This window comes from Streptomyces sp. NBC_01428, from assembly GCF_036231965.1.
Taxonomy (GTDB): domain Bacteria; phylum Actinomycetota; class Actinomycetes; order Streptomycetales; family Streptomycetaceae; genus Streptomyces.
Genome location: NZ_CP109499.1, coordinates 4,288,080 through 4,344,535 on the forward strand (window position 1 = coordinate 4,288,080; position 56,456 = coordinate 4,344,535).

The window sequence follows — 56,456 nt, forward strand, 5'->3', positions numbered from 1 at the left end:
GCGGCGTGGGTGGCGACGTTGCGCGGCAGGACCGACTCGTCGTCCTGGTCGTAGTAGCGGCGCGTGATGTCGACGACCGTGCGGGCCGCGTCCTCGTACAGGCCCTTGCGGGCGGTGTGCGTGGCGAGGACCGAGCCGTTGCCCGGCAGGCTCAGGCCGATGGCCTCGGTCAGGCAGTTCATCGAGTTGGCGGTGAACATGCCCGAACAGGAACCGCAGGTCGGACAGGCGTTCTCCTCGATACGGAGGATGTCCTCGTCCGAGATCTTGTCGTTCACGGCGTCGGAGATCGCGTCGACCAGGTCGAGCGTGCGCACCGTGCCGTCGACCAGGGTGGCCCGGCCGGACTCCATGGGACCGCCGGAGACGAAGACCGTCGGGATGTTCAGGCGCAGGGCCGCCATCAGCATGCCCGGGGTGATCTTGTCGCAGTTCGAGATGCAGATCAGGGCGTCGGCGCAGTGCGCCTCGACCATGTACTCCACCGAGTCGGCGATCAGGTCGCGGGAGGGCAGCGAGTACAGCATGCCGCCGTGGCCCATCGCGATGCCGTCGTCGACGGCGATGGTGTTGAACTCGCGGGCGATGCCGCCGGCCGCCGTGATGGCCTCGCTCACGATCCGGCCGACGGGCTGGAGGTGGGTGTGGCCCGGCACGAACTCCGTGAAGGAGTTGGCGACCGCGATGATCGGCTTCCGTCCGATGTCCGCGCCCGGTACACCGGAGGCGCGCATCAGGGCACGTGCGCCCGCCATGTTGCGGCCGTGGGTGACTGTGCGGGACCTCAGATCGGGCATCGTCGCTCGCTCCTTCGGGGAGGCATGAGGAGAGTTATGACTGACGTCGAGCCTACGCCGGTGCTCCAGGATCCGGACAGGGTGTCCGCATCCCGGGACATCCGTCTCGCCCAGCGGCCACCGCTACGGGGTGTACGCGCAGGTCAGCGAGGGTGCGAGGGCCCGGCTCCCCACCGTACGCCGGTCCGCTCGCTCATGGGTTCGTCAGGTGTCCCTGGACCACGGGAGCCACGCCCGCCACGATGCGCTCGACGTCCGCGGACGCCAGCGGCTCGACCTTGATCACGTAGCGGAGCATCGCGACCCCGACCAGCTGGGCCGCCGCCAGCTCGGCGCGCAGTTCCGCGTCGGGGGTGTCGAGCCGGGCCGCGATCCGGCGCAGCAGCTGTGCGGCGACCAGCCGGCGGAAGACGGCGGCCGCGGTGTCGTTGTTCACCGCGGAGCGGACGATCGCGAGCAGCGGGGTGCGGCTCGTGGGGTTCTCCCAGACGCCGAAGAAGAAGCGGGTCAGGCGTTCGCCCACGTCGTCGAGCGGGCCCTCCACGATCATGTCGGGGGCGCCGAGCGCGGGGGCCATGGCTCCCTCGACGGCTGCCTCGAAGACCTGTTCCTTGGTGCCGAAGTAGTGGTGGACGAGCGCGGAGTCCACACCGGCGGCCTTGGCGATGCCGCGGACCGACGTCTTCTCGTACCCGCGCTCGGAGAACTCCTCGCGGGCCGCGTCGAGGATGCGGTCGCGGGTGGCCGGGCCCGCCTCCGTCTGCGTACGGCTGGGGCGTCCCCGGCCGCGGCGGGGGGCTGCGTCCGTCACCTGCGGGGGGCCTTCACCTGCGGGGCACCTTCACGGCGGACGCGAGGTGGAGCCGGGTGAAGGCCAGCGCCTCCGCCAGGTCGGCCTCGCGCTCGGCGCTGGACATGGCGCGGCGGGTGTTGACCTCGATGACGACGTGGCCGTCGAAGGCGGACTGGGCGAGGTGGTCGAGCAGCTCGGCGCAGGGCTGGGTGCCGCGGCCGGGGACCAGGTGCTCGTCCTTGCCGGAGCCGTTGCCGTCCGCGAGGTGCACGTGACCGAGGCGGTCGCCCATGCGGCCGATCATGTCGAGGGCGTCCGTGCGGGCGGTCGCGGTGTGGCTGAGGTCGATCGTGAAGTGCCGGTAGTCGTCCTTCGTCACGTCCCAGTCGGGGGCGTACGCGAGCATCTCGCGGTCGCGGTACCGCCACGGGTACATGTTCTCGACGGCGAACCGGACGTCCGTCTCGTCGGCCATCCGCCAGATTCCGGTGACGAAGTCGCGGGCGTACTGGCGCTGCCAGCGGAACGGGGGGTGCACGACGACGGTGCTCGCGCCGAGCTTCTCGGCGGCGGCCTTCGCGCGCTGGAGCTTGGTCCACGGGTCGGTGGACCACACGCGCTGCGTGATCAGGAGACACGGGGCGTGGACGGCGAGGATCGGCATCCGGTGGTGGTCGCTGAGCCGGCGCAGGGCGTCGATGTCCTGGCTGACCGGGTCGGTCCACACCATGACCTCGACACCGTCGTAGCCGAGGCGCGCGGCGATCTCGAAGGCCGTCGCCGTCGACTCCGGGTACACGGACGCCGTGGACAGCGCGACCTTCGCATCCGGGATCCGCACGACTGGTTCTGCCACGAGGGACAGCGTACGGGGTGCTTACGGGGTGGGGGTGGGGGTCGGTGGGGGCGCGCGGGCGCTCTCCGGGGCGGGGTGATCGGTCCCCGGGGCGGGGGTGGTTGGGCTCCTGCCTGGGGGTTCTCGTCTCCCCCGGGTCCGGGTGCGACGTCCCGTCGGCTCGGGGGTCTGTGAGGCTCGTCTCCGGGGAATTGTGGGCAGGGCCACGCGGTGGGGGGGTGCAGGTGCGTGCCTCCGGGTGCGGGTCGCCCGTGGCTGATCGCGCCGTTCCCCGCGCCCCTTGAACCCCGACTCCGCCCCACCCCGTTTCCCAGCACCCTGCGTCTCCGAGCCACCGGCCCCGTACCCCGGTGCCGGTCGCCCGTGGCCGGTCGCGCCGTTCCCCGCGCCCCTTGAACCCCGACCCGCCCCGCTTCCCAGCACCCGGCATCACCGAGCCACCGGCCTCCGCGCTCCGCTGCCGGTCGCCCGTGGCCGGTCGCGCCGTTCCCCGCGCCCCTTGAAGACCGTCCCCGCCCAGCCCCGTCTTCCGGCACCCGGTCCCGGTGGGCTACTCGGACTCCATCTGGTCCAGGCGGCGGAGGATCACTCCCTCGCGTAGGGCCCAGGGGCAGATTTCCACTGTTTCCACGCCGAAGAGGTCCATGGCGCCCTCGGCGACCAGGGCGCCGGCGAGGAGTTGGCCGGCGCGGCCCGGGGAGACGCCGGGGAGTTCGGCCCGTTCGTCGGCGGTCATGGCGGTGAGGCGGGGGACCCAGTCCTCCAGGGAGCGGCGCTTCAGTTCGCGCTGGACGTAGAGGCCGTCGGTGGAGCGTGCCGCGCCGGTGAGGCGGGCGAGCTGCTTGAACGTCTTGGACGTGGCGACCACGTGGTCGGGAGCGCCGAAGCGGCTGAACTCGCCGACGGTCCGGGCGATCTGGGCGCGCACGTGACGGCGCAGGGCCCGGACGTCCGCCGGGTCCGCCGGGTCGGTGGGCAGCCAGCCCGCCGTCAGCCGGCCCGCGCCGAGCGGCAGCGACACCGCGGCGTCGGGCTCCTCGTCGATGCCGTACGCGATCTCCAGGGAGCCCCCGCCGATGTCCAGGACGAGGAGCTTGCCCGCGGACCAGCCGAACCAGCGGCGGGCGGCCAGGAAGGTGAGCCGGGCCTCCTCGGCGCCGGTGAGCACCTGCAGCTCGACACCGGTCTCGGTCTGCACGCGCGCGAGGACCTCGTCGGCGTTGCTCGCCTCGCGCACGGCCGACGTGGCGAACGGGAGCAGTTCCTCGACGCCCTTGTCCTCGGCGGCCTCCAGGGCGCCCTGGACCGTTTCGATCAGTTTGTCGACGCCCTCGGGGCCGATCGCCCCGCTCTCGTCGAGCAGTTGGGCGAGCCGCAGATCGGCCTTGTGCGAATGCGCGGGCAGCGGGCGGGCGCCGGGGTGGGCGTCCACCACCAGCAGATGCACCGTGTTCGAACCCACGTCGAGGACACCGAGTCTCATGCACGGAACGCTACTGCCCGCGCGGCGCTTCTCGTGGGCCGGGGCGAAAGCCCTTGTCAAAGGGTGATCTGCGGGTGACGGACGGGGCGTCCCCGGAGCGGGCGGAAGCGACTTACCCTGGACCCGTGCCAAAGACGAAAAAGGCGAAGTCCGACAAATCAGCCACGGGTTCTTCGCAGGCGAAGGCCACGAAGTCGAAGAAGGCAGCGATGAAGAGCGACGAGAAGGGCCTCGACTTCGCCCGCGCGTGGGTGGAGTTTCCCGATCCGGCCGACGACGAGCAGATCTTCCGGTGCGATCTGACCTGGCTGACCTCGCGCTGGAACTGCATCTTCGGGAGCGGCTGCCAGGGCATCCAGGCCGGCCGCGCCGACGACGGCTGCTGCACGCTGGGAGCCCACTTCTCCGACGAGGAGGACGAGCAGCGGGTGGCGGGCCACGTGGCCCGGCTCACGCCGGAGCTCTGGCAGCACCATGACGTGGGCACGAAGACCGGCTGGGTCTCGGAGGACGACGACGGCGAGCGCCAGACCCGCCCGTACAAGGGGTCCTGCATCTTCCAGAACCGTCCCGGCTTCGCCGGCGGCGCGGGCTGCTCGCTGCACATCCTGGCGGTGAAGGAGGGGCGCGAGCCCCTGGAGACCAAGCCGGACGTCTGCTGGCAGCTGCCCGTGCGCCGCACGTACGAGTGGATCGACCGGCCCGACGACACCCGGATTCTCCAGGTCTCCATCGGCGAGTACGACCGCAGGGGCTGGGGCCCGGGCGGCCACGACCTGCACTGGTGGTGCACGTCGGCGACCTCGGCGCACGGCGCCGGCGACCCGGTGTACGTCTCGTACCGGCCGGAGCTGGTCGAGCTGATGGGCAAGGAGGGGTACGACCGGCTGGCGGAGCTGTGCGAGGAGCGCCTCGCCTCGCAACTGCCGCTGCTGGCACCGCATCCCGCGGACCCGGTGGCCTGACCGCATCGCCCGAGGGCGTGATCACGGTCCGCGTGCCGCGCGGGGGCCGTTCCTACGACGTGGGGCTCGCCGTGCCGCTGTCGCTCGGCGGGGGCGTCGAGCCGCCCGGGTCTGAGGGGGACGAGTCGGTGGGCGTCGGGGTGGGCGACGGGTCGGCCGGGCTGTCGGACGGCTCCGGGCTCGCCGGAGGGGTCGAGCCCGGCCCCGACGAACCGGTGGCGCTCGGGGTCGGACCGGGCCCGTGGCCGTGGCCGTGCCCGTGGTCACCGGGGTGGGACGGGCGCGCGTTCCCGTACCCGTCGATGGTCACGACCGCGCCCGCCGGGGCGATCGACACCCGCGCTCTCCACTGGCCCAGCGGCTCGTGGAGATGATCGACGTACACCTTGATCGTCACTGACGCGCCGGGGTCGAGCGTTCCGGACGCCTTGCTCAGGTAGAGCCAGGCCGCGCCGGTGCGGGCGGACCAGTGGACCGGTGAGCTGCCGGACGCGGTCAGGGTGACGAGCGTGGTGTCGCCGTCCGTGCGGGCCGTCACGGAGAGGTGCCCCTGGCCGTGCCCCGGGGCGCTGACGACCTCCACGGAGACGTCCGGTGAGCGGCTGCCCTTGGTGAAACGGGAGTCGGGCCGGGAGCTGGCGTTGCCCGCGTTCTCGTAGCCGCCCGCCCGGCCCGCGTCCAGGCCGTCGGGGTCCTGGGCCTCGCTCGCGGTGGCCGGACGGCCGTCGACGCCCTCCCCCGTCAGCGGCGCCCCCCGGTACGCCGCCCACAGCGCGACGACGGGCGCCGCGACGACCGTGGCGACGATCGCGGTCGTGACGGCACGCGCGCGCAGCCGGTCCCGCCGGGCCGCGTGATCCTTGGGGTCCATCGGGAATCCGCGCCGGTCGAAGCGCGGGGCACTGCCCCGCGCGCGGGGTGCGTGTGTCATCGCCACGCGCAGGTCCGCCTGCGGGGCTTCGAGGACGGGGAGCGCGGCGGGCGTGACACTGGTGCCGGGCCAGGTCCCGGGGACCGCGCGCTCGGCGGTGCGGCGGCAGCGGGGGCAGTCGTCGACGTGCCGGACCAGTTCGCCGCGCAGGGTGGCGCTCAGGACGAGCCGGCTGTCACCGGTGAGCCGGGCGACGCTCGGGCAGGTGCCCGTCTCCACGACGGCGAGGGCCGCACGCGTGCGCTCCACCTCGCAGGCGGCCGAGGCGAGCAGCTCGCGCGTGCCGGCCAGGTCCATGCCGAGGACGGCGGCGACCTCGTGGGCGGCGAGCTGGTGGCGGACGGCGAGTTCGAGCGCCTCGCGCTGCTCCGGGGTCGTACCGGCCGCCTCCGGCCAGGCCAGCAGGGCGAGTTCGTGGCTCCGGCGCGCCTGGGTCTCCTCGGAGAGGGGGACGGCGCTCAGCGCCTCGGCCGCGCGCCGGTCGGCGGTGGCCTTGTGCGCTCCTTTGTGGGAGGCCTTCGTCTCGGCGCTCCCTTCGGCGCCCGCCGCCGGCCCGAGACCCGGGGAGTCGATCCTCTGCCGCTTCGACGGCTTCCGCGGAGTGTGCCGCCCGGAGGCGTGCGCCGCCTGGCGCCTGCGCCGCGCCTCGGTGAGCTTGCGCAGGCAGGACCAGCGGGCCAGCGCGTAGAGCCAGGCCCTGCGGTCGGCCCCGGACTCCGGGCCGCGCGGGCTGCGGCGCTCGGCGAGGGCGAGGGTGTCCCCGAGGGCGGCGGTGGCCGCGTCGTGGTCGCACAGTACGGACAGGCAGTAGGTGAACAGGCCGTCCAGGTACGGCTCGTACCGCGCGGGGGGACGCTCGGCCAGGGTGTGGGGGGTCGCGCCGCGGGGCACGGCCGCCCGCTTGCGCGCGGCTCCGTGCGCCCGGTGTGCGCCGGTGGTGTGCGTGGAGGTCTCCGGACTGCTGCTCATCACCCGTGCGACCGTAGGTGCCCGACGGTGGCCGCTTCCTCCACCTTGAGCACATTTAATCCGTACGGGTGAAACGATCCCTCAATAGGGGACAGTGGCCCCCGATCCCTGGCCTGGGCCGTCACGGGCGGCGATGGCAGTCGATGGCAGATGACCCGGCGCGAGGGCGCCGGAGGTTCCGTCACGCGGGGGTGGAACCGGGGCACGGGGGGGCTCGGGGCGGCGGCTTCCGGGGGAGTCGGGCGGCCGGGGCGGACCGGTTCCGCCCCCGGCGCGGGCGGGGTTGTCAGTGGGTGCGGCTACGGTTCGGTCATGGCTGCCCGTACGAAGACCGCGAAGGACCGGCCGTCCTACCGCTGCACCGAGTGCGGCTGGCAGACGGCCAAGTGGCTCGGCCGCTGCCCCGAGTGCCAGGCGTGGGGGACGGTCGAGGAGTACGGCACGCCCGCCGTCCGGACGACGGCACCGGGCCGGGTGACCACCTCCGCGGTCCCGATCGGACAGGTCGACGGCCGTCAGGCCACCGCCCGCAGCACCGGCGTGCCCGAGCTGGACCGCGTCCTCGGCGGCGGACTCGTGCCCGGCGCGGTCGTCCTCGTCGCGGGCGAGCCCGGCGTCGGCAAGTCCACGCTCCTGCTGGACGTGGCGGCCAAGTCGGCGAGCGACGAGCACCGCACCCTGTATGTGACGGGCGAGGAGTCGGCGAGCCAGGTGCGGCTGCGCGCCGACCGCATCAAGGCGATCGACGACCACCTGTATCTCGCCGCCGAGACCGATCTGGCCGCCGTGCTCGGCCACTTGGACGCCGTGAAGCCGTCCCTGCTGATCCTGGACTCCGTGCAGACCATCGCCTCCCCGGAGATCGACGGCGCGCCCGGCGGCATGGCGCAGGTCCGCGAGGTCGCGGGCGCGCTGATCCGCGCGTCCAAGGAGCGGGGCATGTCCACCCTGCTCGTGGGCCACGTCACCAAGGACGGCGCGATCGCGGGCCCGCGCCTGCTGGAGCACCTGGTGGACGTCGTCCTGTCCTTCGAAGGCGACCGGCACGCGCGCCTGCGCCTCGTGCGCGGCGTCAAGAACCGTTACGGGACGACGGACGAGGTCGGCTGCTTCGAGCTGCACGACGAGGGCATCACCGGGCTGACCGACCCCTCGGGGCTCTTCCTCACGCGCCGCGCCGAGGCCGTGCCCGGCACCTGTCTGACCGTCACCCTGGAAGGCCGCCGTCCCCTGGTCGTCGAGGTGCAGGCGCTCACCGTGGACTCGCAGATCCCCTCCCCGCGGCGCACGACGTCCGGCCTGGAGACCTCCCGAGTCTCGATGATGCTCGCCGTCCTGGAGCAGCGCGGCCGGATCAGCGCGCTCGGGAAGCGGGACATCTACTCCGCGACGGTCGGCGGCGTGAAGCTCTCCGAGCCCGCCGCGGACCTCGCCATCGCGCTGGGCCTGGCATCCGCGGCGAGCGACACCCCGCTGCCCAAGAACCTGGTGGCGATCGGTGAGGTGGGACTCGCGGGCGAGGTGAGACGCGTCACGGGCGTGCAGCGCAGGCTGGCCGAGGCGCACCGGCTGGGCTTCACGCACGCCCTCGTCCCGGCCGACCCCGGCAAGGTCCCGGCCGGTATGAAGGTCCAGGAAGTGGCGGACATCGGAGAGGCGCTGAGCGTCCTTCCGCGCTCGCGTCGCAGAGAGGCCCCACGGGAAGAGGAGCGGCGCCGGTAGACTTTGCCCTGGTCTCGCCCGTCCGTACGAACCGAGCGCGACCGGAAACCCGCGACCGGAGGAGTGCAGTGGCAGCCAACGACCGGGCAGCAGCTCCCGGAAAGTCCGGTGGGAGCTCCGGTGCCGATGGCCAGATGCGCGCCGCACTCAGCGCCGTGGCACCCGGTACGGCACTGCGTGACGGACTCGAACGGATCCTCCGCGGCAACACGGGCGGACTCATCGTGCTCGGCTCCGACAAGACCGTCGAAGCGATGTGCACGGGCGGATTCATCCTGGATGTCGAGTTCACCGCGACCCGTCTGCGCGAGCTGTGCAAGCTCGACGGCGGCATCGTGCTCGACAAGGACATCACCAAGATCCTGCGGGCGGGTGTGCAGCTGGTGCCCGACCCCACGATCCCGACGGAGGAGACGGGTACGCGGCACCGCACCGCGGACCGGGTGAGCAAGCAGGTCGGCTACCCCATCGTCTCGGTCTCCCAGTCCATGCGCCTGATCGCCCTGTACGTCGACGGCCAGCGCCGTGTCCTGGAGGACTCGGCCGCGATCCTGTCCCGTGCCAACCAGGCCCTCGCGACCCTGGAGCGCTACAAGCTCCGGCTGGACGAGGTCGCGGGCACGCTGTCCGCGCTGGAGATCGAGGACCTGGTCACCGTCCGGGACGTCTCGGCGGTCGCGCAGCGGCTGGAGATGGTGCGCCGCATCGCGACCGAGATCGCCGAGTACGTCGTGGAGCTGGGCACCGACGGACGTCTTCTGACGCTCCAGCTCGACGAGCTGATCGCCGGCGTCGAGCCCGACCGCGAGCTGGTCGTCCGGGACTATGTGCCGGAACCGACCGCGAAGCGGTCCCGCACCGTCGACGAGGCGCTCTTCGAGCTGGACGCGCTCAGTCACGCGGAGCTTCTCGAACTGTCCACGGTGGCAAGGGCGTTGGGTTACACCGGTTCCCCGGAGGCGCTCGACTCGGCGGTGTCCCCGCGCGGATTCCGGCTGCTCGCCAAGGTGCCGCGGCTGCCCGGCGCGATCATCGACCGGCTCGTCGAGCACTTCGGCGGGCTGCAGAAGCTGCTCGCCGCGAGCGTCGACGACCTCCAGACGGTGGACGGCGTGGGCGAGGCCCGGGCCCGCAGCGTCCGCGAGGGCCTGTCCCGGCTGGCGGAGTCCTCGATCCTGGAGCGCTACGTCTGAGACGGACGACCGAGCGCCGGACGAGTGGATCTCGTCCGGCGCTTCGCTGTTCGGCGGGATCAGTCCCTCGAGCCCTCAGGCTCCGTCCTTCACGTCGGCCGCCTCAGTCCTTCGAGAGCACGAACGACGTCTGCGCCTTGGCCAGGCCCGGGGCCTTCGCCTCGACCAGGTAGGTGCCGGCGGGGGCCGAACCGGCGGGCGGCGTGGCGCACTTGGGGGCGCCGGGCTTGCGGTCCCACTTCACGGTGTAGGTGACCTGGCTGTGCGCCGGGACCCGGTACAGCGCGCCCGCGGCACCCTTCGGGCAGTCGTCGGACGCCCAGATGTCGTCGTCGCTGCCCGCCTGAGTGATCGTCAGAACCGTGTTCTTCGGGCCGAGATCGACCTGGCAGTCGCTGCCCGAGGTGTTCTTGGCGATGAGCTGGATGGTGGGCCGCTCGTCGGGGGCGTACGCGTTGTGCACGCTCTTGAGCGTCAACTTGACGTAGTTCGGCGTGCAGTTGGGGAGGCTGGAACCGGCAGGGAGCTGACCGCCCGCCGAGCCACCGGAACCCCCGCCGGCGCTTCCGCCGGAGCCCGCCGACCCGGAACCGTCGCCGGATCCGTCACCGTTCCCGCCGTCGCCACTGCCGCCCCCGCCACCGCTGCCCCCACTGCCGCTGCCGCCGCCACCGCTCGACTCGTCGCGGCCGCCCGGGTGTTGACTGATCGCGGGACCCGAGCCCGAGGGGCCCGGTGTGATCGAGGGCGCGGGGTTCTTCCCGTTCGATCCGCCGGAGTCGTTGTCACCACCCCCGCCGCCCGGGCCGACCACCCAGACCGTGAGCAGCGCCAACAGGGCTACCACGGACAGCAGAACGGCCCTCCGACGCCAATAGATCGTGGAGGGAAGCGGCCCGACCGGATTGCGCAGTGATCCCACGGCGCAAACTGTACGAGAGATCCGCCGCGTCTCCGGCCCCACCCGCCGCCCGGCATCAACTTTTCCGGATCATCATCCCGGTCGGCACCTTTCCGGGGACACGGAGAGCACCGGGTGCGGTGTTTCACCACCGCCCGCCCCCGGCGTCGCCCCCACGTCCCCGCCCCCGCATGGCAGGATCGATACCGCCATGACTGCACCCACCAAGCCCACCGAAACCGCCCGGAACGCTCCCGGCGAGGACCTCCACGCGCCCGTCATCGACTGGTTCGACGAGCACGCGCGCGACCTGCCCTGGCGGCACCCCGACGCCGGCCCCTGGGCGGTGATGGTCAGCGAGTTCATGCTCCAGCAGACCCCCGTCAACCGCGTACTGCCGGTGTACCAGCAGTGGCTGGCCCGCTGGCCGCGCCCCGCCGACCTGGCGAAGGACGCCCCCGGCGAGGCCGTCCGGGCCTGGGGCCGGCTCGGCTATCCGCGCCGCGCCCTGCGGCTGCACGGCGCCGCGGTGGCCATAACGGAGCGGCACGACGGCGACGTACCGACGGAGCACGCGCAGTTGCTGGCGCTGCCCGGCATCGGGGAGTACACGGCGGCGGCGGTGGCCTCGTTCGCGTACGGCCAGCGGCACCCCGTGCTGGACACCAACGTCCGCCGGGTCTTCGCGCGCGCCGTCACCGGCGTGCAGTACCCGCCGAACGCCACCACCGCGGCCGAGCGCCGGCTCGCCCGCACCCTGCTGCCCGAGGGGGAACGGACGGCCTCACGCTGGGCCGCCGCCTCGATGGAGCTCGGGGCGCTGGTCTGCACGGCGAAGAACGAGTCCTGCCACCGCTGCCCGATCGCCGCGCTGTGCGCCTGGCGGCTGGCCGGCAAGCCCGAGCACGACGGGCCGCCGCGCAAGGGGCAGACGTACGCGGGCACCGACCGTCAGGTGCGGGGCAAGCTGCTGGCCGTCCTGCGCGAGGCCCATGTGCCGGTTCCGCAGACCGCGCTGGACCGCGTGTGGGACGAACCGGTCCAACGGGCCCGGGCGCTCGACGGACTCGTCTCCGACGGACTGGTCGAGCCGCTCCCCGGCGGTCTGTATCGGCTGCCGCTGACATAGCCGGAGGGTCGAACGAGGACCGAACAGGGATCAACCCGGACAGAAACCCCCTCCGCCTTACCCAGCTCCTACATCCGTTACACAACCGACGGACAGCCGAGTGCTGGCCGCAGGCTGTCTCGGACAACCCCGTGACAACGCCTCCGTAGCTTCATTGCCGTACCGCAGGGCGGCCGCGACAAGCGGCCGGGGAGCCCTCGGTCGCAGGCAACGGAGAACCGGCAGCAGGCAGGTCGGAAACGGGGATGGAGGCGGTTGATCATGGCGCACGGCGAGGTGCTCGAATTCGAGGAGTACGTCCGCACTCGACAGGACGCGCTGCTGCGCAGTGCCCGCCGCCTGGTCCCCGACCCGGTCGACGCCCAGGACCTGCTCCAGACCGCGCTCGTACGGACGTACGGCCGTTGGGACGGGATCGCCGACAAGCGGCTGGCCGACGCCTACCTGCGCCGCGTCATGATCAACACCCGCACCGAGTGGTGGCGGGCCCGCAAGCTCGAAGAGGTGCCCACCGAGCAGCTGCCGGACGCGAGCGTCGAGGACGCCACCGAGCAGCACGCGGACCGCGCGCTGCTGATGGACATCATGAAGGTGCTGGCACCCAAGCAGCGCAGTGTCGTGGTGCTGCGACACTGGGAGCAGATGTCCACGGAGGAGACGGCCGCCGCACTCGGCATGTCGGCCGGAACGGTCAAGAGCACGCTGCACCGGGCGCTGGCCCGGCTCCGCGAGGAGCTGGAGAGCCGGGACCTGGAAGAGGGCGCCGCCCGCGCGCTCGAAGCGAGTAGGGAGCGGGAGCGTTGCGCGGCCTAGGAGTTCGGGCCAGTCAGGTCCTGAAGGCGGGGAGTTCGGCCGTGGCCGCGCTCGCCGCCCTCGGCCTTTTCACGACCGCCTGCGCGACGGGCGGCACCGGCGCCCGTGACGAGGGCCCGGCGGGCACGGACGCCGTCGCCAAGGGCAGTACGGCACCGGTCGCCTCCGCCTCGCCGACCCGGGCGCCCCGGCGGGTGGACGCGGTGAAGATCGTCCGCGACGATCCCGCGGTCAGCGCGGCGGTCAAGCGCGACCTGAAGCCGTGCGTCGCCGACGAGTACCCCGTCGACGTGTCGTACGGGGACCTCACCGGCGGCGGCTCGAACGACATCGTGATCAACGTGATGACCTGTGCCGACGCGGTCGGTATCGGCTCGTACGTGTACCGCGAGAAGAACGGCCGGTACGAGAACGTCTTCAAGGCAGAGGAGCCGCCGGTCTACGCGGAGATCGACCGGGGCGACCTGGTGGTGACCCAGCAGCTGTACGAGAAGGGCGACCCCGTGTCGTACCCCTCCAGCGAGGAAGTGATCACCTACGGCTGGTCCACGGCCCGCTTCGTCGAGCGGTCGCGGATCCACAACGACTACAGCAACGCGGTGGGCGGCGCGAGTTCGCCCGTCCCCGAGGCGAACTGAGAGCAGACGGAGCAGCCGGATGGCAGAGCAGACCCACGTCCTGTTCGTCGAGGACGACGACGTCATCCGCGAGGCCACGCAACTCGCCCTGGAGCGCGACGGCTTCGCGGTCACGGCCATGCCCGACGGGCTCTCGGGCCTGGAGGCGTTCCGCGCCGACCGCCCCGACATCGCCCTGCTGGACGTGATGGTCCCCGGCCTCGACGGCGTCTCGCTGTGCCGCCGCATCCGTGACGAGTCGACCGTCCCCGTCATCATGCTGTCCGCGCGCGCCGACTCCATCGACGTCGTCCTCGGCCTGGAGGCCGGTGCCGACGACTATGTGACCAAGCCGTTCGACGGCGCGGTCCTGGTGGCCCGGATCCGCGCGGTGCTGCGCCGCTTCGGGCACGCGAACGGCGGGCAGGGCGAGTCCGGCGAGGGGGCCTCGTCGGTGGACGGCGGTGTGCTCGCCTTCGGCGACCTGGAGATCGACACCGAGGGCATGGAGGTGCGCCGAAGCGGCACGCCGGTGGCGCTGACGCCCACCGAGATGCGGCTGCTCCTGGAGTTCTCCTCCGCGCCCGGTACGGTGCTGAGCCGCGACAAGCTGCTCGAACGGGTGTGGGACTACGGGTGGGGCGGGGACACCCGCGTCGTCGACGTCCATGTGCAGCGGCTGCGTACGAAGATCGGCCAGGACCGTATCGAGACGGTCCGCGGCTTCGGCTACAAGTTGAAAGCCTGAGCAGGGGTATGCGGGGGATATTTCAGCGGTCGGCGGCGGCTCCGGGCAAGCGCCGGGTGCCGGGGCAGGGACCGGACCGGGACGGACACGCGGACACGGTGGTGGGCCGGGTCACGCGCCCGGTCGGCGGGCCGGGGACCGGCGACGGCGCGGTCCGGGACACGGGCCGGATCCGCGGTCTGGGCATCGGCATCGACCGGGGCACGGACTCGGGCACGAGCATCCGTACGGGCATCCGCTGGAAGCTCAGTACGGCCATCGCCCTGGTCGGCGCGCTGGTCGCGATCGCGCTCAGCCTCGTCGTGCACAACGCGGCCCGCGTCTCGATGCTCGACAACTCGCGCGACCTCGCGGACGAGCGCATCCAGCTCGCGGAGCGCATGTACGGGCCGGGCCGGCCGCCGCCGTTCGGCGCCAAGATCGACGACCCCTCGATCCCCGCGGACCTGCAGGCGAAGGTCGGCGAGGGCCGGCGGGCGACCTACGTCTCGGACAACGCGGCCGGGGTGCCGGACATCTGGGCCGCCGTTCCGCTCAGGAACGGACAGGTGCTGTCCTGGCACGAGCGGTTCACCGACCGCAACGCGGACGTGATGAAGGACCTCGACCAGGCCCTGGTCATCGGCTCCATCGCCGTCGTCCTCGGCGGCAGCGCGCTCGGTGTCCTCATCGGCGGCCAGTTGTCGCGCCGGCTGCGCAAGGCGGCGGCCGCCGCGAACCGGGTCGCCAAGGGCGAGACCGACGTCCGCGTCCGGGACGCGATCGGCGGTGTCGTGCTCGACGAGACCGACGACCTCGCCCGGGCCGTGGACGCCATGGCGGACGCGCTCCAGCAGCGCATCGAGGCCGAACGCCGGGTGACCGCCGACATCGCGCACGAACTGCGTACCCCGGTGACGGGCCTGCTCACCGCCGCCGAGCTGCTGCCGCCCGGCCGCCCCACCGAGCTGGTGCGGGACCGGGCGCAGGCCATGCGCACCCTCGTCGAGGACGTCCTGGAGGTCGCCCGCCTCGACGGCGCCTCCGAGCGGGCCGAACTGCAGGACATCATGCTCGGCGACTTCGTCAGCCGCCGCGTGGCCGCGCGCGGGGCGGACGTCGAGGTACGCGTGGTGCACGAGTCGGAGGTCACGACGGACCCGCGCCGTCTGGAGCGCGTCCTGTTCAACCTCCTCGCGAACGCCGCCCGGCACGGGAAGCCGCCCATCGAGGTCACCGTCGAGGGCCGCGTCATCCGGGTGCGCGACCACGGTCCGGGCTTCCCGGAGAAGCTCCTCGCCGAGGGCCCGAGCCGCTTCCGTACCGGCAGCACGGACCGCGCGGGTCACGGCCACGGCCTCGGGCTCACCATCGCCGCGGGCCAGGCCCGGGTGCTCGGCGCGCGGCTGACCTTCCGCAACGTACGGCCCGCGGGCGCCCCCGACGACGTGCCCGCCGAGGGCGCGGTCGCCGTCCTGTGGCTGCCGGAACACGCGCCGACGAGCACGGGCAGCTACCCGATGCTGCCGCCCGCCGCGAAGTAGCGGGCGGCCGGGAGCGGGCAGGTCCGTCAGCTCCAGTCCCGCTCCAGGTCGAGGTCGCCCTCGCGGCGCTGGGTGAAGGAGAACCAGTTCCCGGAGTCGTCGCGGAACAGGGCCTCCGTGCCGTACGGGCGCTCCTGCGGCTCCTGGAGGAACTCCACGCCCCGGTCCTTGAGCTTGCGGTAGTCGCCGTGGATGTCGTCGGTCCGCAGCACGCCCGCGCCGAGCGCGCCCTTGGCGACCAGCTTCTTCATCATCTCGGCGGACTCGGGGTCCATGGCGGGCGGCCCCGGCACCATGAGGGTCAGCTCGACCTCGGGCTGGTCCGGCGCGCCGACGGTGAGCCAGCGCATGCCGCCCTCCCCCATCGTCATGTCCGTACGGACCTCCAGACCGAGCTTCTCTGTGTAGAACTCCCGGGCCCGGTCCTGGTCGAGAACCCAGACGGTCGAGATGGCCAGCCCTTTGATCATGGTGTGCTCCAGGTGTGCGGGGTCGCGCGGTACGGACGGGCGCGTCGTGCGTGCCCTGCCACCGTAGGCATCCGCCGGGTCAGGGCGCTTCTCCGGAATTGCGGTCTTCCGCGCCGGGGGCGGGCCGGGGCCCGGCGGCCGTGCCCGGCCCCGTCCGGAAGCCGCCGGCCCAGAGCATCGCGTAGCAGCCGGGGATGAGCGCCGCGCCGCGGCCGACGTGCCGCGCCCGGTACGCGCTCGGGGTCAGCCCGGTCCACGCCTTGAAGCGGGCCGAGAACGTGCCGAGGCTGCTGAAGCCGACCAGGTGGCAGATCTCCGTCACCGAGAGGTTCGCGGTGCGCAGCAGGTCCTCGGCGCGGTCGATGCGCCGGTGTGTCAGGTACTGGCCCGGGGTCTCGCCGTACGCCGCCTTGAACGCGCGGACGAAGTGGTACCGCGAATACCCGGCCCGCGCGGCCAGCGCGTCCAGGTCGACGCCGGGCTCGGCCCAGTCCCGGTCCATGACGTCCTTGGCGAGCCGCAGCTGCCGCATTCGGTCCACGTCCCGATGGTGGCACGCGGCACCGACAGGGGCCCGGCACGGGCGAAGGCCCCCGGGGCGGACAACGCCGGGGGCCTTCGAGTCGGGAGGGTCGGGGAGAGGCGGGCGGGATCAGACCTCGGCCAGCGGGACCGGCACCGCGTCGCGGGCCTCGTCCTCGCCGGGCTTGGGCGCGCCCGCTCCCTTCAGCGGGACCTCCTTCACGAAGACCGCCGCGATCAGGGCGGCCACCGCGACCACGGATCCGAGGAGGAACGCGGAGTGCGTACCGGACGACACCGCGTGCTGGTAGGCCTCACGGGCCGCCGCCGGCAGCTTCGCCAGGCTCGCCGCGTCGAGCTGCGCGGACTTCTCGGTCAGCTGGGAGCCGAGCGCCCCGGCCTTCTCCGTCATGACGTCCTGCACCCGGTGGTTGAACAGCGCGCCCATGATGGCGACACCGAACGACGAGCCGAGCGTACGGAAGAGGGTGGTGGACGAGGACGCGACGCCCATGTCCTTCATCTCGACGCTGTTCTGCGCGACGAGCATCGTGATCTGCATCAGGCAGCCCATGCCCGCGCCGAGCACCGCCATGTAGAGGCCGGAGGTGAGGCGGGTGGTCTCGGTGTCCATCTGCGAGAGCAGGAACAGGCCGATGATCATCAGCACGCTGCCGACGAGCGGGAAGATCTTGTAGCGGCCGCTGTTGGTCGTGACGCGTCCGGCGATCATCGACACGGCGAGCATCGCGCCGAGCAGCGGCAGGAGCAGCAGACCGGAGTTGGTGGCGGACGCGCCCTGCACGGACTGCTGGTACAGCGGCAGGAAGAGCACGGCGCCGAACATCACGAAGCCGGTGATGAAGCCGATGAGGGACATCAGCGTGAAGTTGCGGCTGCGGAAGATGTGCAGCGGGATGACCGGGGCCGCGGCCTTGGTCTGCCAGTAGACGAAGCCGACGAGGGCAGCGACGCCGATGCCGATCAGCTCCATGATGCGGGCGGAGCCCCAGGCGTACTCGGTGCCGCCCCAGGTGGTGACGAGCACGATGGACGAGATACCGAGGGCCAGCAGCCCCGCACCGAGGTAGTCGATCTTCGCCTCGACGCGCTTCTTCGGCAGGTGCAGCACCGCGCTGACCGCGAGGAGGGCGACGATGCCGAGCGGCAGGTTGATGTAGAAGGACCAGCGCCAGCCCCAGTGGTCGGTGATGGTGCCGCCGACCAGCGGGCCGAGGATCATCGCGAAGGCCATGACACCGGCCATCATGCCCTGGTACTTGCCGCGCTCCCGCGGCGGAATCAGGTCGCCGATGATCGCCATGACGCCGACCATCAGACCACCGGCGCCGAGGCCCTGGATGGCGCGGAACCCGATGAGCTGCCCCATGTCCTGGGCCATGCCGCTGAGCGCGGAGCCGATCAGGAAGATCACGATCGAGGTCATGAAGGCGCCCTTGCGCCCGTACATGTCGCCGAGCTTGCCCCAGATCGGGGTGGAGGCGGCGGTGGCGAGCGTGTACGCGGTGACCACCCAGGACAGGTGTTCCAGACCGCCGAGCTCACCGACGATCGTCGGCATCGCGGTGCCCACGATCATGTTGTCCAGCATCGCGAGCAGCATCGCGATCATGAGCGCCAGCAGCACGACGCGCACGCTGCGTGGCTTCTTGTCCCCCGCCGCCGGCTGGCCCACGGCCTCTCCCCCGGCCCCCGCGGCCGGCACGGCCGCCTGTGTCTTGTCCGCCATCGATTCCACTCCCCTAGCTGCGACTGCTTGCCGTTCGGCACTTACTTGCCGACCGGCAAGCTGACTACACTGAGGAAAGTAGACCCGTAACTAGCCGGGCGTCAAGTAAGTTTAAGTAGTTTTGCCAGCGGGGTCACAGGTACGTTTTCAGGGAGCACGAGGAGTACGAGGATGGGCGGCACGATGGACGGCACCAAGCGGCAGCGCCGGGGCGACACCCGGCAGCGCATCCAGGACGTCGCCCTAGAACTGTTCTCCGAGCACGGGTACGAGAAGACCTCGCTGCGGGAGATCGCCGAGCACCTCGACGTCACGAAGGCGGCGCTCTACTACCACTTCAAGACCAAGGAAGAGATCCTCATCAGCCTCTTCGAGGACCTGACGAGGCCGCTCGACGAACTGATCGAGTGGGGCAAGCAGCAGCCGCACAGCCTGGAGACCAAGCAGGAGGTCCTGCGCCGCTACAGCGACGCGCTGGGGGGCGCGGCCCCGCTCTTCCGCTTCATGCAGGAGAACCAGGCGACGGTCCGCGAGCTGAGCATCGGCGAGACCTTCAAGCACCGGATGATGAGCATGCTGGAGATCATCAAGGAGCCGGAGTCCCCGCTGACCGACCAGGTCCGGTGCATCAGCGCGCTCTTCACGATGCACGCCGGGATGTTCGTCCTCAAGGACGTGGAGGGCGACCCCGAGGACAAGCGCAAGGCCGTCCTGGAAGTCGCGATCGATCTGGTGACGCAGGCCCACGGCGGCACGGCCGCGTAGACGCGAACGCGGAGCGACGCCCGCGGGGGCGGAGCGACCCCGCGGAAGCTGAGCGAACACCGCGAAGGCGGAGCCACGAACGCGGAGGCGGAGCCTCTCGGCGCCACTTCCTGGCGCCGTGAGACTCCGCCTTTGTCCGCCCCGTCCGGGCACTGCCGCGCCGGATCACCGGCGCGGGGTCGATCAGACCTTGACGCCCTTGCCGTGCAGGAAGGCGACGGGGTCGATGGCCGAGCCGTAGTTCGGGGTCGTACGGATCTCGAAGTGAAGGTGCGGACCGCTCGAGTTTCCGGTGTTGCCGGACTTGGCGATGTGCTGACCGGTCTTGACGACCTGGCCTATCTTCACGTCGATGCGCGACAGGTGGGCGTACTGCGAGTACGTGCCGTTGCCGTGCTTGATGACGATGGCGTTGCCGTACGCCGGGCCGTCACCGGCGCCGTTGCCGCCGGCCTTGACGACGGTGCCGCCGTGAGCGGCCATGACGTCGGTGCCCAGCGGCACCGCGTAGTCCTGGCCGGAGTGCTTGTGGGACCACATGCCGCCGGCCTGGTTGAAGGTGGCGGACAGCGTGTACTTCTTGACCGGGTCGATCCAGGAAGCGGCCGTCTTGGCGGCGGTCTTCTTGGCGGACACGGCGGCCTTCTTCGCCGCGGCGGCCTTGTTGGCGGCTGCGGCCTTCTTCACCGCGGCGGCCTTGGCCTGCACGGCGGCCTGCGTCTGCACGGCGTGGGCCGCGGTGACGGTTCCGCTGCTGCTGAGCCCGGCTTCGGCGGCGCTCGCGACCCCCGCACCCAGTGCGACCGTGGCGCTCAAGCCGACGGCCACGACGGCCGCCCGATTGCGGACCAGGGACGAGAGGGACTTGCGGGACGTGACGCGCTTCGACATGAATACCTCGTGATGACGGGGACAAGGACTGTGCGACCACCCGGTGCGATGACCTGCGACCCGGTGGGGCCATACCTTGGTAACCCGCGCACCCAGGGATGCTCAAACCCCCTCGCTACGACGCAAACTAGTAGTTCATCTCGAAACCGAATGAACCTTGACAGGTCGGACATCCGGGACGCAATCTTCCTGATTCGACCCGGGAAACGAGGTTTAGGCGCACTTCGAGCTGTGGCACCCCTGGCCGGACGGGCCTCCGGCCCCTCGACCCGCAGGACGGGAGGACCGTCCCGAGGGTTCCGGGTCAAAGGTCCTTTATGTCCGTTCTTGCGCATCCACTATTCACCCTAGTACCGGACAAATCGCCTGTGCGCCATGTCACCGGGCAGCCGGTTCCGGACCCCCCTGAATGTGACCCGGGCTACCCTCCCGCCCCTGGTCACAAGGCACTTGGGCATGTGCGCCAGGCCACTCCCTCCCCCTCCGCACTGACCCAGGGCGACGGCCCGGACGTGGTCCGCGACCGAGGGGAGGGCGTTGGGGGATCCGGGGCCCCCTCCGGCGAGCCCGATAGGGCGAAACCGAGCCCGGAAAGAGGCCCGCCGGTGCTGCTGCTCCGGCGCCTTCCGCGACACCGGACCACCGAACAGGGGCGGCGCTGCAGAGCCGCTCCGCTGGACCGCTCAGCGGGCAGAGCAGCCCGCGCCACCCCGCCCGCTGAGCCGCCCAGGCGCCGGGCGGCTGAGGCGCTGGGCAGCCTGCGCCTCCCACCGCTGGGCCGCTGAGGCGCCGGGCGGCTGAGGCACTGAGGCCCTGGGCAGCCTGCCCCGCCCCGCCCGCTGGGTCGCGGAGGCACCAGGCAGCCCGCTGAGTCGCGGAGGCACCGGGCGGCTTGCGCCCGGGCAGACCCGCTGTGGGGCCCGCCCCCCGGCGCGCTGAACGGCTTGCGCGCGGACCCGGGCCGGGTGCGCCCCGGACCCCCGCTGAACGGCTTGCGCGGACCCGGGCGGGGTCCGGCACTGGACCGCTGGGCCAGCCGGCCCGCAGGTTCGCCCGGCGGGCCCGCGCCGCCCCTCCCCGCCCCAGCCGCTGGACCGCAGGCGTGCCGCGCCGCCCCGCCCGCTGGACCACAGGCGGGAGGCGTGGGCCCGCCGGGTGGCCCACCCCAGGCGCCGTGCCTCCGGAGGCGCGCGCCTCGCGTCCGCGCATGCGAAAGGGGCTGCCCCAGGACCGTGGTCCTGGGGCAGCCCCTGTCAGGCGAACCCGGAGGTTACGCCTCCTTGCTCAGGTTGGGACCGGCGCCGCCGGCCGCCTGCTCGATCGGCGGGACGTCGGGCAGTGCCGACTTCTCCTCGCCGCGGAAGGTGAAGGCCTTCGCGTCGCCCTCGCCCTCCGAGTCGACGACCACGATGTGGCCGGGACGGAGCTCGCCGAAGAGGATCTTCTCGGAGAGGACGTCCTCGATCTCGCGCTGGATGGTCCGGCGCAGCGGCCGGGCGCCCAGCACGGGGTCGTAGCCCTTCTTCGCGAGGAGCGACTTGGCACTCGGGCTGAGCTCGATGCCCATGTCCCGGTCCTTCAGACGCTCGTCCACCTTCGCGACCATGAGGTCGACGATCTGGATGATGTCTTCCTCGGTCAGCTGGTGGAAGACCACCGTGTCGTCGACACGGTTCAGGAACTCGGGGCGGAAGTGCTGCTTCAGCTCCTCGTTGACCTTGGCCTTCATCCGGTCGTAGTTGCTCTTGACGTCGCCCACGGCCGCGAAGCCGAGGTTGAAGCCCTTGGAGATGTCCCGCGTGCCGAGGTTGGTCGTCATGATGATGACCGTGTTCTTGAAGTCCACGACCCGGCCCTGGGAGTCGGTCAGGCGACCGTCCTCCAGGATCTGCAGCAGCGAGTTGAAGATGTCCGGGTGGGCCTTCTCGACCTCGTCGAAGAGGACGACGGAGAACGGCTTGCGGCGGACCTTCTCGGTCAGCTGGCCGCCCTCTTCGTAGCCCACGTAACCGGGGGGCGAACCGAAGAGACGCGAGACCGTGTGCTTCTCGCTGAACTCCGACATGTCGAGGGAGATCAGCGCGTCCTCGTCACCGAAGAGGAACTCCGCGAGGGTCTTCGACAGCTCCGTCTTACCGACACCCGAGGGGCCGGCGAAGATGAAGGAACCACCGGGACGCTTCGGGTCCTTCAGACCCGCTCGCGTACGACGGATCGCCTGGGAGAGCGCCTTGATGGCGTCCTTCTGGCCGATGACCCGCTTGTGGAGCTCGTCCTCCATGCGCAGCAGACGCGAGGACTCCTCCTCGGTCAGCTTGAAGACCGGGATGCCGGTGGCCGTGGCGAGGACCTCGGCGATGAGCTCGCCGTCGACCTCGGCGACGACGTCCATGTCGCCGGCCTTCCACTCCTTCTCGCGCTTGGCCTTCGCCGCCAGCAGCTGCTTCTCCTTGTCGCGGAGAGACGCCGCCTTCTCGAAGTCCTGGGAGTCGATGGCCGACTCCTTGTCGCGGCGCACGCCCGCGATCTTCTCGTCGAACTCACGGAGGTCCGGCGGCGCGGTCATCCGGCGGATGCGCATCCGGGAGCCCGCCTCGTCGATCAGGTCGATCGCCTTGTCGGGCAGGAAGCGGTCCGAGATGTACCGGTCGGCGAGCGTCGCCGCCTGCACCAGGGCCTCGTCGGTGATGGAGACGCGGTGGTGTGCCTCGTACCGGTCGCGCAGGCCCTTGAGGATCTCGATCGTGTGGGGGAGGGAAGGCTCCGCCACCTGGATCGGCTGGAAGCGGCGCTCGAGGGCCGCGTCCTTCTCGAGGTGCTTGCGGTACTCGTCCAGCGTGGTGGCACCGATGGTCTGCAGCTCACCGCGGGCCAGCATCGGCTTCAGGATCGAAGCCGCGTCGATGGCGCCCTCGGCGGCACCCGCACCCACGAGCGTGTGCAGCTCGTCGATGAACAGGATGATGTCGCCGCGGGTGCGGATCTCCTTGAGCACCTTCTTCAGGCGCTCCTCGAAGTCACCGCGGTAGCGGGAGCCGGCGACCAGCGCGCCGAGGTCGAGGGTGTAGAGGTGCTTGTCCTTGAGGGTCTCGGGCACCTCGCCCTTGACGATGGCCTGGGCGAGGCCCTCGACGACGGCGGTCTTGCCGACGCCGGGCTCACCGATCAGGACCGGGTTGTTCTTCGTACGGCGGGACAGCACCTGCATGACCCGCTCGATCTCCTTCTCGCGCCCGATGACCGGGTCGAGCTTGGACTCACGAGCGGCCTGGGTGAGGTTCCGGCCGAACTGGTCGAGGACCAGGGACGTGGAGGGGGTGCCCTCGGCGGGACCGCCACTGGCGCCGGCGGTCTCCTTGCCCTGGTAGCCGGAGAGCAGCTGGATCACCTGCTGCCGCACCCGGTTGAGGTCTGCGCCCAGCTTGACCAGGACCTGGGCGGCGACGCCCTCGCCCTCACGGATCAGGCCGAGCAGGATGTGCTCCGTGCCGATGTAGTTGTGGCCCAGCTGAAGGGCCTCGCGGAGCGACAGCTCCAGGACCTTCTTGGCACGGGGGGTGAAGGGGATGTGACCGGAGGGGGCCTGCTGGCCCTGCCCGATGATCTCCTCCACCTGCTGGCGGACCGCCTCGAGCGAAATCCCGAGGCTCTCCAGGGCCTTAGCGGCGACACCCTCACCCTCGTGGATCAGGCCCAGGAGGATGTGCTCGGTGCCGATGTAGTTGTGGTTGAGCATCCGGGCTTCTTCCTGAGCCAGGACGACAACCCGCCGCGCGCGGTCGGTGAACCTCTCGAACATCGTTAATCGCTCCTCAGAGCGGTCAGGCAGTAAGGGGACGCTCCCCTCCCTGTCCTTCCGCAGCTTAGTCCCGCAAGCGGGGACCGCTCATTCCAACTGCCGACACCGTCCTTGGCCTCCTGACCCCGAACGCCGACATCTGCCTCAACCTGATGGTGCGAGACGATGTTCCCGCAGGCCAGGCAGATACCCTCACCACCTGTACGCCGATGGCGAACGTGAGATGCCGGTTTCCTGCGTGTCGCCCCTCCCACTAGGGATGTCTTACCCGCACGCACGGACAGTCCATGCCGCGCGCACCGGTTCCCTCCGCTACGGGCGAACACCCATGCCCCGCCGAACGCTTCCGCACGCCCGTTTGTCCGGAACTCTGTGCGCCCGCGGGGACACCCAGCGTAACTCCGGGGGTGTTCCGGCGGTTGCTCCTTGCATGGTTCCCACCGTTCCCCTTCCCCGTCGGCCGCTCGACCCGGGTGATCCGGTCGATCCGGTGCAGCAGTGGTACGAGAACGAACTGGGCTGGGCGACCGTGCCCGGTCCGCCGGCGCGGCTCGTGACGGGGGTGCTCTTCGACGTCCTGGAGGGACCGGCCGAGGCGGGGTTCGCGGCGCTGCGCCATCTCGGGCCCGGGTCCCCGGTGGTTCTGCACGGGGACCGGATGGGGCTGCTGGTGGCCGCGGGGAGCGCGGAGGAACTGCCGGGGCTGCTCGACTGGCTGGAGTGGGGCGGCCTGGCGCTGGACCTCACGGCGGTCGGCGAGGGCGGCAGTGTCGAGGCTCCCCCGCCGCCGGGTCCGGGTACCGCGCCGGCCGGAGGGGAGACGCGGGAGGGCCCGCGAGGGGCCGCCCGCTGGTTGCGGCCCCCCGAGCCCGGCTGTGCGGTGCGACCGGCACTGCCGACGCTGTCGGCACTGGGCGGCGGGGCCGTCGGCGGGGGCGTTGGGGGCGCCCCCGATCTCGTACGAGTCGTGCAGACGATGGCGACGCAATGTCACCGGGTGCGGCTGGGGCGCGTGAGCGCTCAGCCGTTGACCTCTTCGTACTTCTCGCGAATCGACGCGGGAACACGGCCGCGGTCATTGACCTCGTAGCCGTTCTCCTTGGCCCAGGCGCGGATCTGCGCGGTGTCCTGGCTGCCGCCGGAAGTGGCGCGCGCCTTTCCGCGTCCGCCCGAAGCACGGCCTCCGGTACGACGGCCACCCTTCACGTAGGGCTCGAGAAGGCCACGGAGCTTGTCCGCATTGGCGGTCGTGAGATCGATTTCGTACGTCTTGCCGTCCAGCGCGAACGTCACGGTCTCGTCCGCCTCGCCACCGTCGAGGTCGTCGACAAGAAGTACCTGAACCTTCTGTGCCACCGGATTTCCTTTCATCGATAACTTCAAGGGCAAGGAGGGTCTGCGGCGGCCGCCGTTTCGCCGTCCCTTGTTATATGCAGTACTGCAGTACGTCGGAAAGCAAACCGCTTTTGCTGCAAAAACACAAACCCCTGGCAGAGACTCAGTGGACAGCGACCGCCGGGAAAGATGCGCGTTTCGGACATAGGGCACCTGGGCATGGCGCTCGGCCGGAATAGCCGACAGCGATCACAGATGCAGAAGCATCCGGCTGTTGCCCAAGGTGTTCGGTTTCACCCGTTCGAGACCGAGGAACTCCGCCACACCCTCGTCATAGGAACGCAGGAGCTCGGCGTACACCTCGGTGTCGACAGGAGTCTCACCGATCTCCACGAAGCCGTGCTTGGCGAAGAAGCCGACTTCGAAGGTGAGACAGAAAACCCGCCGAACGCCGAGCCACCGGGCGGTCTGCAGCAACTTCTCCAGCAGTTGGTGACCCACCCCGAGGCCCTTGACCGTCGGGTTCACGGCGAGAGTGCGGACTTCCGCGAGGTCTTCCCACATGACGTGCAGCGCACCGCAGCCGACGACCTCGGCGTTGTCGTCGCGTTCCGCGACCCAGAACTCCTGGATGTCCTCGTAAAGAGTGACCGTGGGTTTGTCGAGGAGGATGCGGCGGCGCACGTTCGCGTCAAGGAGCCGGCGTACGGCCGCGACATCGCTGGTCCTGGCCCGCCGGACGGTGAGGGCTTTTGCGGCGACTTCGGGATGCTGTGCCGGAAGATCTGCTGGAACCTCTGCGGGATGCTCTGCTGGCATGAGCGGACGCTATCGCCCGGAGCCGTCCTCGTGGGCGGCGGGGTTCTCCTCGGACGGCTCGGCCGCCGCCGGCCTTTCGGCGGCTTCGGAACCGGGCGGTTCGGGGAGTTCGGGCCCTTGCACCATGCGTACGGCATCCCTGAGAGCGACCCGTTGTTCCTCGCTCATCATCCCGAAGAAGGCGACCAGAGCGGCCGCCGGGTTGTCGCTCTGCGACCAGGCGTCGTTCATGAGGGCGGCGGAGTAGGCGGCTCGCGTGGAGACCGCTTCATATCGATAGGCCCGGCCTTCCGCCTCCCGGCGGACCCAGCCCTTCTGATGGAGATTGTCCAAAACGGTCATCACCGTGGTGTACGCGATGGACCGTTCCTGTTGAAGGTCTTCCAGGACTTCCCGAACGGTCACCGGGCGGTTCCACTTCCACACCCGCGTCATGACCGAGTCTTCGAGTTCTCCCAATGGGCGAGGCACAGTCCAGAACAATAGTGGGAGAGAGTCAACAAAAAGGGCGTACGACTCGAAGAACGTATGAAACACATGAAACGTCCGAGTCGTACGCCGGGCAGGGCGCGGTTCGTGTCGGGGCGGCCGTGTGCCGCGGAGCCCCGGGCGGGCGCCGCACGGGGGTGGCGCCCCGGAGGGGTCAGACCCCGGCGTCCTTGGGGCCCGAGGCCTGCTGGGCGCTCTCCGCGCGCGCGAGGACGGCGTCGACGGCCGCGTCCTCCTTGGCCTTGTTGGCGCCGCCCTGGGTCTTCACGATCGTCACGATGAGCCCGATGAAGAAGACGGCCATCACGACGGGGGGCACGAGCGCGGAGACGTAGTCCATGCCTCCAGAGTAGCCAGGGGGCGCCATGCCGATGTCTCGGGGTCGGCGACCGGGGTCAGCCCGCCGCGAGCTGCTGCGGAGGGTTCGCCGGGGGCGGTCCCGACTTGCGGCGCGGCGGGAAGACCTCACCCGGGGTGGGAATGGGGCGGTCCGTGCGCGGGGTCCTGGACGGGGGCCGCGACGGGGGTTTCGGCTCAGCCGTCTTCTCCGGCCGGTCGGCGGACCGGCCTCCGGGCAGCGCCAGCAGCCGGGTGCGGGACGCCGGCACCGACGGGACCGCCGCGACCGAGCGGTCCGCGAGCCGGGTGCGTACGTCCTGCTCGGCGAGAACCCGGCAGCGGTCCAGCAGGGCCGCCGCGGCGGGGTTGCCGCGCAGCGCGCGGAGGGCGGCGAGGTCGTCGGGGTTCGGCCGGTAGCCGGCCGCGAGGACCTCCTCCAGGAGCACGAGGTATCCGCCGGCGGTGCCCGGCAGCGCGGCGCGGTAGCGGGCGAGGTCCGCCAGCAGGAAGGCCCGCAGTCTGGCCCCCTCGTGGAGCGCCTCGTCGACGGACTCGGCGAGGCGGAGGCAGTCCTGGACGTCCTCGGCCGAGACGGGACTGGGGTGCAGGGCAAGGGCGAGAGCGCGACGGAGCACACGCAGCTCCTCCGCACCGAACGCCATGCCGCCGTGGGATCCGTAGGGCGTGGGCATGCGGCGACGATACGCGCTAATCAGACAAAAGCCGCATAGCGAAAGAAATATGGCGCGCCTCGTTCGGGAGCGGTCATCGGAGAACACCGGGGCGGGGGTCCACGGGAACTCTCCGGGTAAGTCCGCGGGCAACGACATGGCGGAGATTCCGGGAACAGGTCGCGCACAACGTCGCGGATGCCGAAGAACCTGAAGAAGCAGAAGAAGCCGATGCCGAAGGAGTCGTATTTCGGGAAGGCGCGGCAGCGGCGCGTCAATTCCGAAGGAGTTCGGGGCGATGCTCCGGGGTCCGGCCGGTGGCCGGACCCCGGGGGCTCACATGCGGGAGACGTTGCGCTCGTAGACCAGGCGCAGGCCGATCAGGGTCAGCCACGGTTCGTGTTCGTCGATCACCGAGGACTCGCCGAGCACCATGGGGGCGAGGCCGCCCGTGGCGATGACGGTGACGTCCTCGGGGTCGTCGGCGAGCTCGCGCGCCATCCGGTTCACGACACCGTCGACCTGGCCGGCGAACCCGTAGATGATCCCGGACTGCATGGCCTCGACGGTGTTCTTGCCGATCACCGCGCGCGGCCGGGCCACCTCGATCTTGCGGAGCTGCGCGCCCCGCACGCCGAGCGCCTCGACGGAGATCTCGATGCCGGGCGCGATGACACCGCCGATGTACTCGCCCCGCGCGCTGACGGCGTCGAACGTGGTCGCCGTGCCGAAGTCGACGACGATCGCCGGTCCCCCGTAGAGCTCGACGGCCGCGACGGAGTTGATGATCCGGTCGGCGCCGACCTCCTTCGGGTTGTCCGTGAGGATCGGCACGCCGGTCTTGACGCCGGGCTCGACGAGGACGGCGGGGACATCGCCGTAGTAGCGCCGCGTCACCTCGCGCAGTTCGTGCAGCACGGACGGGACGGTGGCGCAGATCGCGATGCCGTCGATGCCGTCGCCGAGCTCCTCGCCGAGCAGCGGGTGCATGCCCATGAGGCCCTGGAGCAGCACGGCGAGCTCGTCGGCGGTGCGGCGCGAGTCGGTGGAGATGCGCCAGTGCTCGACGATCTCCTCCCCGTCGAAGAGACCGAGGACCGTGTGGGTGTTGCCTACGTCGATGGTCAGCAGCATGGCCGGGGTTACTCCGCCGCTCGCAGGTCGAGACCGATGTCCAGGATCGGCGAGGAGTGCGTGAGCGCGCCCACGGCCAGGAAGTCGACGCCCGTCCTCGCGTACGCCCCGGCGTTCTCCAGGGTGAGCCGGCCCGACGCCTCCAGGAGGGCCTTGCCCTCGACGACGCCCACCGCCTTCTCGCACTCGTCGGGGGTGAAGTTGTCCAGAAGGATCAGGTCGGCGCCCGCGTCCACGACCTCGCGGAGCTGGTCCAGGGTGTCGACCTCGACCTCGATCGGGAGGTCCGGGAAGGCTTCCCGTACGGCCTTGAAGGCCTGGGCGACGCCGCCCGCGGCGACCACGTGGTTGTCCTTGACCAGCGCGGCGTCCGAGAGGGACATGCGGTGGTTGACGCCGCCGCCGCAGCGCACGGCGAACTTCTCCAGGGCGCGCAGGCCCGGCGTGGTCTTGCGGGTGTCCCGGACGCGGGCCTTCGTGCCCTCCAGGGCGTCCGCCCACGCGCGCGTGGCGGTCGCGATGCCGGACAGGCGGCACAGGATGTTGAGCGCGCTGCGCTCGGCGGTCAGCAGGTCGCGGGTGCGGGTGGTGACGCTGAGCAGCGTCTGGCCCGCCTCGACACGGTCGCCGTCCTCGACGTGCCGCTCGACCTCGAACTCGTCCGTGCAGACCACCGAGAGCACCGCCTCGGCGACCCGCAGGCCGGCGACGACGCCCGCGTCCCGGGCGGTGAAGTCACCGGTGGACACGGCGTCCTCGGACACGGTCGCGACGCTCGTCACGTCCACCCCGTGGTCGAGGTCCTCCTGGATCGCCACGTTGGCGATGTCCTCGACCTCCAGGGGGTCGAGTCCGGCGTCGGCGAGGAGCTGGGCGAGCGCGGGGTCGAGGCCGCACTCCAGGTACTCCTCGTCCGTTTCGGCGCCGCAGCCGCAGCCGTCGCCGCAGCCGCCGCTCTGGACGAGGGGAAGGTCGGGGGTGCTCACTTCGGTCACTGCTCCTGGGGACGGGACGGGGGCGCCTGACGAGGCTGCCGGGTCGTCGGGGGGAAGTCTGCGGTATCGGTGGTCCGGACCGCGAGTGTCCGGTCGGGATTCAGCCGTACGACGATGTGGCGGCGCCAGTCCGTGTCGTCCCGGTCGGCGTGGTCCTCACGCCAGTGGCAGCCGCGGGTCTCCTCGCGCAGGAGGGCGGCGGCGACCAGGACGCGGGCCACGCACAGCAGGTTGGTCGCCTCCCAGGTGTCGACGCCCGGCTCGGAGGTCTTGCCGTTCTCGTCGAGGGCGTCCCGCGCCTCGCTGTGCAGCCGCTGGAGCTGGTCGGCCGCGGTCGCGAGGGACGCGGCGGAGCGCAGCACACCGGCGCCGCCGGTCATGATCCGCTGGATCGCGAACCGGGCCTCGGGGGCGAGCAGCGGGTGCGCGGGCTTCTCGGGGTGCGGGACCGGCTCGGGCACGCGCGCGTGGAGGCCGTTCGCGGCGTGGCTCGCCGCGATGTCGGCGGCGATGCGCTCGGCGTAGACCAGGCCTTCGAGCAGCGAGTTGGAGGCGAGCCGGTTGGCGCCGTGGACGCCGGTGCAGGCGACCTCGCCGCACGCGTACAGGCCGGGGACGGTGGTGTGGCCCCGGGCGTCGGTGCGGACGCCGCCGGAGGCGTAGTGCGCGGCCGGGGCGACCGGCACGGGCTCGGTGACCGGGTCGATGCCGTGGGCGCGGCAGGCGGCGAGGATGGTCGGGAAGCGGTGCTCCCACATGTCGGCGCCGAAGTGCCGGGCGTCGAGGAACATGTGCTCGGCGTCCTGCTCCTGCATGCGGCGCATGATGCCCTTGGCGACGATGTCGCGGGGCGCCAGCTCGGCCAGCTCGTGCTGGCCGACCATGAAGCGCACGCCGTCCGCGTCGACCAGGTGGGCTCCCTCGCCGCGGACCGCCTCGGAGACCAGCGGCTGCTGGCCCTCCGCGTCGGCCCCGAGGAACAGCACCGTCGGGTGGAACTGGACGAATTCGAGGTCGGAGACCTCGGCGCCGGCGCGCAGGGCGAGGGCCACGCCGTCGCCCGTGGAGACGGACGGGTTGGTGGTCGCGGAGTAGACCTGGCCCATGCCGCCGGTGGCGAGGACCACGGCGGGCGCGTGCACGGCGCCCACGCCGTCGTGCTGGCCCTCTCCCATGACGTGCAGGGTGACGCCCGCGGTGCGGCCCTCGGCGTCGGTGAGGAGGTCGAGGACGAGCGCGTTCTCCACCGTGGTCAGGCCGCGCGCGCGGACCGCGTCGACGAGGGCCCGGGAGATCTCGGCGCCCGTGGCGTCGCCGCCCGCGTGCGCGATGCGCCGGCGGTGGTGACCGCCCTCCCGGGTGAGTTCGAGGCCGCCCTCCGAGGACTCGTCGAAGTGGGCGCCGGTCGCGATGAGCCGGCGGACGGCGTCGGGGCCCTCGGTGACGAGGATGCGCACCGCTTCCTCGTCGCACAGCCCGGCGCCCGCCACGAGGGTGTCGTCGAGGTGCTGCTCGGGGGTGTCGCCGTCGCCGAGGGCGGCGGCGATGCCGCCCTGCGCCCAGCGGGTCGAGCCGTCGTCGAGGCGGGCCTTGGTGACGACGACGGTGCGCAGGCCCGCGGCCTCGCAGCGCAGGGCCGTGGTCAGCCCGGCGACGCCGGAGCCCACGACCACGACGTCGGCGGTGAGGGCCCAGCCGGGAGCGGGCGCGTGCAGGCGTATGCCGGTGCCTGCGGCGGTGTCTGAACCTGTGCCTTTGCCGGTCACGAGGCGGCTCCGAAGGTGAGGGGGATGTTGTCGATCAGCCGGGTGGTCCCGACCCGGGCGGCGACGGCGAGGACCGCCTCGCCGGTGAAGTCGTCCTGGATGTCGCTGAAGTCGGACGGGTCGACGAGGGCGAGGTAGTCCAGGGTCAGCGGCGGGTTCATGCGGGCCGCCTCGTCGAGGACGAGCCGGGCGGCCGAGCGGACGCCGACGGGTCCGCCGGGGGCGGCCTTCGCGACGGCGTGCGCGTCGGCCGCGGCCCGGGACTCGCCCAGGGCGCTGAGGGCCTCGGCACGCGCGCGGGTGGCGGGCACCTCGCGGGCCCGGGCGCGCAGCGCCTCCTGCGCGGCGTGCCGGTCGCGGCCCGCGAACAGGGCCTGCGAGAGGGCGAGGGCGGTGCGCCGCTCCGTCGCCGCCAGGTAGCGGTTGCGGCTGGAGAGGGCGAGGCCGTCCTCCTCGCGCACCGTGGGCACGCCGACGATGTCCACGCCGAAGTTCAGGTCGCGGACCATGCGCCGGATCAGCGCCAGCTGCTGGGCGTCCTTCTGCCCGAACAGGGCGGCGTCCGGGCGCGTGAGGTGCAGGAGCTTGGCGACGACGGTGAGCATGCCGTCGAAGTGCCCCGGCCGCGCGGAGCCCTCCAGGAGTTCGCCCATCGGTCCGGCGGAGATCCGGACCTGCGGTTCGCCGCCGGGGTAGACCTCGTCGACGGAGGGCGCGAACACGACGTCCGCACCGGCCAGGCCGGCGATCTTCAGGTCGGCGTCGAGGGTGCGCGGGTAGCGGTCGAGGTCCTCGCCCTGCCCGAACTGGAGGGGGTTCACGAAGACGGTCACGACGACCTCGCCGTCGTCGCCCGCGATCTCCCGGGCGGTGCGGACCAGGGTGGCGTGCCCCTCGTGGAGGGCGCCCATCGTCATGACGACGGCGCGGCGGCCCGAGCGGGCGCGCTCGTGCAGCTCGGCGGCGGTGCGCAGCAGCGCGGTGGTCATCGGGTGTCTCCCTCGGTCCCCTGGGTGCCGTCCGCTCCGTCGGCGAGTACGCCGAGGAGGTCCTCGGCGAGTTCCGGCTTGAGCAGTCCGTGGGCGAGCGCGCGGTCGGCCGTCGCGCGGGCCATCGCGAGATAGCCGGCGACGGTCTGCGGCGCGTGCTCGCGCAGTTCGGCGACGTGCGCGGCGACCGTGCCGGCGTCACCGCGCGCGACGGGTCCGGTGAGGGCCGCGTCGCCCGATCGCAGGGCGTTGTCCAGCGCGGCGCCCAGCAGTGGGCCGAGCATCCGGTCCGGGGCCTCGACACCGGCGGTGCGCAGCAGCTCCATGGATTCGGCGACCAGGGTCACCAGGTGGTTGGCACCGAGGGCGAGGGCCGCGTGGTAGAGCGGCCGGGACTCCTCGGCGATCCACTCGGGCTCGCCGCCCATCTCGATCACCAGGGCCTCGGCGGCCAGCCGCAGTGCGTCGGGCGCGGTGACCCCGAAGGAGCAGCCGGCGAGCCGCTGGACGTCCACCGCGGTACCGGTGAAGGTCATCGCGGGGTGCAGCGCGAGCGGCAGCGCGCCCGCCCTGAGGACCGGGTCGAGGACACGCGCGCCGTACCGGCCGGAGGTGTGCACGACGAGCTGGCCGGGGCGGACTGCGCCGGTCTCGGCGAGTCCCTCGACGAGACCGGGCAGGGCGTCGTCCGGGACGGTCAGCAGCACCAGTTCGGAGCGCTCCAGGACCTGCGCCGGGGAGAGCAGCGGCACGTCGGGCAGCAGCTGCGCCGCGCGGCGCCGGGAGGCGTCCGAGACGCCCGAGACGGCCACCGGGCGGTGGCCGGCGAGCTGGAGCGCCGCGGCGAGCGCGGGGCCGACACGGCCGGCGCCGACGACGCCGACGGCGAGCCGCGCGGGGCGGTCCTTGGGCTCTGACTGCGGGAATGTACTCACTCGACGGCGGCCTTCCGTTCCAGTCCGCTCCGGGTACCGGACGATTTCTCGTCATGTTAACGCGATTGCCTCGGGGGGCGTTCGGTCGTCCACAGGCTGTGGGTGCCCGCGGACGGCCCCGGCATCCGGTCCCTCGACCGCGCGGGCATGATCTGCGCAGGTCAGGGGTGTGCGGAAAATTCGAGATGACCGGCCGGGCAGGCTCAGGACATCATCCAGGGATGAGCGACAGGGCGGCAGAGACCGGTACGGAGCCTGCGGAGCAGGCCGGGGAAGAGGCGGCACGGCTGTCTCCCAAGGAGCGGTTCGAGCGGCGCGCGGTCGCCTGGAAGAAGGCGGAGCGGGTGCTGTGGCGGCCCAGCTACCAGCAGACGCTCCGTGAGCGCCTGGCGTGGCTGGGCGAGGCCGCCGAGGAGACGTACGACCTCGACGGACGGGTCGACATGTACGGCGACGGCATCGTCGAGGCCCTGGAGGAACGCGTCGCCGGGCTGCTGGGCAAGGAGGCCGCGGCGTTCTTCCCGACCGGCACCATGGCCCAGCAGGTCGCGCTGCGCTGCTGGGCGGGCCGCACCGGGAACCCGACGGTGGCCCTGCACGCCCTCAACCATCCGGAAGTCCATGAGCGGCACGCGTTCAGCCAGGTCAGCGGCCTGCGCCCGGTGCGTCTGACGGACGAGCCCCGGATGCCGACCGCCGAGGAGGTACGGGACTTCCCCGAGCCGTTCGGCGCGCTGATGCTGGAACTGCCGCTCAGGGACGCCGGTTTCGTCCTGCCCACCTGGGAGGAGCTGACCGAGGTCGTGGAGGCGGCGCGCGAACGCGACGCGGTGGTCCACTTCGACGGGGCCCGCCTCTGGGAGTGCACCCCGCACTTCGGCCGCCCCCTCGACGAGATCGCCGGCCTCGCGGACAGCGTGTACGTGTCGTTCTACAAGTCCCTCGACGGCTTCGGCGGCGCGGCGATCGCGGGCCCCAGGACGCTCGTCGACGAGGCGAAGACCTGGCGGCACCGCTACGGCGGCATGATCATCCAGCAGTTCCCGACCGTCCTGTCCGCCCTCATCGGCCTGGAGCGGGAACTGCCCCGGCTGCCGGAGTACGTCGCCCACGCGCGCGTGGTGGCCACCGCCCTGCGCGAGGGGCTCGCCGAGGCCGGGCTGCCGTGGGCGCGCGTCCACCCGGAGGTGCCGCACACCCACCAGTTCCAGGTCTGGCTGCCGTACGCCCCGGACGTTCTCGGCGACGCGGCGCTGCTGCAGACCGAGGAGACCGGGACGGGCCTGTTCGGCCAGGGCTGGGCGCCCGGCGGCCCGGGCCTCTCGCTCACCGAGGTCACCGTGGCCGGGCCGGGCCTGGAGTGGACGGCCGACGACGTGAAGGCGGCCGTCCGCGCGTTCGTGAAGCGGCTGCCCGCGCGTTCATGAGGCGGCTGCCCGCGCAGGCGTGACGCGGCTGCCCGGCGCGGTCGCCGGACGGCCGGCCTCGCGGGTCCGGGGTCAGCGGGCCGGGTGGTGGCGCCCTCCGTGGAACCACCGGCCCAGCGCGCCCCGGATCCGCCCCCGCGCCGGACGCCCGGCCACGACCGCCCGGAAGCGCCGGTACTCCCGCACTTCGCGCACGGTCTCGGCGTCGTGGGTGCCCGGCGCCGGAGGGGCGGGCTCCCCGTGCTGCGCGGCCCGGTAGGTGTCCAGGAGGTACTGCTGGGTGATGCTCATGACGGATCGCCTCTCGGGACGGTGACGGGATCCGAAGGCCCGCGCGCAAGGCCCTGCTCATCCCAGGTTGCGCCTGATCACGACGGGTGTCCCGTCGGCCGGGGGGCCGCGGTCGATCGGCGGCGGCCGCTGTCGGTGGCGGGGTGCACCATGGGGGCATGAGCGTGCGTATCGACGTCGGCGGGCTGCGGCCGGAGCAGATCCGTTTCGTGCCGTCCCCGCTGGCCGAGCTGGGCATGGCGCTGCACGCGCTCGCGGAGCCGGGCCACCACCCCGGTCTCCAGGGCTGGGCGACCGGCGTGACCGCCGGGCTCGACCCGCACCTCGCGGACCGCATGTGCGAGGCGGACTTCCTGTGGCGTACGACGTTCTCGGACCTGTTCCTGCCCTGCGCGGGCGTCCCCGGCGGGGCCACCCTGCCCGGCGGAACACTCGCCGAGGACCTGGACCTGCTCGACAAGCTCACCGACGAGCAGTTCGTGGACGCGGCCCTGGAGTTCACCTCAGCGCTGGCGTACAGCTCCGCGGGACCGCACGCCCTCACCGATCCCGAGGTGCGCCGCAGGGCCGTCGACCTGGCCGCCTCGCGCGGCCCGCAGCAGACGCGGTTCACCGAGCGGCTGCTGGCGGACCCGCCGGGCGTCCGGGCCTGGCTGCGACAGTTCCTGGAGGACTGCGACGAGGCCTTCTTCGCCGAGACCTGGTCCCGGCTGCGCCATCCGCTGGCCGCCGAGGCCCGGCACCGGACCGAGCTGCTCCGCCGCAGGGGCCTGGCCGAGACGCTGTCCTCCGTCTCCTCCGCGCTGTCGCTGGACGAGACGGCGGGGCGCATCGTCGTCGACAAGCTGACCGAGGGGCACACGGTCACGGCGGACGGCGGTCTGCTCCTCGTCCCCACCAGCCTCGGCCGCCCGCACCTGATGGTCCTGCACCGGTACCGCTGGCAGCCCGTGCTGCACTACCCCGTCAGCTCCCCCGACCTGGCCGTGCCGCCCTCCGTGGAGCAGCTCACCCTGCGGATGACCGCCCTGTCCCACCCGGTCCGGATGCGCATCTGCCGTCACCTGGCGCGCAGCGCGTACACCACCGGCGAGCTGGCCCACGTGCACGGCATGACCGCGCCGGAGATATCCCGGCACCTGGGCGTGCTCAAGAAGGCGGGCCTGATCACCACCCGGCGGCGCGGCCGGTACGTGCTGCACCAGCTGGACGTCGGCGTGGTCGCCCGGCTGGGCAGCGACTTCCTGGAAGGCCTGCTGCGCTAGGGCCGACCACCGGTGGCCGTGCGGAAGGGATCGTGTGGACGGGATCCCGCGGACGGGCGCCGGAGGTCAGTCGAAGCGGATGTGGCGCGCGCTCGTCCACGCGCGCCGCAGCCGCCCGCGGACGAGCCCGTCGCGGTTCGGCGTGAGCGTCAGGCCCGCGAGGACCGCGATCCGGTCGGCGGTCCGCGCGACCGTCGTCCGGTCGGTCCACAGATGCTCGGCGAACTCCGGTTCGCGCAGCCGCTCCAGGCAGTGGTCGAGCTGCTCCACGGCCCAACTCTCGCGCCGCAGCGGGGCGTCCTTCCCGGCGACGTACCGCAGCAGCCGCCCGAAGCCGCGCTCCCGCAGCCGCCCCAGGACGGTCTCCCGCTCGGCCAGCAGCGTGAAGTGCCGTACGTCGTGGCCCAGTTCGCGCAGGCGGCCGACCGTCTCCGCGAAATAGCGCGGATCGGTCACCGTCATGGGCGCGATGACCACACCGTCGTGCCGGCCGAGCGTGAGGTCGAGCACCTCGACGACGCCCTGCCGCCAGGACGCCAAGTCCTGGAAGTCGCCGCGCAGTTCGGGCGGCAGCATCCGGCGCAGACCGAAGCCGGGATGTTCCGGGTCGCAGAGGACACTGCCGGGCAGCCGGCGCCGGATCTCGTGTGCGGTCTGTGTCTTGCCGCCCCCGAAGGGGCCGTTGATCCACAGGAGCATGCGCAGACCCTAGTGGGCGCCGGTCACGCCCCGGTCACGCCTTCGGCCCCGGGCGCCGTGCGGGTCAGCCGAGCCCGCCGGCCCGGACCAGGCCCGTCTCGTACGCGAGGACGACGACCTGGACCCGGTCGCGCAGCCCCAGCTTCGTCAGGATGCGCCCCACATGGGTCTTCACGGTGGCCTCGGAGAGGACGAGCCGCGCCGCGATCTCGCCGTTCGACAGGCCCTGCGCGACGAGGATCATCACCTCGCGCTCCCGCTCGGTGAGCCGCTCCAGGCCCTTGTGCTGGGGCTCCTTGCCCGTGTTCGGCAGCATCGGCGCGAACCGGTCGAGCAGCCGCCTCGTGGTGGACGGCGCCACCACCGCGTCACCGCTGTGCACGGACCGGATGGCGGCGAGCAGCTCCCCGGGCGGCACGTCCTTGAGCATGAAGCCGGAGGCGCCCGCCTTCAGCCCGGAGAACGCGTACTCGTCGAGGTCGAAGGTGGTGAGGATCAGCACCTTCGGCGGGTTCGGGTCCGAGCAGATGCGGCGGGTCGTCTCCACGCCGTCCAGCTTCGGCATGCGGACGTCCATCAGCACCACGTCGACCGCGGTCGCGCTCAGCACCTGGAGGGCCTCGACGCCGTCGCCCGCCTCGGCCACGACCTCCATGTCCGGCTGGGCGGCGAGCACCATCCGGAAGCCGGTGCGCAGCAGCACCTGGTCGTCGACGAGCATTACGCGGATCGCCATCGGGGTCCTTTCACTTCGTGCGGATCACCGTACGGATCAACCTACGGTTCGAGCGTGTGTACAGGTGTCAGTGGGCCGGTTTGAGCGGCAGCAGGGCGCTGATGCGGAAGCCTCCACCCGGGCGCGGCCCGGCGTCCAGGGTGCCGCCGACCATGCCGATGCGCTCCCGCATGCCGATCAGGCCGTGGCCCTGCCCGTCGGCGCCCCCGTCCTCGTACAGCTCGTGGGGTGCGCCCTTGCCGTCGTCCTCGACGAGCAGGCCGAGGCCGTCGTCGAAGTAGACCAGGCGGACACTGGCCCCCGCGTTCGGTCCCCCGTGCTTGCGGGTGTTGGTGAGCGCCTCCTGCACGATGCGGTACGCCGTCAGCTCCACGCCGCTGGGCAACGGGCGCGGGGTGCCCTCCACCTTGAAGTCGACGGGGAGACCGGACGCACGGCACTGCTCGATGAGATCGTCGAGCTGCTCGACGTCGGGCTGCGGCACGTACTCGCCGACCTCCTGGTGCTCGCCGGTGCGCAGGACGCCGAGCAGGCGGCGCATCTCGGCGAGGGCCTGGCGGCCGGTCCCGGAGATGGTCTCCAGTGCCTTTTTGGCCTGGTCCGGGGCGGTGTCCATGACGTAGGCGGCGCCGTCGGCCTGGACCACCATCACCGAGACGTTGTGCGCGACGACGTCGTGCAGCTCACGGGCGATCCGGGCGCGCTCGGCGGCGACGGCCACCTTGGCCTGTGCCTCGCGCTCCTTCTCCAGCCGGGCGGCGCGCTCCTCCAGCTGGGCGAGGTAGGCCCGGCGGGTGCGGATCGAGTCGCCGAGCACCCAGGCGAGCGCGAACGGAACGGTCTGGAAGATCGCTATGAGGACGCTGCCCAGGGCGCCCGACTCGTTCGCCGGCCAGCGCAGCTGCGCGAGCGTGCCCGCGCACAGGCCGCCGACCAGCGCGAACCGCGAGGCCCAGCGCGCGCCGTCCGCGGCGACCGTGTAGATGATCACCAGCATCGCGAAGTCGGCGGTCATCACCTCGACGTCGACGACGAGCTGCACGAAGCCCATGGCCGCGGCCAGGACGAGCATCTTCTCCGGCATCCGGCGGCGCAGCGCGACCGCCACGCACAGGAAGAAGGCGATGGGCAGCGACTCGGCGATCGACCCGTGGTGGTCCGCCGCCCCGTCGACACTGACGATGTTCACGCCGGTGATCCCGAGCAGGGCGACGGCCCAGAAGCTGTCGACCCATGTCGGGTGCCTGCGGAGAAAGTCATAGAGGCGCTGCACGTAACCCAGAGTAGGGAAGCGTGCAGTGTGCAGGGGTCAACCGGAGGACCGATCCGGGACCGCCTCTCGTACTCCCCAAGGTGGAGGCCCTCCCGTACCCGGCGCTTAATGTGGGCCGGTGACAGCGACGACAGGCCTCAGGGCGAACGGCCGGTGGCGCGGGTGGCGCGAGGCGACACACGAGGCGCTGTACGGGCCCGCCGGCTTCTACCGCAGGCCCGAGGGGCCCGCGGGGCACTTCCGGACCTCGGTGCACGCGTCGCCGCTCTTCGCGGAGGCCGTGGCGCGGCTGCTGTGCCGTCTGGACAGCGCGCTCGGCCGGCCCGGGGAGCTGGCGTTCGTCGACATGGCGGCCGGCCGCGGCGAGCTGGCGGCCGGGGTGCTCTCCGCTCTCCCCGCCGAGGTGGCCGCCCGCGTGCGCGCGTACGCGGTGGAGCGCGCCGGCCGTCCCGCCGGTCTGGACGCCCGGATCGCCTGGCGCGCCGAGCCGCCGCGCGGGATCACCGGGCTGCTCTTCGCCAACGAGTGGCTGGACAACGTGCCGGTCGACGTCGCCGAGGTGGACACGGAGGGGGTGCCGCGCCTGGTCCTCGTGGGCGACGACGGCTCCGAACGCCTCGGGGAGCCGGTCGGCGGCCCGGACGAGGAGTGGCTGCGCACCTGGTGGTGGCCGCCGTCCGCCGGCCCTTCCGAGGGCTCACGTGCCGAGATCGGGCTGCCCCGGGACCTGGCCTGGGCCGACGCGGTGGCCTCGCTCGACCGGGGGCTCGCGGTCGCCGTCGACTACGCCCACTTCGCCGGGCAGCGGCCGCCCTTCGGGACCCTCACCGGGTTCCGCGACGGACGGGAGACGGCACCGGTGCCGGACGGTTCGTGCGACATCACCGCCCATGTGGCGCTGGACGCGTGCGCACGGCCCGGAGGGCACCTGACGACGCAGCGCGCGGCGCTTCGGGCGCTGGGCGTGAGCGCCGCGCGCCCCCCGCTCACGCTCGCGTCGACGGACCCCGCCGGCTACGTCCGTGCCCTCGCGGGCGCCGGGGCGGCGGCGGAACTCACCGCGCCGGGCGGCCTCGGGGACTTCGGCTGGCTGATCCGTCCCGTCGGCCTCCGGGACACCGCCGAATCCGTCGCCGCGGAGGGCGACCCCTTCGCGGCGCTACTTGTCGATGTCCCCGACGACGAAGAACAGTGACCCGAGGATCGCCACCATGTCGGCGACCAGCGTGCCGGGCAGCAGCTCGGTGAGCGCCTGGATGTTGTTGTACGACGCGGAGCGCAGCTTCAGCCGGTACGGCGTCTTCTCGCCCTTGCTGACGAGGTAGTAGCCGTTGATGCCGAGCGGGTTCTCGGTCCACGCGTACGTGTGGCCCTCGGGCGCCTTCAGGACCTTGGGCAGCCGCTGGTTGATCGGCCCGGGCGGCAGCTCGGCGAGCCGGTCCAGGCAGGCGTCCGCGAGGTCCAGGGAGACGTGGGTCTGCTCCAGGAGGCACTCGAAGCGGGCCAGGCAGTCGCCCTCCTGCCGGGTGACCACGCGCAGGGTGTCCTGGAGCTCCCCGTAGGCGAGGTAGGGCTCGTCGCGGCGCAGGTCGAAGTCGACACCGGAGGCGCGCGCGACGGGACCGCTCACTCCGTAGGCGTGCACGGCCTCCGCCGAGAGGGCGCCCACACCGCGGGTCCGCCCCCGGAAGATCTCGTTGCCGAGCACCAGGTCGTCGTACACGCCCATCCGCGAGCGCAGCGCGGCGACGGAGGCACGCGCGCGGGTGGCCCATCCGGCCGGGAGGTCCTCCTTGAGGCCGCCGACCCGGTTGAACATGTAGTGCATGCGCCCGCCGGAGATCTCCTCCATGACGTGCTGCAGTTCCTCGCGCTCCGTGAAGGCGTGGAAGATCGGGGTGATCCCGCCCAGCTCCAGGGGATAGGACCCCAGGAACATCAGATGGTTGAGGACGCGGTTCAGTTCGGCGAGGAGCGTGCGGGTCCACACCGCGCGCGCGGGCACCTCCATACCGAGCATCCGCTCCACGGCGAGGACGACGCCCAGCTCGTTCGAGAAGGCGGACAGCCAGTCGTGGCGGTTGGCCAGCATGATGATCTGGCGGTAGTCGCGCGCCTCGAAGAGCTTCTCCGCGCCGCGGTGCATGTAGCCGACGACCGGCTCCGCGTGCTGGATCCGCTCGCCGTCGAGCACGAGCTTCAGCCGCAGCACACCGTGCGTGGACGGGTGCTGGGGGCCGATGTTGAGCACCATGTCGGTGCTCTCCGCGGCGCCGCCGATACCGACCATGGTCTCCGTCGTAGGAGTCATGGACACAGTCTGTCGTACGTACGCTTGCCCCATGGAGACGGGGAGCACGCAGACGGCCGAGAACGCGACGCCCGAGCCGGTCTGGACGGGGCTGCCCCCGGGGCTGCTGCGGATGCGCCGACTGCTGCTGGTGGTGTGGCTCGGGCTGCTGACGGTCGCCGTCGGGGTGCTCCTCGGCGTGTTCGCGGGCCCCGGCTGGGCCCTGTTCGCGCTGCTCCCGCTCGCCGTGGCCGGATGGGGCTGGCGCATGCTGGGCCGCAACTGGCGCTCCTGGCGGTACGCCGAGCGCGCCGACGACCTGCTGATCAGCCGGGGCGTGCTGTGGCGTGAGGAGACCGTGGTGCCGTACGGGCGCATGCAACTGGTCGAGGTGACCTCCGGGCCGGTGGAGCGGCACTTCGGGCTGGCCAGCGTGCAGCTGCACACGGCGGCCGCCGCCACCGACGCCTGCATCCCCGGGCTCGACCCGGCCGAGGCGGAGCGGCTGCGCGACCGGCTGACCGAGCTCGGCGAAGCCCGATCGGCGGGCCTGTGAGCACGGCCTCCCCGGGGCCCTCGGGTCCCCCGCCCGCCGTGCCCGGGAGTCCGGCCGCCACGACCGCGCTGCCGGACGACGGCGCCGTGACCGGACAGGAGCCGTCGTCCGAGCGCCGACTGCACCCCGTGACGCCGTTCCGGCGGGCCTGGGCACCGGTCGCCGTGATCGCCGGCTGGGCCGTCCACGACCCCAACCAGGCGCAGGAACAGCTCACCCGGCTCACCACGACGGCGCTGCTCGTCGGGCTCGCCGTGATCGTGCCGGGCGCGGCCCTGTACGGCTTCCTGAGCTGGTGGTTCACCCACTTCGCGGTGACGGACACGGAACTGCGCATCCGTACGGGGCTGTTGTTCCGCCGCACCGCGCACATCCGGCTCGACCGGCTCCAGGCCGTCGACGTCACCCAGCCGCTGCTGGCCCGTGTCGCGGGCGTCGCCAAGCTGAAGCTCGACGTGGTCGGGGCGGACAAGAAGGACGAACTGGCCTACCTGGGCGAGAGCGAGGCCCGCACGCTCCGTGCCGTGCTCCTCGCCCGCGCGGCCGGGTTCACGCCCGAGGCCGCCCGCGAGGTCGGCGAGGCACCGGTGCGGCGGCTGCTGCACGTGCCGCCCGGAGTCCTCGCCGTCTCCCTGGTGCTGACCGGCGCCACCTGGGGCTCCCTGGCCGCCGCACTCGTCGTACCGCCGCTGCTGTGGTTCGCCACGCACAGCGTGTGGACGGTCCTCGCGACCGGCCTCCCGCTGCTCGGCGCGGCGGGCGCGAGCAGCGTGGGGCGGTTCGTCGGCGAGTACGACTGGACGGTGGGCGAGTCCCCCGACGGGCTGCGCATCGACCACGGGCTCCTGGACCGCGCGCACGAGACGGTGCCGCCCGGCCGGGTGCAGACCGTGCGGATCGTCGAGCCGCTGCTCTGGCGGCGGCGCGGCTGGGTCCGCGTGGAACTGGACGTGGCGGGGTCGTCGAACTCGGTCCTCGTGCCGGTCGCTCCGCGCGAGGTGGCCGAGGCCGTGATCGCCGCGGTGCTGCCCGGGGTGACCGTCCCGGCGGCCCTGGACCGGCCGCCGCGGCGGGCCCGCTGGTGCCTGCCGTTCTGGTGGCGGGGCTACGGACTCGCCGTCACCGACACGGTCTTCGCGGCGCGGCACGGCCTGCTCCGGCGCAGCCTCTCGCTGGTCCCGCACGCGAAGGTGCAGAGCGTCCGGCTGACGCAGGGGCCCTGGGAGCGGTTCAAGGGACTCGCCGACGTGCACGTCGACACGGGCGCGGGCAAGACGGTGACGGCACGGCTGCGGGACACCGCCGAGGCGAGGGCACTGCTTCAGGCGCAGGCGGACCGATCCCGCACGGGACGGCGGGAGGCCCGGCCGGACCGGTGGATGGCCTGACGGGGCGCAGCAACTGAACGGCGTGGGGCGGATACGGGTGCGACCGGCGCGGGCTCCGACACGGGTACGCCCGCGCGCGTGGCCCGGAAACGAGCGCCACGCGTGCGTGCCCATCACGTCCGGGCGGTGACAGCGGTGAGGGCAGTGGCACGACGCCCCTGCCCTCACCGCTGTCAGCCGAACCGAACGGGCGAGCCGCTCAGGAAGCCGCGCTCCGCAGGCCCGCCACGTCGATCTGCTCGGTCTCGTCGTGCGCGGTCAGGTCGATGACCTGGCCGGCCCCGAGCGAACCCTCGCTCGCGGTCTTGAACCCGGACTCCGCCTCCGCCTTGTGCAGGGCGAGCGCCTCCTGGCCGACGACGTCGGCCAGGTCCTCGTTCTGCACGGCCTCCATCGCGGCGGCGTCGGAGGCCTCCTTCTGCGTACCGAAGAAGTCGAACCCGCCCTCGACCGAGGGGCGTCGCACCGGCGCGGTGGGCGGGACGACGGCCACGGCGGTCGGAACGGTGAAGTGCCCGGACCGCTTCGCGGGCTCGGCGGCCTTGACGGGGTGGTGCTGCCGGGCCGCCGGAGCCGGCACGGCGTCCGGTACCGCCGGAGCGGCGGAGCCGGACGGGGTGGCCCGGGGGGCCGGGCGGGACGGCGAAGGCTTGGCCTCGGCGGCCGCGCGCTGATGCCCGCCGACCGCCTCGGGCTTCCCCTGCGCCCCACCGTCCTCCACGCCGGCGCCCGAGGACGGGTCCGGTCCGGCGGAAGGGCCGGCGTCGGACGGGGTTGCCGCCCCGCCGCGTGAAGCGCCCTTCGGGGGCTCGGTGTTCGTGGTCCCGGCCTTCGGGCCGGTCGTGCGCTGCCGGGCCGCCGCGCTCTTGCGGGCCGCCGCGTCCTTCACGGCCGCGTCGAGCGCGGACTCGCCGGGCTCGGCGCCCTGCGAGGTGGTGGCCTGTGCCGGGTCCGCGCCGCCTTCGGCATCCGCGTCCGTGTCGGGCGCGGCATCGGGGTCCGGGTCGGCGTCGGGATCGGTGTCGCTGTCGGGCTCCGCCACGGCGACCGCGCCGGGAGCCGCCGTTTCGGCGCTCTCCTTCTGCGGACCACCGCTCGATATCCGGTTCAGCGCGGCGCCCGCCCGCAGGAACAGCCCCGAACCGGCCGGCGAGAAGACCTCACCCGTCGTGTCGGCGTCGGCGGTCGCTCCGGCCTCGGCATCGGTGCCGGTGCCGGTGTCGGTGTCGGTGTCGGCTGCGGAGCCCGCCGTACCGGTGTCCTCGGACGGCGCGTCGTCCCCGGCCGCCGTGCCGCCGTCCTCGGCGTCCTCCGGCGTCGTGGAGTCTGTCGTGTCCGTCGTGTCCGTCGTGTCCTTCGTGTCGTCCCGCGTGCCCGTCGCCGGGTCGGCGCCGTCGGCCTGCGGGGCCGCCCCCGCCTCGGCGGACCGCTCGCGCTCGTCCTCCGCGTCCGGAGCCTCGGCGACGCCGAAGAATCCCGCCGGGTCAACGGGTTCCGGGACGGCCGTCTCGTCCGGAGCGGTCCGCGCGGCCGGGAGGGCACGCGTCGGGACCGACGCCTCTATGGCGAGCTGCCGGCGGCCCTCCAGGGCGGTCGCCCGCTCCGTCTCCGCGGTCGCGTACCGCCGCAGCAGCGCCGCGTGTTCGTTGCGCAGGCCGGCCAGCTCGGTGCGCTTGGCACGCAGCTTGTGCTCCAGCTTCACGCGCAGCTCGCGCGACTCGTCGAGGTCGGTCTCCAGTTCGGCGACCCGCTCGTCGTGACGCCACTCGTCGCTCGCCCGCGCGCGCGTGAGGTCGGCGACGCGTTTGCCCGCCGCGGTGTCCCAGCGGCGCATCACGACCGCACCGGCGACCGCCGTCACCGCGGCACCCGCGGCCAGCACACGGAGCACGGCCGGCTCCGTGAACAACCAGGGCCCCACGGCACAGACGAGCGACACGCCGGCGATCGCCGAAGGAGGCAGCAGCCTGTGCAAGGGCGGGGAATGGCGGTGGCGTCCACGTGGCATGGCCAGAAACTTACCGCGCGTAGGCGAATCGTGGTGCCCCGCACGGTAAAAACACAGCCACCCCGGAGGCTTTGTCGCGTACCGGCCGCCGACAGGACGTGTCCCTTGTCCCGCAAGGGCCGTCGCAAACCAGCGGCCTCCCCCGCCCGTTGATCGATTCGGCCCGATCCGGGACCGTCACCTCATCGAAATCCGGGACCTTCACCTCATCGGAATCGGCGGGCGGCGGCAATTCTCCGGAACGGCCATTCGGCACCGGTCACCGAATTCGCCCCGCCCGGGCACGCCCCCGCCACACCCCTCCGACGACAGGCTCACGACCCCGGACGGAACACCGGTGCGGCGCGCGGCACGGCACGCCTCAGCCGCCCAGCCGTCCGCTCATCCACTGGAGCGCCGCCGGGATCTCCCGCCGCCACGTGTTGAAGTTGTGGCCGCCGCTGTCGAGGATGATCGACGAGATCCGGGTCCGCCGGGTCGCCTTCACGAGGTCTATGAAGCCCAGCGTGTCCTTGTAGTTGGACTCGCCCATCCTGCTGCTGCTGACGAGCAGTGAGGTGTCGGGCGCGGGACGGTTCCTCAGGTACCAGCGCAGGTCCGCCCTGTCGCGCAGTCCCTTGTCGCCGTGGAAGAGGTCGCCCGTCGTCCGGTCGATGGGCGCCTTGTAGTACGGCGACAGGCCCGCGCCCGCGGCGTACACCCCGGGGTGGTGGACGGCCAGCTTCAGCGCGCAGTAGCCGCCCGTCGAGTCGCCGATGACGCCCCAGCTCCCGGGCTTCGTGCCGACCCGGTAGTGGGCCGACACGGCCTCGGGCAGATCCCTGGCGAAGAAGGACTCGGCCTGCGGTCCGCCCGGGACGTCCACGCACTCGGTGTCCCTCGGGGGCGCCACGGTCGGGCGCAGCATGACCAGGATCATCGGCTGGATCCTGCCGTTCTTGGCCAGCCGGCTCACGGTCTGCGGGTAGTGCAGCCCCTTGACGAGGGCACCCGCGGTTCCCGGATAGCCGGTCAGCACGGTGACGGCGGGGAACGTCCGGGCCCGGTAGCGCGGCTGGAAGTACTCGGGCGGCAGATAGACGTACGCCGGTGTGGCGATCCGGGTCGTGCGGCCGACGACGTCGATCTTCTGGATCTGGCCGCCGATCCAGGGCCGGGCGCCGCCCGAGACGTTCACCCGCTGGGTGTCGACCACTTGGAGGGGGCCGCCGCCCGCACCCCGCGCGCCGTTGTGGTTCACGACCACGCCCTCGCCGCGCTCCTGGCCGAGCAGGTCGGCCCAGCTGGCGTAGAACCCGAATGCCTGGTTGGTGCCGAGTCCGACGCAGGCGAACAGCGCCAACTGGGTGGCCAGCAGCAGGCCGACGCGCCCGCTGACGGCCCGCCAGGTGCGCCGCGCCAGCCGCGGCCACCACCACACCGTGCCCGCGAACAGCAGGACGGCGAGCAGGACCGCCAGTACCAGCACCTTGTTGCTCGTGAGACCCATGAGCTGCTCCGCCTGCGCTTTCCGCCCCGGGCCGTCCCGCTCCTTCGCGAGGCCTTGCCCTGGACTTTCCTTGCCTTTTGAACCGGCTTTCCGGAGACGAGTGAACCTGTGTCCCCAAGACACCGTCCTAGAGGGCGCAATGTCGCCGGATGCCGGAATGGCACCGGATTCAAGGTCTCTCGCAGAACTACGGGATGCGATGTCTGTCAGGATAGATGGGGAATTGTCGGGCGAGGTTCCGAGCGGAACAGGCCGGATGCGGCGCATACTCCGCGGTCCGAGCCCGGACGCCGTCCCCGCCCTGATCGCCAGGGCCTGCACGCTCGTCGGTCTCCTGGACATCGCCGCGGGCGTCTTCCCGCGCTTCCGTCACAGCCGTATGCACGCCCTCGCGGAGGTGCTGCCCGGCTCGTTCGGCCCGTTCGCCGCGGCCCTGTCGCTCAGCGCCGGCGTGCTCCTGCTGCTGCTCGCCCACGGGCTGCGGCGCCGCAAGCGCCGGGCCTGGCGCGCCGCGGTGGTCCTGCTCCCGCTGGGCGCCGTGGCGCAGTTCGCGTACCGGCACTCGCTGATCGGCGTCGTCATCTCGGCGGCGCTGCTCGCACCGCTGCTGCGCCACCGCGACGAGTTCGCGGCCCTGCCCGATCCGCGCAGCCGGTGGCGCGCGCTCGCCAACTTCGTCCTCATGGGCGCCGGTTCCCTCGTCCTCGGTCTCCTCATCGTCAGCGTCCACGAGAACCGCATGATCGGCGACCCGAGCCTGGCCGACCGCATCACCCACGTCCTGTACGGACTGGTCGGCTTCGAGGGCCCCGTCGACTACGCCGGACCCACCTCCTGGACGGTCGCCTTCTCCCTCGGCGCGCTCGGCTGGCTGACCGCCGTCACCACCGTCTACCTCGCCTTCCGCCCCGAGCACCCCGCCGCCCGCCTCACCGAGGACGACGAGGTCAGGCTCCGCGCCCTGCTCGACCGGCACGGCAGCCGCGACTCCCTCGGCCACTTCGCGCTCCGCCGCGACAAGGCGGTCGTCTTCTCGCCCAGCGGCAAGGCGGCGGTGACCTACCGGGTGGTCTCCGGAGTGATGCTCGCCAGCGGCGACCCCATCGGCGACGTGGAGGCCTGGCCCGGCGCCATCGAGCGCTTCATGGACGAGGCACGGGCGCACTCCTGGACCCCCGCCGTCATGGGCTGCTCCGAGACGGGGGGCGAGGTGTGGACCCGCGAAACCGGCCTCGACGCCCTCGAACTGGGGGACGAGGCGGTGGTGGATGTCGCGGATTTCTCCCTGGCCGGGCGCGCGATGCGGAACGTGCGCCAGATGGTGAAGCGCATCGAGCGGGCTGGCTACGAGACACGGGTACGGCGCATCCGTGACCTCGGCGAGGGCGAACTGGACCGGATACGGCGCGCCGCCGAGGACTGGCGCGGCACCGACACCGAACGTGGTTTCTCCATGGCGCTCGGCCGGATCGGTGACCCCTCCGACGGGGACTGTCTGATCGCCACCGCCCACAAGGCCGACGACCGGCCCGGACCGTACGGCGATCTGAAGGCCGTCCTGCACTTCGTGCCCTGGGGCACCGACGGGGTCTCCCTGGACCTCATGCGGCGCGACCGCGCCGCCGACCCCGGCATGAACGAACTCCTCATCGTGGCGGCGCTCCAGGCGGCCCCCCGCCTCGGCGTGGAACGGGTCTCCCTCAACTTCGCCATGTTCCGCTCGGCGCTCGCCCGCGGCGAGAAGATCGGCGCCGGGCCCGTGCTGCGCGCCTGGCGCGGACTGCTCGTGTTCCTCTCCCGCTGGTTCCAGATCGAGTCGCTGTACAAGTTCAACGCGAAGTTCCGCCCCCGCTGGGAGCCGCGCTTCGTCGTCTACGCCTCCTCCCGCGACCTCCCCCGCATCGGCCTCGCCGCGATGCAGGCCGAGGGCTTCGTGAACCTCGCCCTCCCCCGCCTCCTGCGCCGACGCCCCCGGGCTCCCCGCCCCTGCGCGCACGCACCGGCGGAACGCGACGTCAGAGCGGCCTAGCCCGGACGCCGGGCCGTCGCCGCCCCCGCCCGCCCACGGGCGGGGGCGGTGGGCGGGCCACCAGGGCGGTCCGGTCCGGGAGGAGGCCTAGGCTGGGCGTATGAGCATCGAGCGCGGGCGCGGCCGAGTCGCGGGACTGCCGACGTGGGACCGCTGCGCGGTCATGGGGGTCGTGAACGTCACCCCCGACTCCTTCTCCGACGGCGGCCACTGGTTCAACACGACGGCGGCCGTCAAACACGGCCTCGACCTGGTCGCCGAGGGCGCCGACCTGGTGGACGTGGGCGGCGAGTCCACCCGCCCCGGAGCCACCCGCGTCGACGAGGCGGAAGAGCTCAAACGCGTCATCCCCGTCGTCCGCGGCCTCGCCGCCGAGGGCGTCACCGTCTCCGTGGACACCATGCGGGCCTCCGTCGCCGAGCAGTCCCTCGCCGCCGGAGCGGCCCTCGTCAACGACGTCAGCGGCGGCCTCGCCGACCCCGCGATGCTCCCGGCCGTCGCCGCGGCCGGCGCCCCCTTCGTCGTCATGCACTGGCGCGGCTTCCTCGCGGGCGGGAACGTGCGGGGCGTGTACGAGGACGTGGTCTCCGAAGTCGTCGACGAGCTGCACGCACGCGTGGCGGCCGTCATCGAGGCCGGTGTCGCCGCCGACCGGATCGTCGTCGACCCCGGGCTCGGCTTCTCCAAGGACCCCGGCCACGACCTCGCGCTCCTCGCCCACCTCGACCGCCTCCGCGCCCTCGGCCACCCCCTGCTGGTCGCCGCCTCCCGCAAGCGTTTCCTCGGCCACGTCCTGGCCGACCCGAAGGGCGCGCCGCCGCCCGCGCGCGAGCGCGACGCCGCCACCGCCGCCGTCTCCGCGATCGCCGCCCAGCACGGCGCCTGGGCGGTCCGCGTGCACGAGGTCAGGGCCACCGCCGACGCCGTACGGGTCGCCCGCGCCGTCGAGGGTGCCCGCACCGGCGGGCCGTCCGGCTCCGTCGGCCGTCCTGCCGCAGAGGGAGCCCGGTGAGCACACCGCAGACCGACGTCGAGCAGGTCGAAGGCGCCAACACGGCGTTCTACGAGGCGCTGGAGCGGGGCGACTTCGAGGCCCTCTCCGGCCTGTGGCTGGCCCCGCTGGACACGTCCGACGACGACTTCGAGGGCGAGGGCGCGGTCGTGTCCTGCGTCCACCCGGGCTGGCCCGTCCTCAACGGCCGGGGCGAGGTCCTCCGCTCGTACGCGCTGATCATGGCGAACACCGAGTACATCCAGTTCTTCCTCACCGACGTGCATGTCTCCGTCTCCGGCGACACCGCGCTCGTCACCTGCACGGAGAACATCCTCAGCGGGGGCCCGGCACCCGACGACGGCGAGGAGCTCGGCCCGCTCGTCGGCCAGCTCGTCGTCGCCACGAACGTCTTCCGCCGCACCCCCGAGGGCTGGAAGCTCTGGTCGCACCACGCCTCGCCCGTGCTCGCCGAATCCGGTGAGGAAGACGACGAGGACACCGCCGGTTGAGTGGGTGTGGGCCCCACAGGGACCAAGAAGTGGTTGGAATCACCACCTCGGGGTAGGGGCGGCTACCAACCCGTGAGCCGCCGTGTTCCCCAGGGGAAACGCCCGGTGAAGCCTCGTCGCCTTCGCCCGGACGCCCTCCCCCGCGGGCGAACGCTGTCAGTGCCCGCAGGTAGATTCGCCTGAGGCCGCCGTACCGACCGCACTCGGTGCACAGCGGCCGTCACCGACGATTGCAGGAGTGATTCGCGTGGATCGTGTCGCGCTGCGCGGCCTCAAGGCCCGCGGGCACCACGGCGTCTTCCAGAGGGAGCGCGAGGAGGGCCAGACCTTCATCGTGGACCTGACGCTGGGCCTGGACATCCGGCCGGCCGCGGCCGACGACGACCTGGCGAAGACCGTGCACTACGGCATCGTGGCGGAGGAGGTCGTCGCCGTCGTCCAGGGCGAGCCCGTCGACCTCATCGAGACGCTCGCCGAGCGCATCGCCCAGACGTGCCTCAAGCACGACGGGGTCCTGGAGGTCGAGGTCTGCGTCCACAAACCGGACGCGCCGATCACGGTTCCCTTCGACGACGTGACCGTCACGATCACCCGGAGCCGAGCATGACCGCCGCGTCCTTCACCGAGGGTCCGAGCGACCCGACCGTACAGCCGGTGCCCGCCTCGGTCGTCGAGCGCGTGGACGCCGCCGACTCGACCCTGCAGAACCCCCGGCGCGCCGTGATCTCCCTCGGCTCGAACCTGGGCAACCGCCTGGAGACCCTCCAGGGCGCCATCGACGCCCTGGAGGACACCCCCGGCGTCCGCGTCAAAGCGGTCTCCCCGGTCTACGAGACGGAGCCGTGGGGCGTCGAACCGGACAGCCAGCCCTCGTACTTCAACGCGGTCGTGGTGCTCCGGACCACCCTGCCGCCGTCCTCGCTCCTGGAGCGGGCGCACGCGGTAGAGGAGGCCTTCCACCGCGTACGGGACGAGCACTGGGGCCCCCGCACCATCGACGTGGACATCGTCGCGTACGCCGACCTCGTCTCGGACGACCCGGTGCTGACGCTCCCTCACCCGCGCGCCCACGAGCGGGCCTTCGTCCTCGCCCCCTGGCACGACGTCGACCCCGAGGCGCAGCTTCCCGGCCGCGGTGCCGTCGCCCAGCTCCTCACCACGGTCACGCGGGACGGCGTCGCTCCCCGCGCGGACCTGGAACTCCGGCTGCCCGAGTAGTCGTTAAGGTCAGGACGACCACGGGCCGGCCCGGCACAGGGCCGGCCCCCACGGGCTACCGAAGGGGCATCGTGAAAGAGCTGCGCATCAGGACACTGGCCGCGGTGTTCGTCGTGGCCGGAGTGCTGTCCTGGGCGGGCGCCCGCCTGTGGGCCGCGGTGGGCACGCTCCCCCGGGTCCCGCTGGCTGCGCCCATCGTGCTCGCCCTGATCGCGATCGTCCTCCTCGCGACGGCCCTGTCGCTGCGCGCCCGCCTCAAGGCGCAGCGCGAGCGCCGCCCCGGCGCCAAGGGCGTCGATCCGCTGATGGCGGCCCGCGCGGTCGTCTTCGGCCAGGCGAGCGCCCTGGTCGCCGCCCTGGTGGCGGGACTGTACGGCGGGACCGGCGTCTTCCTCCTGGAGTCCCTGGAGGTCCCCGCCCGCCGCGACCAGGCGATCTACGCCGGGTTCTCCGTCGTCGCCGGCATCGCCGTCATAGCGGCCGGTTTCTTCCTGGAGCGTGTCTGCAAGCTCCCGGAGGACGACGACGAACACCACGGCGGCGCGGCCCCGGTTGCCTGACGAGGAACGAACGCCACGGGCCCCGGTCCGCCTTCACCGGCGGGACCGGGGCCCGTGGCGTTGCGGAGCCGCCCGGCGGCCGGCCGGACCGGCGCGGACCGCCCCGCGACGGGGCCGGCGCGCCGCGAGGTCTGTCTCCGGCCCACCGCATGATCCGGACGACAGGCCCTAGCGGGCCATGATGAGGCTCATCGCCTCGTTGCGCGTCGCCGCGTCCCGCAGCTGTCCGCGGACCGCCGACGTGATGGTCTTCGCGCCGGGCTTGCGGATACCGCGCATCGACATGCACATGTGCTCGCACTCGATGACCACGATCACACCGCGCGGCTCCAGGATCTCCATCAGCGAGTCGGCGATCTGGGTCGTCAGCCGCTCCTGCACCTGCGGGCGCCGGGCGAAGACGTCGACGAGGCGCGCCAGCTTCGACAAGCCGGTGATCTTTCCGGTGGCCGCCGGGATGTAGCCGACGTGGGCGACGCCCCGGAACGGCACCAGGTGGTGCTCACAGGTGCTGAAGACCTCGATGTCCTTCACCAGGACCATCTCGTCGTGGCCCAGGTCGAACGTCGTCGTCAGCACGTCCTCCGGCTGCTGCCGCAGTCCCGCGAAGATCTCCTTGTACGCCCGCGCCACACGCCCCGGCGTCTCTCTGAGCCCCTCGCGGTCCGGGTCCTCGCCGACGGCTATCAGCAGCTCGCGTACGGCGTTCTCGGCGCGCTTCTCGTCGAACTCGCCGATCGTGGCCTCGCCGTCCAGCGTCACGGGGTCGGTCATCTGGTCCTCGTTCCTGGGGATCCTGCGCGTGCCGTCGACGCGTCCAAAAGGTGCGGGCGTACGAAAAAGCCGCGCCCCCCAGGCTAGAACCTGGGAGGCGCGGTATGCATTCCGGCCCTGGTGAGAGCGCCGGGAGCCGAACGATGTCAGCTCTCGGTGCGGTCCTCCGGGCTGGTCTCCGTAGCCGGGACGGACTCCGTCGCCGTGGCGATGGAAGCCGTCGAGCCGTTCGCGCCGTTCGTCAGTGACAGCTCCTTGGGGGAGAGCACCGGCGGACGGGTGGACGGAGTACGGCGGGAGGAGCCGGTCCACGCGGGGCGGGCCGGGCGCTTCACGATGGGAGCGAAGACCTCGGCGATCTGCTCCTTGCTCAGCGTCTCCTTCTCCAGCAGCTGGAGCACCAGCGCGTCCAGAACGTCGCGGTTCTCGACCAGGATCTCCCAGGCCTCGTTGTGCGCGTTCTCGATGAGCTTCTTGACCTCTTCGTCGACGAGCGCGGCGACCTCTTCCGAGTAGTCACGCGGGTGCGACATCTCCCGGCCCAGGAAGGGCTCGGTGTTGTCGCCGCCGAACTTGATCGCGCCCAGACGCTCGGTCATGCCGTACTGCGTGACCATCGCGCGAGCGGTGGCCGTGGCCTTCTCGATGTCGTTCGCCGCACCGGTGGTCGGGTCGTGGAAGACGAGCTCCTCGGCCGCGCGGCCGCCCAGCATGTACGCGAGCTGGTCCAGCATCTCGTTGCGCGTCGTGGAGTACTTGTCCTCGTCCGGCAGGACCATCGTGTAGCCGAGGGCACGGCCACGCGACAGGATCGTGATCTTGTGCACCGGGTCGGAGTTCGGAGAAGCCGCCGCGACCAGGGCGTGTCCGCCCTCGTGGTACGCGGTGATCTTCTTCTCCTTGTCCGACATGATCCGGGTCCGCTTCTGCGGGCCCGCGACCACACGGTCGATCGCCTCGTCCAGCATGTCGTTGTCGATGAGCTTCTTGTTGCTGCGCGCGGTGAGCAGCGCAGCTTCGTTCAGCACGTTCGACAGGTCGGCACCGGTGAAGCCGGGGGTCCGGCGGGCCACCGCGGACAGGTCGACGCCCGGGGCGACCGGCTTGCCCTTCTGGTGGACCTTGAGGATCTCCAGACGGCCCTGCATGTCCGGGCGGTCGACCGCGATCTGGCGGTCGAACCGGCCGGGGCGCAGGAGGGCCGGGTCGAGGATGTCGGGCCGGTTCGTGGCGGCGATCAGGATGACGCCGCCCTTCACGTCGAAGCCGTCCATCTCGACGAGCAGCTGGTTGAGCGTCTGCTCGCGCTCGTCGTGACCGCCGCCGAGGCCGGCGCCGCGATGGCGGCCGACCGCGTCGATCTCGTCGACGAAGACGATCGCCGGGGCGTTCGCCTTGGCCTGCTCGAAGAGGTCACGGACTCGGGAGGCACCGACACCGACGAACATCTCGACGAAGTCGGAACCCGAGATCGAGTAGAAGGGAACGCCCGCCTCGCCCGCGACAGCACGCGCGAGCAGGGTCTTGCCGGTACCAGGAGGCCCGTAGAGCAGGACGCCCTTGGGGATCTTGGCGCCGACGGCCTGGAACTTGGCCGGCTCCTGGAGGAACTCCTTGATCTCGTGGAGCTCCTCGACGGCCTCGTCCGAACCGGCGACGTCCGCGAACGTCGTCTTCGGGGTGTCCTTGGTGATGAGCTTCGCCTTGGACTTCCCGAAGTTCATGACCCGGGAGCCGCCACCCTGCATCTGATTCATCAGGAACAGGAAGACGACGACGATGAGGACGAAGGGCAGCAGAGACAGCAGGATGCCCAGGAACGGGTTCTGCTTGGACGGCGAAACGGTGTAGCCGTCCGGGATCTGCTTGTTCTCGTACTTGTTCTGGAGTGTGTTGGCCAGGGTCACGCCCTGGTCGCCGATGTAACTCGACTGGATCTTCGAGCTGCCGTCAACCTTCTCGCCGTCCTTCAGCGAGACCTTGATGACCTGCTCGTCGCCGGTGGTGATCTTTGCCGACTCGACCTTGTTCTGGTTGATCGCCTGGACGACCTGGCCGGTGTCCACCGTCTTGTAGCCGCCGGACGAACCGACGACCTGCATCAACACGACCACGGCAAGGACGGCCAGCACGATCCACATGACCGGCCCACGGAAGTATCGCTTCACGTCCATCCATACGGAGCGGTGCCGCCCCGTCCCTCCTGCCATAGTGAGTTTGATAAAGACTGTTCTTCGGACGGTACCCCAGCATTGTCACCCGAAGCCGCAGGGGACTGCTGGCAATCCCGCCCACGCATGCTCCAACGGCGCGAAACCCGCTGGGGTTCCCGAACGCCTTACGAGGACTCAGCCGCCCTCGTCGGGAAGGTGCTCAGCCGCCGTAGACGTGGGGCGCGAGCGTACCGACGAACGGGAGGTTGCGGTACTTCTCGGCGTAGTCCAGGCCGTACCCGATGACGAACTCGTTCGGGATGTCGAAGCCGACCCACTCCACGTCGATCGCGACCTTCGCCGCGTCCGGCTTGCGCAGCAGCGTGCACACCTTCAGCGAGGCGGGCTCGCGCGAGCCGAGGTTGGACAGCAGCCAGGACAGGGTCAGTCCCGAGTCGATGATGTCCTCGACGATCAGGACGTGCTTGCCCTTGATGTCGGTGTCGAGATCCTTGAGGATCCGCACCACGCCGGAGGACTGGGTGCCCGCGCCGTACGACGACACGGCCATCCAGTCCATGGTGACGGGGGTGGACAGCGCACGCGCGAGGTCCGCCATGACCATCACGGCGCCCTTGAGCACTCCGACGATCAGCAGGTCCTTGCCCGCGTACTCCGCGTCGATCTTCGCGGCCAGCTCTGCCAGCTTCGCGTCGATCTCTTCCTTGGTGATGAGCACCGACTTGAGGTCGGTGCCCATGTCTTTCGCGTCCACCCGCATCACTTTCGGTCGTCCGTCCCACTTTTTTGGGCTCGCGCGGCCGGTCGGACCGCCCGGGACCCGGTACTGGGGTCCCGTGGAACCGCGTGAGCGGCCCCGGCGGAGGGTCCGGTTTTCAGCCTTGCCGAATCACCAGTCTGCCACCCTGCCGCTGAGCGACGACTTTGCCCGGGAGATTGATCGCTCCCTGGCCTCGCCAGCCGGTGATCAGCCGGTCGATCTCCTCGATGTGACGGGCGAACAGGGAACCCGCCGGGGCACCCGCCTCGATGGCCGCGCGGCGCAGGATGCGGCGCCGTACGGCGGGCGGCAGGGCGTAGAGCTTGGCGCACTCCAGGAGGCCGGCCGCGTCGCGTACGGAGGCCTCGGCCTGGCTGGCCCAGGTGTCGAGGGCGTCGGCGTCGTCCCGGGACAGCTGGGCCGTCCGGGCGAGCGCCTCCACGACGCCTTTGCCGAGGGCCTTCTCCAGGGCGGGCAGCCCCTCGTGGCGGAGCCGCGAACGCGTGTACGCCGGATCGGTGTTGTGCGGGTCGTCCCAGACGGGCAGCGACTGGACCATGCACGCCTTGCGGGCGGTCTGCCGGTCCAGGTGCAGGAAGGGACGCCGGTAGCGGCCGTCGGCCCCCGAGACCGCGGCCATGCCGGACAGGGAGCGGATGCCGGAGCCGCGGGCGAGGCCGAGCAGGACGGTCTCGGCCTGGTCGTCGCGGGTGTGGCCGAGGAGGATCGCGGTGGCGCCGTGGCGCTCGGCGGCGGAGTCCAGAGCGGCGTACCGGGCGTCGCGGGCGGCGGCCTCGGGGCCTCCGTCGCGGCCGACGGTGACGGCGATCGACTCGGCGGGGCCCAGGCCGAGTTCGGTCAGGCGCAGGACGACCTCGTCGGCGCGCAGGTCGGAACCGGGCTGCAG

At 72.1% G+C, this 56,456-nt stretch carries 53 protein-coding genes (2 of these 53 cut by a window edge); 21 read left to right on the forward strand and 32 right to left on the reverse strand.

The window, feature by feature from the left end; genetic code table 11:
* The 4 genes from ilvD to OG406_RS18595 form a co-directional block, all read right to left on the reverse strand.
* Positions 1–797 carry the 5' end (the start) of a dihydroxy-acid dehydratase gene (gene ilvD / locus OG406_RS18580; RefSeq protein WP_164372962.1) on the reverse strand. It extends 1,057 nt beyond the left edge of the window, so 797 of the gene's 1,854 nt are visible here — the first part of the coding sequence; the start codon lies at positions 795–797; the stop codon falls past the left edge of the window.
* A 193-nt stretch (positions 798–990) separates the two neighbouring features.
* Positions 991–1,608, reverse strand: a complete 618-nt coding sequence (locus OG406_RS18585) for a TetR/AcrR family transcriptional regulator (protein WP_164372961.1) — start codon at positions 1,606–1,608, stop codon at positions 991–993.
* A gap of 13 nt (positions 1,609–1,621) precedes the next feature.
* Entirely contained in the window at positions 1,622–2,446 is an 825-nt protein-coding gene (locus OG406_RS18590) for a sugar phosphate isomerase/epimerase family protein (RefSeq protein ID WP_164372960.1), read from the reverse strand.
* 550 nt (positions 2,447–2,996) lie between these two features.
* Positions 2,997–3,929 carry a Ppx/GppA phosphatase family protein gene (locus tag OG406_RS18595; protein ID WP_267051478.1) on the reverse strand — a complete coding sequence of 311 codons (933 nt, stop codon included), beginning with the start codon at positions 3,927–3,929 and terminating at the stop codon, positions 2,997–2,999.
* 125 nt (positions 3,930–4,054) lie between these two features.
* Between OG406_RS18595 and OG406_RS18600 the strand changes: the two genes are divergently transcribed.
* The gene (locus tag OG406_RS18600) at positions 4,055–4,894 is read left to right on the forward strand and encodes a hypothetical protein (RefSeq protein ID WP_164372958.1); all 840 of its coding nucleotides are present in this window, start codon (positions 4,055–4,057) and stop codon (positions 4,892–4,894) included.
* Positions 4,895–4,946: 52 nt separating this feature from the next.
* On the opposite strand, the gene OG406_RS18605 is transcribed toward OG406_RS18600, so the two are convergent.
* Entirely contained in the window at positions 4,947–6,794 is a 1,848-nt protein-coding gene (locus tag OG406_RS18605) for a BACON domain-containing protein (protein ID WP_329186744.1), read from the reverse strand.
* 312 nt (positions 6,795–7,106) lie between these two features.
* Between OG406_RS18605 and radA the strand changes: the two genes are divergently transcribed.
* Together radA and disA are read left to right on the forward strand one after the other, a co-directional pair.
* Positions 7,107–8,516 carry a DNA repair protein RadA gene (gene radA / locus OG406_RS18610; RefSeq protein ID WP_081218648.1) on the forward strand — a complete coding sequence of 470 codons (1,410 nt, stop codon included), beginning with the start codon at positions 7,107–7,109 and terminating at the stop codon, positions 8,514–8,516.
* Between the two features lie 68 nt (positions 8,517–8,584).
* A complete protein-coding gene (disA, locus tag OG406_RS18615; RefSeq protein WP_081218647.1) occupies positions 8,585–9,709 on the forward strand; it encodes a DNA integrity scanning diadenylate cyclase DisA in 1,125 nt (374 codons plus the stop codon).
* Positions 9,710–9,812: 103 nt separating this feature from the next.
* Here the strand turns inward: disA and OG406_RS18620 are convergent, their stop codons facing one another.
* Complete coding sequence (locus OG406_RS18620; RefSeq protein ID WP_329186747.1) at positions 9,813–10,631, reverse strand: hypothetical protein; 819 nt, start codon at positions 10,629–10,631, stop codon at positions 9,813–9,815.
* A gap of 190 nt (positions 10,632–10,821) precedes the next feature.
* Between OG406_RS18620 and OG406_RS18625 the strand changes: the two genes are divergently transcribed.
* From OG406_RS18625 to cseC, 5 genes are all read left to right on the forward strand, one after another.
* Entirely contained in the window at positions 10,822–11,739 is a 918-nt protein-coding gene (locus tag OG406_RS18625) for an A/G-specific adenine glycosylase (RefSeq protein ID WP_329186748.1), read from the forward strand.
* Positions 11,740–12,000: 261 nt separating this feature from the next.
* Entirely contained in the window at positions 12,001–12,552 is a 552-nt protein-coding gene (locus OG406_RS18630) for a SigE family RNA polymerase sigma factor (RefSeq protein WP_164372953.1), read from the forward strand.
* Between the two features lie 41 nt (positions 12,553–12,593).
* On the forward strand, positions 12,594–13,190 hold the full coding sequence (locus OG406_RS18635) for a hypothetical protein (protein WP_164372952.1): 597 nt from the start codon (positions 12,594–12,596) through the stop codon (positions 13,188–13,190).
* Positions 13,191–13,209: 19 nt separating this feature from the next.
* Positions 13,210–13,917, forward strand: a complete 708-nt coding sequence (gene cseB, locus OG406_RS18640) for a two-component system response regulator CseB (RefSeq protein WP_329186752.1) — start codon at positions 13,210–13,212, stop codon at positions 13,915–13,917.
* A gap of 8 nt (positions 13,918–13,925) precedes the next feature.
* Positions 13,926–15,440 (forward strand): two-component system sensor histidine kinase CseC, encoded by a 1,515-nt coding sequence (gene cseC, locus OG406_RS18645; RefSeq protein ID WP_239155431.1) that lies wholly within the window; start codon positions 13,926–13,928, stop codon positions 15,438–15,440.
* A 26-nt stretch (positions 15,441–15,466) separates the two neighbouring features.
* On the opposite strand, the gene OG406_RS18650 is transcribed toward cseC, so the two are convergent.
* From OG406_RS18650 to OG406_RS18660, 3 genes are all read right to left on the reverse strand, one after another.
* Entirely contained in the window at positions 15,467–15,910 is a 444-nt protein-coding gene (locus tag OG406_RS18650; RefSeq protein WP_164372950.1) for a VOC family protein, read from the reverse strand.
* 79 nt (positions 15,911–15,989) lie between these two features.
* A complete protein-coding gene (locus tag OG406_RS18655) occupies positions 15,990–16,442 on the reverse strand; it encodes a helix-turn-helix transcriptional regulator (protein ID WP_266849456.1) in 453 nt (150 codons plus the stop codon).
* 120 nt (positions 16,443–16,562) lie between these two features.
* Positions 16,563–18,182, reverse strand: coding sequence for an MDR family MFS transporter (locus OG406_RS18660; protein WP_164372949.1), 1,620 nt, complete (start codon positions 18,180–18,182; stop codon positions 16,563–16,565).
* A gap of 171 nt (positions 18,183–18,353) precedes the next feature.
* Here OG406_RS18660 and OG406_RS18665 point away from each other — a divergent pair, with 171 nt between their 5' ends.
* Positions 18,354–18,947, forward strand: coding sequence for a TetR/AcrR family transcriptional regulator (locus OG406_RS18665; RefSeq protein ID WP_329186759.1), 594 nt, complete (start codon positions 18,354–18,356; stop codon positions 18,945–18,947).
* A 183-nt stretch (positions 18,948–19,130) separates the two neighbouring features.
* Here OG406_RS18665 and OG406_RS18670 read toward each other — a convergent pair whose 3' ends face one another.
* Both OG406_RS18670 and OG406_RS18675 read right to left on the reverse strand, forming a co-directional pair.
* A complete protein-coding gene (locus OG406_RS18670) occupies positions 19,131–19,838 on the reverse strand; it encodes a M23 family metallopeptidase (RefSeq protein WP_164372947.1) in 708 nt (235 codons plus the stop codon).
* Positions 19,839–21,108: 1,270 nt separating this feature from the next.
* Positions 21,109–23,637 (reverse strand): ATP-dependent Clp protease ATP-binding subunit, encoded by a 2,529-nt coding sequence (locus OG406_RS18675; protein ID WP_164372946.1) that lies wholly within the window; start codon positions 23,635–23,637, stop codon positions 21,109–21,111.
* Between the two features lie 430 nt (positions 23,638–24,067).
* Between OG406_RS18675 and OG406_RS18680 the strand changes: the two genes are divergently transcribed.
* Positions 24,068–24,727 (forward strand): SCO3374 family protein, encoded by a 660-nt coding sequence (locus tag OG406_RS18680; protein ID WP_164372945.1) that lies wholly within the window; start codon positions 24,068–24,070, stop codon positions 24,725–24,727.
* Here the strand turns inward: OG406_RS18680 and OG406_RS18685 are convergent.
* From OG406_RS18685 to OG406_RS18730, 10 genes are all read right to left on the reverse strand, one after another.
* Positions 24,658–24,993: a histone-like nucleoid-structuring protein Lsr2 gene (locus OG406_RS18685; protein ID WP_081218632.1), complete on the reverse strand. Its 336-nt coding sequence runs from the start codon at positions 24,991–24,993 to the stop codon at positions 24,658–24,660. The two genes, OG406_RS18680 and OG406_RS18685, sit on opposite strands and share 70 nt — an antisense overlap.
* Positions 24,994–25,221: 228 nt before the next feature.
* A complete protein-coding gene (locus tag OG406_RS18690; protein ID WP_081218631.1) occupies positions 25,222–25,791 on the reverse strand; it encodes an amino-acid N-acetyltransferase in 570 nt (189 codons plus the stop codon).
* 9 nt (positions 25,792–25,800) lie between these two features.
* Positions 25,801–26,262 carry a BlaI/MecI/CopY family transcriptional regulator gene (locus OG406_RS18695; RefSeq protein WP_164372944.1) on the reverse strand — a complete coding sequence of 154 codons (462 nt, stop codon included), beginning with the start codon at positions 26,260–26,262 and terminating at the stop codon, positions 25,801–25,803.
* Between the two features lie 172 nt (positions 26,263–26,434).
* Positions 26,435–26,620: a hypothetical protein gene (locus OG406_RS18700; protein ID WP_266847580.1), complete on the reverse strand. Its 186-nt coding sequence runs from the start codon at positions 26,618–26,620 to the stop codon at positions 26,435–26,437.
* Between the two features lie 55 nt (positions 26,621–26,675).
* On the reverse strand, positions 26,676–27,311 hold the full coding sequence (locus OG406_RS18705) for a hypothetical protein (protein ID WP_329186764.1): 636 nt from the start codon (positions 27,309–27,311) through the stop codon (positions 26,676–26,678).
* Positions 27,312–27,626: 315 nt separating this feature from the next.
* The gene (locus OG406_RS18710; protein WP_164372942.1) at positions 27,627–28,424 is read right to left on the reverse strand and encodes a type III pantothenate kinase; all 798 of its coding nucleotides are present in this window, start codon (positions 28,422–28,424) and stop codon (positions 27,627–27,629) included.
* Positions 28,425–28,432: 8 nt separating this feature from the next.
* On the reverse strand, positions 28,433–29,410 hold the full coding sequence (nadC, locus tag OG406_RS18715) for a carboxylating nicotinate-nucleotide diphosphorylase (RefSeq protein ID WP_164373009.1): 978 nt from the start codon (positions 29,408–29,410) through the stop codon (positions 28,433–28,435).
* Positions 29,411–29,415: 5 nt separating this feature from the next.
* The gene (locus OG406_RS18720) at positions 29,416–31,185 is read right to left on the reverse strand and encodes an L-aspartate oxidase (protein WP_326842655.1); all 1,770 of its coding nucleotides are present in this window, start codon (positions 31,183–31,185) and stop codon (positions 29,416–29,418) included.
* On the reverse strand, positions 31,182–32,174 hold the full coding sequence (gene panC / locus OG406_RS18725) for a pantoate--beta-alanine ligase (protein ID WP_329186767.1): 993 nt from the start codon (positions 32,172–32,174) through the stop codon (positions 31,182–31,184). The genes OG406_RS18720 and panC overlap by 4 nt, the downstream gene beginning before the upstream one ends.
* Entirely contained in the window at positions 32,171–33,109 is a 939-nt protein-coding gene (locus OG406_RS18730; RefSeq protein ID WP_164372939.1) for a Rossmann-like and DUF2520 domain-containing protein, read from the reverse strand. The genes panC and OG406_RS18730 overlap by 4 nt, the downstream gene beginning before the upstream one ends.
* A gap of 221 nt (positions 33,110–33,330) precedes the next feature.
* Here OG406_RS18730 and OG406_RS18735 point away from each other — a divergent pair, with 221 nt between their 5' ends.
* Positions 33,331–34,536, forward strand: coding sequence for a threonine aldolase family protein (locus OG406_RS18735; RefSeq protein WP_329186769.1), 1,206 nt, complete (start codon positions 33,331–33,333; stop codon positions 34,534–34,536).
* A 72-nt stretch (positions 34,537–34,608) separates the two neighbouring features.
* Here the strand turns inward: OG406_RS18735 and OG406_RS18740 are convergent, their stop codons facing one another.
* A complete protein-coding gene (locus OG406_RS18740; protein ID WP_329186771.1) occupies positions 34,609–34,827 on the reverse strand; it encodes a hypothetical protein in 219 nt (72 codons plus the stop codon).
* 158 nt (positions 34,828–34,985) lie between these two features.
* Here OG406_RS18740 and OG406_RS18745 point away from each other — a divergent pair, with 158 nt between their 5' ends.
* Positions 34,986–36,092 carry a DUF5937 family protein gene (locus OG406_RS18745; RefSeq protein ID WP_266615448.1) on the forward strand — a complete coding sequence of 369 codons (1,107 nt, stop codon included), beginning with the start codon at positions 34,986–34,988 and terminating at the stop codon, positions 36,090–36,092.
* A gap of 66 nt (positions 36,093–36,158) precedes the next feature.
* Here OG406_RS18745 and OG406_RS18750 read toward each other — a convergent pair whose 3' ends face one another.
* The 3 genes from OG406_RS18750 to OG406_RS18760 form a co-directional block, all read right to left on the reverse strand.
* Positions 36,159–36,791: an AAA family ATPase gene (locus OG406_RS18750; RefSeq protein ID WP_266615446.1), complete on the reverse strand. Its 633-nt coding sequence runs from the start codon at positions 36,789–36,791 to the stop codon at positions 36,159–36,161.
* A gap of 64 nt (positions 36,792–36,855) precedes the next feature.
* A complete protein-coding gene (locus tag OG406_RS18755; RefSeq protein WP_081218619.1) occupies positions 36,856–37,527 on the reverse strand; it encodes a response regulator transcription factor in 672 nt (223 codons plus the stop codon).
* Between the two features lie 67 nt (positions 37,528–37,594).
* Entirely contained in the window at positions 37,595–38,800 is a 1,206-nt protein-coding gene (locus OG406_RS18760) for a sensor histidine kinase (protein ID WP_266615442.1), read from the reverse strand.
* A gap of 118 nt (positions 38,801–38,918) precedes the next feature.
* Here OG406_RS18760 and OG406_RS18765 point away from each other — a divergent pair, with 118 nt between their 5' ends.
* Entirely contained in the window at positions 38,919–39,995 is a 1,077-nt protein-coding gene (locus OG406_RS18765) for an SAM-dependent methyltransferase (protein WP_329186777.1), read from the forward strand.
* Here OG406_RS18765 and OG406_RS18770 read toward each other — a convergent pair.
* The gene (locus tag OG406_RS18770; RefSeq protein WP_164372932.1) at positions 39,960–41,111 is read right to left on the reverse strand and encodes an NADH-quinone oxidoreductase subunit D; all 1,152 of its coding nucleotides are present in this window, start codon (positions 41,109–41,111) and stop codon (positions 39,960–39,962) included. The genes OG406_RS18765 and OG406_RS18770 overlap by 36 nt on opposite strands.
* Before the next feature lie 31 nt (positions 41,112–41,142).
* Between OG406_RS18770 and OG406_RS18775 the strand changes: the two genes are divergently transcribed.
* The gene (locus OG406_RS18775) at positions 41,143–41,646 is read left to right on the forward strand and encodes a PH domain-containing protein (protein ID WP_267051468.1); all 504 of its coding nucleotides are present in this window, start codon (positions 41,143–41,145) and stop codon (positions 41,644–41,646) included.
* A 68-nt stretch (positions 41,647–41,714) separates the two neighbouring features.
* Positions 41,715–43,034: a PH domain-containing protein gene (locus OG406_RS18780; RefSeq protein ID WP_329190871.1), complete on the forward strand. Its 1,320-nt coding sequence runs from the start codon at positions 41,715–41,717 to the stop codon at positions 43,032–43,034.
* Between the two features lie 199 nt (positions 43,035–43,233).
* Here OG406_RS18780 and OG406_RS18785 read toward each other — a convergent pair whose 3' ends face one another.
* Together OG406_RS18785 and OG406_RS18790 are read right to left on the reverse strand one after the other, a co-directional pair.
* Positions 43,234–45,042, reverse strand: coding sequence for a hypothetical protein (locus OG406_RS18785; RefSeq protein WP_443067087.1), 1,809 nt, complete (start codon positions 45,040–45,042; stop codon positions 43,234–43,236).
* Between the two features lie 361 nt (positions 45,043–45,403).
* The gene (locus OG406_RS18790) at positions 45,404–46,531 is read right to left on the reverse strand and encodes an alpha/beta hydrolase (RefSeq protein WP_266615437.1); all 1,128 of its coding nucleotides are present in this window, start codon (positions 46,529–46,531) and stop codon (positions 45,404–45,406) included.
* Between the two features lie 256 nt (positions 46,532–46,787).
* Between OG406_RS18790 and OG406_RS18795 the strand changes: the two genes are divergently transcribed.
* The 6 genes from OG406_RS18795 (at position 46,788) to OG406_RS18820 (ending at position 51,841) form a co-directional block, all read left to right on the forward strand.
* Positions 46,788–48,560: a phosphatidylglycerol lysyltransferase domain-containing protein gene (locus tag OG406_RS18795; RefSeq protein WP_382751123.1), complete on the forward strand. Its 1,773-nt coding sequence runs from the start codon at positions 46,788–46,790 to the stop codon at positions 48,558–48,560.
* Positions 48,561–48,660: 100 nt separating this feature from the next.
* A complete protein-coding gene (gene folP, locus OG406_RS18800; RefSeq protein WP_081218612.1) occupies positions 48,661–49,572 on the forward strand; it encodes a dihydropteroate synthase in 912 nt (303 codons plus the stop codon).
* A complete protein-coding gene (locus tag OG406_RS18805) occupies positions 49,569–50,063 on the forward strand; it encodes a nuclear transport factor 2 family protein (RefSeq protein ID WP_081218611.1) in 495 nt (164 codons plus the stop codon). The genes folP and OG406_RS18805 overlap by 4 nt, the downstream gene beginning before the upstream one ends.
* Positions 50,064–50,310: 247 nt before the next feature.
* On the forward strand, positions 50,311–50,670 hold the full coding sequence (folB, locus tag OG406_RS18810; protein WP_164372926.1) for a dihydroneopterin aldolase: 360 nt from the start codon (positions 50,311–50,313) through the stop codon (positions 50,668–50,670).
* Positions 50,667–51,281, forward strand: a complete 615-nt coding sequence (folK, locus tag OG406_RS18815) for a 2-amino-4-hydroxy-6-hydroxymethyldihydropteridine diphosphokinase (protein WP_329186783.1) — start codon at positions 50,667–50,669, stop codon at positions 51,279–51,281. The genes folB and folK overlap by 4 nt, the downstream gene beginning before the upstream one ends.
* Before the next feature lie 71 nt (positions 51,282–51,352).
* Positions 51,353–51,841 carry a DUF3180 domain-containing protein gene (locus tag OG406_RS18820; RefSeq protein WP_081218608.1) on the forward strand — a complete coding sequence of 163 codons (489 nt, stop codon included), beginning with the start codon at positions 51,353–51,355 and terminating at the stop codon, positions 51,839–51,841.
* A 168-nt stretch (positions 51,842–52,009) separates the two neighbouring features.
* Here OG406_RS18820 and folE read toward each other — a convergent pair whose 3' ends face one another.
* The 4 genes from folE to tilS form a co-directional block, all read right to left on the reverse strand.
* Positions 52,010–52,615 (reverse strand): GTP cyclohydrolase I FolE, encoded by a 606-nt coding sequence (folE, locus tag OG406_RS18825; RefSeq protein WP_164372924.1) that lies wholly within the window; start codon positions 52,613–52,615, stop codon positions 52,010–52,012.
* Positions 52,616–52,761: 146 nt separating this feature from the next.
* The gene (gene ftsH, locus OG406_RS18830) at positions 52,762–54,789 is read right to left on the reverse strand and encodes an ATP-dependent zinc metalloprotease FtsH (protein ID WP_164373007.1); all 2,028 of its coding nucleotides are present in this window, start codon (positions 54,787–54,789) and stop codon (positions 52,762–52,764) included.
* A 199-nt stretch (positions 54,790–54,988) separates the two neighbouring features.
* Complete coding sequence (gene hpt / locus OG406_RS18835) at positions 54,989–55,549, reverse strand: hypoxanthine phosphoribosyltransferase (protein ID WP_081218605.1); 561 nt, start codon at positions 55,547–55,549, stop codon at positions 54,989–54,991.
* A gap of 115 nt (positions 55,550–55,664) precedes the next feature.
* Positions 55,665–56,456, reverse strand: partial view of a tRNA lysidine(34) synthetase TilS gene (gene tilS, locus OG406_RS18840; RefSeq protein ID WP_164372923.1) — the 3' portion only. 375 nt of this gene lie beyond the right edge of the window; the window shows 792 of its 1,167 coding nt (coding positions 376–1,167); its start codon lies beyond the right edge, outside the window — the gene reads right to left on this strand; the stop codon is at positions 55,665–55,667.

Bases quoted from the DNA above. Each gene is read 5' to 3' on its own strand.
- OG406_RS18740 (WP_329186771.1), bottom strand. From the start codon at position 34,827: ATGAGCATCACCCAGCAGTACCTCCTGGACACCTACCGGGCCGCGCAG.
- hpt (WP_081218605.1), bottom strand. From the start codon at position 55,549: ATGCGGGTGGACGCGAAAGACATGGGCACCGACCTCAAGTCGGTGCTC.
- OG406_RS18755 (WP_081218619.1), bottom strand. From the start codon at position 37,527: ATGGCGATCCGCGTAATGCTCGTCGACGACCAGGTGCTGCTGCGCACC.
- OG406_RS18630 (WP_164372953.1), top strand. From the start codon at position 12,001: ATGGCGCACGGCGAGGTGCTCGAATTCGAGGAGTACGTCCGCACTCGA.
- OG406_RS18705 (WP_329186764.1), bottom strand. From the start codon at position 27,311: ATGCCCACGCCCTACGGATCCCACGGCGGCATGGCGTTCGGTGCGGAG.
- radA (WP_081218648.1), top strand. From the start codon at position 7,107: ATGGCTGCCCGTACGAAGACCGCGAAGGACCGGCCGTCCTACCGCTGC.
- panC (WP_329186767.1), bottom strand. From the start codon at position 32,174: ATGACCACCGCGCTGCTGCGCACCGCCGCCGAGCTGCACGAGCGCGCC.
- OG406_RS18665 (WP_329186759.1), top strand. From the start codon at position 18,354: ATGGGCGGCACGATGGACGGCACCAAGCGGCAGCGCCGGGGCGACACC.
- OG406_RS18680 (WP_164372945.1), top strand. From the start codon at position 24,068: ATGGTTCCCACCGTTCCCCTTCCCCGTCGGCCGCTCGACCCGGGTGAT.
- OG406_RS18625 (WP_329186748.1), top strand. From the start codon at position 10,822: ATGACTGCACCCACCAAGCCCACCGAAACCGCCCGGAACGCTCCCGGC.
- OG406_RS18655 (WP_266849456.1), bottom strand. From the start codon at position 16,442: ATGCGGCAGCTGCGGCTCGCCAAGGACGTCATGGACCGGGACTGGGCC.
- OG406_RS18710 (WP_164372942.1), bottom strand. From the start codon at position 28,424: ATGCTGCTGACCATCGACGTAGGCAACACCCACACGGTCCTCGGTCTC.
- OG406_RS18700 (WP_266847580.1), bottom strand. From the start codon at position 26,620: ATGGACTACGTCTCCGCGCTCGTGCCCCCCGTCGTGATGGCCGTCTTC.
- cseB (WP_329186752.1), top strand. From the start codon at position 13,210: ATGGCAGAGCAGACCCACGTCCTGTTCGTCGAGGACGACGACGTCATC.
- ftsH (WP_164373007.1), bottom strand. From the start codon at position 54,789: ATGGACGTGAAGCGATACTTCCGTGGGCCGGTCATGTGGATCGTGCTG.
- OG406_RS18795 (WP_382751123.1), top strand. From the start codon at position 46,788: ATGCGGCGCATACTCCGCGGTCCGAGCCCGGACGCCGTCCCCGCCCTG.
- folK (WP_329186783.1), top strand. From the start codon at position 50,667: ATGACCGCCGCGTCCTTCACCGAGGGTCCGAGCGACCCGACCGTACAG.
- OG406_RS18750 (WP_266615446.1), bottom strand. From the start codon at position 36,791: ATGCTCCTGTGGATCAACGGCCCCTTCGGGGGCGGCAAGACACAGACC.
- OG406_RS18660 (WP_164372949.1), bottom strand. From the start codon at position 18,182: ATGGCGGACAAGACACAGGCGGCCGTGCCGGCCGCGGGGGCCGGGGGA.
- folP (WP_081218612.1), top strand. From the start codon at position 48,661: ATGAGCATCGAGCGCGGGCGCGGCCGAGTCGCGGGACTGCCGACGTGG.
- OG406_RS18735 (WP_329186769.1), top strand. From the start codon at position 33,331: ATGAGCGACAGGGCGGCAGAGACCGGTACGGAGCCTGCGGAGCAGGCC.
- OG406_RS18595 (WP_267051478.1), bottom strand. From the start codon at position 3,929: ATGAGACTCGGTGTCCTCGACGTGGGTTCGAACACGGTGCATCTGCTG.
- cseC (WP_239155431.1), top strand. From the start codon at position 13,926: ATGCGGGGGATATTTCAGCGGTCGGCGGCGGCTCCGGGCAAGCGCCGG.
- OG406_RS18690 (WP_081218631.1), bottom strand. From the start codon at position 25,791: ATGCCAGCAGAGCATCCCGCAGAGGTTCCAGCAGATCTTCCGGCACAG.
- OG406_RS18650 (WP_164372950.1), bottom strand. From the start codon at position 15,910: ATGATCAAAGGGCTGGCCATCTCGACCGTCTGGGTTCTCGACCAGGAC.
- OG406_RS18770 (WP_164372932.1), bottom strand. From the start codon at position 41,111: ATGACTCCTACGACGGAGACCATGGTCGGTATCGGCGGCGCCGCGGAG.
- OG406_RS18790 (WP_266615437.1), bottom strand. From the start codon at position 46,531: ATGGGTCTCACGAGCAACAAGGTGCTGGTACTGGCGGTCCTGCTCGCC.
- OG406_RS18745 (WP_266615448.1), top strand. From the start codon at position 34,986: ATGAGCGTGCGTATCGACGTCGGCGGGCTGCGGCCGGAGCAGATCCGT.
- OG406_RS18785 (WP_443067087.1), bottom strand. From the start codon at position 45,042: ATGCCACGTGGACGCCACCGCCATTCCCCGCCCTTGCACAGGCTGCTG.
- OG406_RS18775 (WP_267051468.1), top strand. From the start codon at position 41,143: ATGGAGACGGGGAGCACGCAGACGGCCGAGAACGCGACGCCCGAGCCG.
- OG406_RS18670 (WP_164372947.1), bottom strand. From the start codon at position 19,838: ATGTCGAAGCGCGTCACGTCCCGCAAGTCCCTCTCGTCCCTGGTCCGC.
- OG406_RS18605 (WP_329186744.1), bottom strand. From the start codon at position 6,794: ATGAGCAGCAGTCCGGAGACCTCCACGCACACCACCGGCGCACACCGG.
- folE (WP_164372924.1), bottom strand. From the start codon at position 52,615: ATGACCGACCCCGTGACGCTGGACGGCGAGGCCACGATCGGCGAGTTC.
- OG406_RS18675 (WP_164372946.1), bottom strand. From the start codon at position 23,637: ATGTTCGAGAGGTTCACCGACCGCGCGCGGCGGGTTGTCGTCCTGGCT.